Origin of the sequence: Liquorilactobacillus sicerae, from assembly GCF_029916425.1 — a bacterium.
GTDB lineage: Bacteria > Bacillota > Bacilli > Lactobacillales > Lactobacillaceae > Liquorilactobacillus > Liquorilactobacillus sicerae.
The window spans coordinates 115,344-173,014 of record NZ_JAHAVQ010000003.1 but is presented as its reverse complement, the minus strand read 5'-3'; the positions used below and the strand labels follow the sequence as shown (position 1 = coordinate 173,014).

General features: G+C 38.9%; 54 protein-coding genes, 1 other RNA gene and 2 other annotated features (2 of these 57 cut by a window edge). Of the genes, 37 read left to right on the top strand and 18 right to left on the bottom strand.

The window, feature by feature from the left end:
* A protein-coding gene (locus KH893_RS02975; RefSeq protein ID WP_281164689.1) for a phosphotransferase crosses the window boundary here: on the top strand, positions 1–207 show its 3' portion. It extends 633 nt beyond the left edge of the window; 207 of the gene's 840 nt are visible here — the last part of the coding sequence; its start codon lies off the left edge, out of view; the stop codon is at positions 205–207.
* A gap of 65 nt (positions 208–272) precedes the next feature.
* On the opposite strand, the gene KH893_RS02970 is transcribed toward KH893_RS02975, so the two are convergent.
* Genes KH893_RS02970 through KH893_RS02960 form a run of 3 tightly spaced genes read right to left on the bottom strand, consistent with a single transcriptional unit; the run spans position 273 to position 4,896 of the window.
* Positions 273–1,226 carry a Ppx/GppA family phosphatase gene (locus tag KH893_RS02970; protein ID WP_281164688.1) on the bottom strand — a complete coding sequence of 318 codons (954 nt, stop codon included), beginning with the start codon at positions 1,224–1,226 and terminating at the stop codon, positions 273–275.
* A gap of 2 nt (positions 1,227–1,228) precedes the next feature.
* On the bottom strand, positions 1,229–3,391 hold the full coding sequence (locus tag KH893_RS02965; RefSeq protein ID WP_281164687.1) for an RNA degradosome polyphosphate kinase: 2,163 nt from the start codon (positions 3,389–3,391) through the stop codon (positions 1,229–1,231).
* Positions 3,388–4,896 carry an exopolyphosphatase gene (locus KH893_RS02960; RefSeq protein ID WP_281164686.1) on the bottom strand — a complete coding sequence of 503 codons (1,509 nt, stop codon included), beginning with the start codon at positions 4,894–4,896 and terminating at the stop codon, positions 3,388–3,390. Before KH893_RS02960 ends, KH893_RS02965 begins: the two co-directional genes overlap by 4 nt.
* A gap of 242 nt (positions 4,897–5,138) precedes the next feature.
* Here KH893_RS02960 and KH893_RS02955 point away from each other — a divergent pair, with 242 nt between their 5' ends.
* Positions 5,139–6,281 (top strand): D-alanine--D-alanine ligase family protein, encoded by a 1,143-nt coding sequence (locus tag KH893_RS02955; RefSeq protein WP_281164685.1) that lies wholly within the window; start codon positions 5,139–5,141, stop codon positions 6,279–6,281.
* Positions 6,282–6,408: 127 nt separating this feature from the next.
* Here the strand turns inward: KH893_RS02955 and KH893_RS02950 are convergent, their stop codons facing one another.
* The 4 genes from KH893_RS02950 to KH893_RS02935 all read right to left on the bottom strand — a co-directional run bounded on the left by KH893_RS02950 (position 6,409) and on the right by KH893_RS02935 (position 8,849).
* Positions 6,409–6,897 carry a universal stress protein gene (locus KH893_RS02950; protein ID WP_281164684.1) on the bottom strand — a complete coding sequence of 163 codons (489 nt, stop codon included), beginning with the start codon at positions 6,895–6,897 and terminating at the stop codon, positions 6,409–6,411.
* A gap of 68 nt (positions 6,898–6,965) precedes the next feature.
* Positions 6,966–7,262: a hypothetical protein gene (locus KH893_RS02945; RefSeq protein WP_281164683.1), complete on the bottom strand. Its 297-nt coding sequence runs from the start codon at positions 7,260–7,262 to the stop codon at positions 6,966–6,968.
* Positions 7,263–7,331: 69 nt separating this feature from the next.
* A non-coding RNA gene (gene ssrS / locus KH893_RS02940) (6S RNA) lies at positions 7,332–7,519 on the bottom strand.
* A 10-nt stretch (positions 7,520–7,529) separates the two neighbouring features.
* Entirely contained in the window at positions 7,530–8,849 is a 1,320-nt protein-coding gene (locus KH893_RS02935) for a replication-associated recombination protein A (RefSeq protein ID WP_281164682.1), read from the bottom strand.
* Positions 8,850–9,112: 263 nt separating this feature from the next.
* Here KH893_RS02935 and KH893_RS02930 point away from each other — a divergent pair, with 263 nt between their 5' ends.
* Positions 9,113–11,179, top strand: a complete 2,067-nt coding sequence (locus KH893_RS02930) for a hypothetical protein (protein ID WP_281164681.1) — start codon at positions 9,113–9,115, stop codon at positions 11,177–11,179.
* 66 nt (positions 11,180–11,245) lie between these two features.
* Here KH893_RS02930 and KH893_RS02925 read toward each other — a convergent pair whose 3' ends face one another.
* The 3 genes from KH893_RS02925 to KH893_RS02915 all read right to left on the bottom strand — a co-directional run bounded on the left by KH893_RS02925 (position 11,246) and on the right by KH893_RS02915 (position 13,462).
* Positions 11,246–12,106, bottom strand: a complete 861-nt coding sequence (locus KH893_RS02925; RefSeq protein ID WP_281164680.1) for a methylenetetrahydrofolate reductase — start codon at positions 12,104–12,106, stop codon at positions 11,246–11,248.
* Between the two features lie 81 nt (positions 12,107–12,187).
* Positions 12,188–12,796: a 30S ribosomal protein S4 gene (gene rpsD, locus KH893_RS02920; RefSeq protein ID WP_281164679.1), complete on the bottom strand. Its 609-nt coding sequence runs from the start codon at positions 12,794–12,796 to the stop codon at positions 12,188–12,190.
* Between the two features lie 207 nt (positions 12,797–13,003).
* Positions 13,004–13,462 carry a GAF domain-containing protein gene (locus KH893_RS02915; RefSeq protein WP_281164678.1) on the bottom strand — a complete coding sequence of 153 codons (459 nt, stop codon included), beginning with the start codon at positions 13,460–13,462 and terminating at the stop codon, positions 13,004–13,006.
* A gap of 139 nt (positions 13,463–13,601) precedes the next feature.
* Here KH893_RS02915 and ezrA point away from each other — a divergent pair, with 139 nt between their 5' ends.
* The 18 genes from ezrA (at position 13,602) to KH893_RS02825 (ending at position 33,151) form a co-directional block, all read left to right on the top strand.
* Positions 13,602–15,320, top strand: a complete 1,719-nt coding sequence (ezrA, locus tag KH893_RS02910) for a septation ring formation regulator EzrA (protein WP_281164677.1) — start codon at positions 13,602–13,604, stop codon at positions 15,318–15,320.
* Positions 15,321–15,504: 184 nt separating this feature from the next.
* Positions 15,505–16,653, top strand: a complete 1,149-nt coding sequence (locus tag KH893_RS02905; RefSeq protein WP_281164676.1) for a cysteine desulfurase family protein — start codon at positions 15,505–15,507, stop codon at positions 16,651–16,653.
* A gap of 10 nt (positions 16,654–16,663) precedes the next feature.
* Positions 16,664–17,881 carry a tRNA uracil 4-sulfurtransferase ThiI gene (thiI, locus tag KH893_RS02900; RefSeq protein ID WP_281164675.1) on the top strand — a complete coding sequence of 406 codons (1,218 nt, stop codon included), beginning with the start codon at positions 16,664–16,666 and terminating at the stop codon, positions 17,879–17,881.
* A gap of 40 nt (positions 17,882–17,921) precedes the next feature.
* Positions 17,922–18,128, top strand: a binding site (T-box leader).
* 58 nt (positions 18,129–18,186) lie between these two features.
* Positions 18,187–20,847 carry a valine--tRNA ligase gene (locus tag KH893_RS02895; protein WP_281164674.1) on the top strand — a complete coding sequence of 887 codons (2,661 nt, stop codon included), beginning with the start codon at positions 18,187–18,189 and terminating at the stop codon, positions 20,845–20,847.
* A 184-nt stretch (positions 20,848–21,031) separates the two neighbouring features.
* Positions 21,032–22,345, top strand: coding sequence for a bifunctional folylpolyglutamate synthase/dihydrofolate synthase (locus KH893_RS02890; RefSeq protein WP_281164673.1), 1,314 nt, complete (start codon positions 21,032–21,034; stop codon positions 22,343–22,345).
* Between the two features lie 16 nt (positions 22,346–22,361).
* Positions 22,362–23,015: an HAD family hydrolase gene (locus tag KH893_RS02885; protein ID WP_281164672.1), complete on the top strand. Its 654-nt coding sequence runs from the start codon at positions 22,362–22,364 to the stop codon at positions 23,013–23,015.
* Between the two features lie 54 nt (positions 23,016–23,069).
* Entirely contained in the window at positions 23,070–23,738 is a 669-nt protein-coding gene (radC, locus tag KH893_RS02880; RefSeq protein WP_281164671.1) for a RadC family protein, read from the top strand.
* A 114-nt stretch (positions 23,739–23,852) separates the two neighbouring features.
* Entirely contained in the window at positions 23,853–24,074 is a 222-nt protein-coding gene (locus tag KH893_RS02875; protein WP_281164670.1) for a cold-shock protein, read from the top strand.
* A gap of 156 nt (positions 24,075–24,230) precedes the next feature.
* Positions 24,231–25,235, top strand: a complete 1,005-nt coding sequence (locus tag KH893_RS02870) for a rod shape-determining protein (protein ID WP_281164669.1) — start codon at positions 24,231–24,233, stop codon at positions 25,233–25,235.
* 91 nt (positions 25,236–25,326) lie between these two features.
* Positions 25,327–26,175: a rod shape-determining protein MreC gene (gene mreC, locus KH893_RS02865; protein ID WP_281164668.1), complete on the top strand. Its 849-nt coding sequence runs from the start codon at positions 25,327–25,329 to the stop codon at positions 26,173–26,175.
* Between the two features lie 12 nt (positions 26,176–26,187).
* The gene (gene mreD / locus KH893_RS02860) at positions 26,188–26,715 is read left to right on the top strand and encodes a rod shape-determining protein MreD (protein ID WP_281164667.1); all 528 of its coding nucleotides are present in this window, start codon (positions 26,188–26,190) and stop codon (positions 26,713–26,715) included.
* 2 nt (positions 26,716–26,717) lie between these two features.
* Positions 26,718–27,389 (top strand): septum site-determining protein MinC, encoded by a 672-nt coding sequence (locus tag KH893_RS02855; protein ID WP_281164666.1) that lies wholly within the window; start codon positions 26,718–26,720, stop codon positions 27,387–27,389.
* Positions 27,390–27,391: 2 nt separating this feature from the next.
* The gene (gene minD, locus KH893_RS02850; protein WP_281164665.1) at positions 27,392–28,198 is read left to right on the top strand and encodes a septum site-determining protein MinD; all 807 of its coding nucleotides are present in this window, start codon (positions 27,392–27,394) and stop codon (positions 28,196–28,198) included.
* 26 nt (positions 28,199–28,224) lie between these two features.
* Positions 28,225–28,447: a binding site (T-box leader), on the top strand.
* A gap of 48 nt (positions 28,448–28,495) precedes the next feature.
* On the top strand, positions 28,496–29,137 hold the full coding sequence (locus KH893_RS02845; protein ID WP_281164664.1) for an amino acid ABC transporter permease: 642 nt from the start codon (positions 28,496–28,498) through the stop codon (positions 29,135–29,137).
* Between the two features lie 14 nt (positions 29,138–29,151).
* The gene (locus KH893_RS02840; RefSeq protein WP_281164663.1) at positions 29,152–29,790 is read left to right on the top strand and encodes an amino acid ABC transporter ATP-binding protein; all 639 of its coding nucleotides are present in this window, start codon (positions 29,152–29,154) and stop codon (positions 29,788–29,790) included.
* 31 nt (positions 29,791–29,821) lie between these two features.
* Positions 29,822–30,667 carry an amino acid ABC transporter substrate-binding protein gene (locus KH893_RS02835; protein ID WP_281164662.1) on the top strand — a complete coding sequence of 282 codons (846 nt, stop codon included), beginning with the start codon at positions 29,822–29,824 and terminating at the stop codon, positions 30,665–30,667.
* Between the two features lie 60 nt (positions 30,668–30,727).
* Complete coding sequence (gene cls / locus KH893_RS02830; protein ID WP_281164661.1) at positions 30,728–32,176, top strand: cardiolipin synthase; 1,449 nt, start codon at positions 30,728–30,730, stop codon at positions 32,174–32,176.
* Positions 32,177–32,203: 27 nt separating this feature from the next.
* Entirely contained in the window at positions 32,204–33,151 is a 948-nt protein-coding gene (locus tag KH893_RS02825) for an alpha/beta hydrolase (protein ID WP_281164660.1), read from the top strand.
* A gap of 90 nt (positions 33,152–33,241) precedes the next feature.
* On the opposite strand, the gene KH893_RS02820 is transcribed toward KH893_RS02825, so the two are convergent.
* Positions 33,242–34,186, bottom strand: a complete 945-nt coding sequence (locus KH893_RS02820; protein WP_281164659.1) for a hypothetical protein — start codon at positions 34,184–34,186, stop codon at positions 33,242–33,244.
* A 105-nt stretch (positions 34,187–34,291) separates the two neighbouring features.
* Here KH893_RS02820 and KH893_RS02815 point away from each other — a divergent pair, with 105 nt between their 5' ends.
* From KH893_RS02815 to lysA, 3 genes are all read left to right on the top strand, one after another.
* Positions 34,292–34,654: an iron-sulfur cluster biosynthesis family protein gene (locus KH893_RS02815; protein ID WP_281164658.1), complete on the top strand. Its 363-nt coding sequence runs from the start codon at positions 34,292–34,294 to the stop codon at positions 34,652–34,654.
* A gap of 262 nt (positions 34,655–34,916) precedes the next feature.
* Positions 34,917–35,105, top strand: coding sequence for a 2-hydroxymuconate tautomerase (locus tag KH893_RS02810; RefSeq protein WP_281164657.1), 189 nt, complete (start codon positions 34,917–34,919; stop codon positions 35,103–35,105).
* A gap of 88 nt (positions 35,106–35,193) precedes the next feature.
* On the top strand, positions 35,194–36,498 hold the full coding sequence (gene lysA, locus KH893_RS02805; RefSeq protein WP_281164656.1) for a diaminopimelate decarboxylase: 1,305 nt from the start codon (positions 35,194–35,196) through the stop codon (positions 36,496–36,498).
* Positions 36,499–36,632: 134 nt separating this feature from the next.
* On the opposite strand, the gene KH893_RS02800 is transcribed toward lysA, so the two are convergent.
* Positions 36,633–37,442, bottom strand: coding sequence for a Cof-type HAD-IIB family hydrolase (locus KH893_RS02800; protein WP_281164655.1), 810 nt, complete (start codon positions 37,440–37,442; stop codon positions 36,633–36,635).
* A 127-nt stretch (positions 37,443–37,569) separates the two neighbouring features.
* On the opposite strand from KH893_RS02800, the gene KH893_RS02795 reads away from it, so the two are divergent.
* The 5 genes from KH893_RS02795 to KH893_RS02775 all read left to right on the top strand — a co-directional run bounded on the left by KH893_RS02795 (position 37,570) and on the right by KH893_RS02775 (position 42,121).
* Complete coding sequence (locus KH893_RS02795) at positions 37,570–38,325, top strand: alpha/beta fold hydrolase (protein WP_281164654.1); 756 nt, start codon at positions 37,570–37,572, stop codon at positions 38,323–38,325.
* An 18-nt stretch (positions 38,326–38,343) separates the two neighbouring features.
* The gene (locus KH893_RS02790; protein ID WP_010580886.1) at positions 38,344–38,667 is read left to right on the top strand and encodes a metal-sulfur cluster assembly factor; all 324 of its coding nucleotides are present in this window, start codon (positions 38,344–38,346) and stop codon (positions 38,665–38,667) included.
* Positions 38,668–38,692: 25 nt separating this feature from the next.
* Complete coding sequence (locus tag KH893_RS02785) at positions 38,693–39,664, top strand: hypothetical protein (RefSeq protein WP_281164653.1); 972 nt, start codon at positions 38,693–38,695, stop codon at positions 39,662–39,664.
* Entirely contained in the window at positions 39,661–41,049 is a 1,389-nt protein-coding gene (locus tag KH893_RS02780; RefSeq protein WP_281164652.1) for an RsmB/NOP family class I SAM-dependent RNA methyltransferase, read from the top strand. Before KH893_RS02785 ends, KH893_RS02780 begins: the two co-directional genes overlap by 4 nt.
* A gap of 130 nt (positions 41,050–41,179) precedes the next feature.
* Entirely contained in the window at positions 41,180–42,121 is a 942-nt protein-coding gene (locus KH893_RS02775; RefSeq protein ID WP_281164651.1) for an NADP-dependent oxidoreductase, read from the top strand.
* A gap of 63 nt (positions 42,122–42,184) precedes the next feature.
* Here the strand turns inward: KH893_RS02775 and fni are convergent, their stop codons facing one another.
* Genes fni through mvk form a run of 4 tightly spaced genes read right to left on the bottom strand, consistent with a single transcriptional unit; the run spans position 42,185 to position 46,281 of the window.
* A complete protein-coding gene (gene fni / locus KH893_RS02770) occupies positions 42,185–43,222 on the bottom strand; it encodes a type 2 isopentenyl-diphosphate Delta-isomerase (protein ID WP_281164650.1) in 1,038 nt (345 codons plus the stop codon).
* A gap of 23 nt (positions 43,223–43,245) precedes the next feature.
* Complete coding sequence (locus KH893_RS02765) at positions 43,246–44,319, bottom strand: phosphomevalonate kinase (protein ID WP_281164732.1); 1,074 nt, start codon at positions 44,317–44,319, stop codon at positions 43,246–43,248.
* A 25-nt stretch (positions 44,320–44,344) separates the two neighbouring features.
* Entirely contained in the window at positions 44,345–45,322 is a 978-nt protein-coding gene (gene mvaD / locus KH893_RS02760; protein ID WP_281164649.1) for a diphosphomevalonate decarboxylase, read from the bottom strand.
* Entirely contained in the window at positions 45,319–46,281 is a 963-nt protein-coding gene (mvk, locus tag KH893_RS02755) for a mevalonate kinase (RefSeq protein ID WP_281164648.1), read from the bottom strand. Before mvk ends, mvaD begins: the two co-directional genes overlap by 4 nt.
* A 187-nt stretch (positions 46,282–46,468) precedes the next feature.
* Between mvk and KH893_RS02750 the strand changes: the two genes are divergently transcribed.
* The 6 genes from KH893_RS02750 to nth all read left to right on the top strand — a co-directional run bounded on the left by KH893_RS02750 (position 46,469) and on the right by nth (position 53,834).
* On the top strand, positions 46,469–49,261 hold the full coding sequence (locus tag KH893_RS02750) for a helicase C-terminal domain-containing protein (RefSeq protein ID WP_281164647.1): 2,793 nt from the start codon (positions 46,469–46,471) through the stop codon (positions 49,259–49,261).
* An 85-nt stretch (positions 49,262–49,346) separates the two neighbouring features.
* A complete protein-coding gene (locus tag KH893_RS02745; RefSeq protein ID WP_281164646.1) occupies positions 49,347–49,844 on the top strand; it encodes a cell wall elongation regulator TseB-like domain-containing protein in 498 nt (165 codons plus the stop codon).
* A gap of 19 nt (positions 49,845–49,863) precedes the next feature.
* Entirely contained in the window at positions 49,864–51,048 is a 1,185-nt protein-coding gene (locus KH893_RS02740) for a pyridoxal phosphate-dependent aminotransferase (RefSeq protein ID WP_281164645.1), read from the top strand.
* Between the two features lie 18 nt (positions 51,049–51,066).
* A complete protein-coding gene (asnS, locus tag KH893_RS02735) occupies positions 51,067–52,368 on the top strand; it encodes an asparagine--tRNA ligase (protein WP_281164644.1) in 1,302 nt (433 codons plus the stop codon).
* A 75-nt stretch (positions 52,369–52,443) separates the two neighbouring features.
* Positions 52,444–53,178 carry a DnaD domain-containing protein gene (locus KH893_RS02730; protein WP_281164643.1) on the top strand — a complete coding sequence of 245 codons (735 nt, stop codon included), beginning with the start codon at positions 52,444–52,446 and terminating at the stop codon, positions 53,176–53,178.
* The gene (gene nth, locus KH893_RS02725) at positions 53,178–53,834 is read left to right on the top strand and encodes an endonuclease III (RefSeq protein ID WP_281164642.1); all 657 of its coding nucleotides are present in this window, start codon (positions 53,178–53,180) and stop codon (positions 53,832–53,834) included. The genes KH893_RS02730 and nth overlap by 1 nt, the downstream gene beginning before the upstream one ends.
* A gap of 93 nt (positions 53,835–53,927) precedes the next feature.
* Here the strand turns inward: nth and KH893_RS02720 are convergent, their stop codons facing one another.
* Positions 53,928–56,228 carry a transglycosylase domain-containing protein gene (locus KH893_RS02720; protein WP_281164641.1) on the bottom strand — a complete coding sequence of 767 codons (2,301 nt, stop codon included), beginning with the start codon at positions 56,226–56,228 and terminating at the stop codon, positions 53,928–53,930.
* Between the two features lie 4 nt (positions 56,229–56,232).
* Positions 56,233–56,862 (bottom strand): Holliday junction resolvase RecU, encoded by a 630-nt coding sequence (recU, locus tag KH893_RS02715; RefSeq protein ID WP_281164640.1) that lies wholly within the window; start codon positions 56,860–56,862, stop codon positions 56,233–56,235.
* A gap of 111 nt (positions 56,863–56,973) precedes the next feature.
* On the opposite strand from recU, the gene KH893_RS02710 reads away from it, so the two are divergent.
* Both KH893_RS02710 and gpsB read left to right on the top strand, forming a co-directional pair.
* Positions 56,974–57,537, top strand: coding sequence for an SLOG family protein (locus KH893_RS02710; RefSeq protein ID WP_281164639.1), 564 nt, complete (start codon positions 56,974–56,976; stop codon positions 57,535–57,537).
* Between the two features lie 67 nt (positions 57,538–57,604).
* A protein-coding gene (gene gpsB, locus KH893_RS02705) for a cell division regulator GpsB (protein ID WP_281164638.1) crosses the window boundary here: on the top strand, positions 57,605–57,671 show its 5' portion. It continues 272 nt past the right edge of the window; the window shows 67 of its 339 coding nt (coding positions 1–67); it begins with the start codon at positions 57,605–57,607; its stop codon lies beyond the right edge, outside the window.

Sequence of the window (57,671 nt, the reverse complement as noted above, 5' to 3'; positions counted from 1 at the left end):
CCGCGTTTTCGGCAACGGTTTTTAGATGGCTATGAAGCTAAGCATCAATTTGAAATTCCTAGTCATGAATTGCAACGTTGTTTACTGTTGCTGTCGGCTTTGGAAATTTGTGAATACAACACCACTCATCCGGGTAAAAAATACGGAACAATGGCCCAGCAAATGCTGGCAACCATTAAAAATGGTGATGCAGTCCTTTCACTTTAAAGAAAAATTTAAAAAGGTCGTAGAATCAGCAACAATTTGAAACTGATTTTACGGCCTTTTGACAGCTATTTTTGACAATTTTTTGGCGGATAGTTATTTGTGGCTAAATAATTAAAGAGTGTGCCATCACGCAAACCACAATTAGAAAATAAAATAGTGGGGATATGTAAAACACGCAACAACAATGAAATTGGAATCAAGCCGCCAACAATGACATCAGCCCGGATTTTAGCTAAGCCGGGGATATCTTCGCGCTGCCGGCGATCAAGGTTGACTAAGTTGGCAAAAATATCGACTGCTTGGTTGCCTGACAGTTGAAAGCCATGTAAACTTGGCAATTCATCATTTTCGCTTTCCTTACGGCGGGCAATTTTGGCTAAGGTTCGATTGCTGCCGCCCAGAGCAACTAAATTTGATTTGTGAGCGTCAAGGATCCAGTCGATATCAGTTAATTTTTGTTCAACATCAGTCATTGCACGGAAGAGATTACCTGGAGAAATTTGCTCACTTAAAGCAAACTCTTGCGAAACGGTGACCGAACCAAAAGGTAAGCTGATCAGATTTTGGATCTTTTGATTTTTTACATAGATCAATTCGGTACTGGCGCCACCTGTATCCATAATCAGACATTTATTACCGATTTTTAAAGTTTTTGAAACCCCCAAGAAATCTAAATAAGCTTCTTGATCACCAGAAATCACTTCGAACTTCACACCAATTTTTTTCTTGACCGATTTTAAAAAATCAGCTTGGTTCTTGGCTTGTCGAACTGCTGCTGTAGCAATTGCTTCGAGATGCAAATCAGGTATCTGTTCATAAACCTGTTTGAAGTTTTCGAGTGCCTTTAAGGTGCGAGCAATTGGCTCAGGTTGTAAAATTTTTTCTTCACCCATGTTTTCTGACAGCCGCACCATTTCTTTTAATTGATGGGTAACCGTGAAACTGCCATCCGGGTTGATTTGCGAAATTTTTAGCCGAATTGAATTTGAACCCAAGTCAATGACTGCAAAATTGACCATCTTTATTCTTCCTCCTTAGGATCGATTTGAAACTGCAAGGGATCATCACGATGCATCATTGGCTGGAAAACGGAATTAGCTTTGGCTTGCCGCCGATTTTCTAACAGGACTTGATTCTTTTTCGTTGCCTCTTGGACGAAGTATTCCTGCGAACTGAAAGGCTCCAGTCCTCGTCGATCGATCCGTTCAAATTGATCACCATGTAAAACCCGTGCTTTAAGATTATCATGCCACATTAAATTGAAAATTGAAATTATTTTAACCTTGATTTCTGATTGTAGGGCTGGAAAGAGCAGTTCAACGCGGCGATCGAGGTTACGGGTCATCATATCAGCGCTTGATAAATAGACATCTTCATTACCTTGATTGTAGAAGTAATAAATTCGGCTGTGCTCTAAAAAGCGGCCAACGATTGAGTGAACTTCAATGTTTTCACTGATTCCGGGTAAATCATTTTTTAAGCAGCAAATTCCCCGAACGATCAATTTGATTTTGACACCAGCAGCTGAGGCTTGATAAAGTTTCTCAATAATTTTTTGGTCCGAAAGTGAGTTCATTTTCATCCGGATTTCAGCCGGTTGACCATTTTGAGCATAATTAATTTCATCATCAATTTTTTTGGAGATAAATTCACGAATTTTATGTGGTGAAATATGCAACTTGTGAAAATATGGTGGTTTAGCGTAGCCTGACAGCATATTAAAAATATTTGAAGCATCAATTCCCATATCCAAATTGGCTGTAAAAATTCCCATATCAGTATAAAAATTAGCGGTGACATCATTATAATTGCCGGTTCCTAAATGTAAGTAACGCCGAATCCCATCTTCTTCTCGCCGAATAATTAGTGCCATTTTACAATGAGTTTTCAGGCCTACTAGTCCATAAATTACGTGACAACCCATTTTTTCCAATTGTTTAGCCCAGCGAACGTTATTCTCCTCATCAAAGCGAGCCTTGACTTCAACTAAAACCGTAACTTGTTTGCCCTTTTGAGCTGCTAAACCCAAATATTTAATAATCGGTGAATTACCGGATACACGATAAAGAGTCATCTTAATGGCGAGAACACTTGGATCGCTAGCAGCTTGTTCAATGAAATGAACGACTGAACTAAATGAGTCGTAGGGATGCTGCATTAAAAAATCATGCTGACGAACAGCCGCAAAAATATTCTGACCCGATGCTAATTGTGGATCAATGAATGCTCGAAACGGTTGGTAGCGCAAATCGTCATGACCGGTAACCTTACCAGGCAATTTTTTCAAAAAAGTCAAATCGATGGGACCATTGATGCGGTAAACCGCACTTTGATCAACATCAAGATTTTTGATTAGGCGATTACTGAGATCACGACTCATTGAAGATTCAATTTCCAACCGCATAACTTTGCCGTGTTCTCTTTTTTTCAACTGCTTTTGAACCTCACGCAACAAATCAGAAGTATCTTCTTCAGCCACGTCCAAGTCCATATCGCGAATTACTCGATAAGTAGCTGACTCAATTACTTGATAGCCCGGAAAGAGGTTACTGATAAACTCTTTGATAATTTCTTCAACTAAAATAAAGCTATTGTCTTCACGCGGCAACTTGATCAAGCGGCCAAAGATTTCTGGAATCCGAATCGTCGCAAAAGGCCGATTCTTTAGATTTTTATTTTCTTGCAATCTGATGGCCAGATTTAGCGAGTTATTGCTGATAAAAGGAAAGGGGCGTGAAGAATCATCTGCTAGCGGAGTAAGCACTGGATAGAGATCGTCATTAAAATAGCGTTGCAAAGAGCGATGCTGTTCGTCAGTAATGTTTTTGATTTTAACAATTTTGATCTCATTTTTTTCTAATTGCGGCAGCAATGAGCGGTTATAAGTATTGTAGCGCTTGGCGACCATCTGCTGTTCCAATGAATTAATGGCATCGATTTGCTGTTTGGGTGTCATCCCTGAAGCATCAGTAGTTTTAATGCCAACGGAATACATTTTGTTCAGTGAAGCTACGCGGACCATAAAAAACTCATCGACATTGCTTTGGGTGATTCCTAAAAAATTTACTCGTTCTAATAAGGGGTTTTCTGGATCACGAGCTTCTTCAAGTACTCGGCCGTTAAAATCTAACCAGCTGAGTTCGCGATTTTTAAAATATGAATGTTTATCAAATCTTTTGATCAATTTAAACGCCTCCGTTGTTTCAAGACAGGTTTGATTCCGTAAACTTCAGTGAAAAGAGTCGATTTATTTTTAAAAGACCATTTTTCTAATGAAATATTTTGTGTAGCATAAGCATAGATAATTAGTTGTTCCGTTTGCAGTGAAACTGAGATTTTTTGGATCTTTTCTTCCCGCGAATCATCTAACGCATCCGCTAAACGCAAAATAGCAGCAAGTTTAGCAACTTTCATTTGAACATTGGGGGCTAAACGCTGGAAATGTGGTTCATTGATGGCTGGTGACTCGCTGCTATGATAACGGGATATCTCAGCAATCAACTGATTCTCTTCGTCAGAAAGGCCAATGATCTTGTTGGCTTCTAAGATATAAGCTGAATGTCGGTAATGGCCTTGCTGACTAATATAATTACCAACATCATCAACAGTTGCAGCGATTTGCAGCAGCAACCGTTCACGTTTACCTAAGTGATGGAGCTGTTTGAGCTGGTCAAACATATGCAAAGCTAGATCAGTTACGATTTTTCGATGTGAATGACTCGTTAAATAGCGGTTAGCCATATTTTCAGCTGAAGTAATGATGATTTCATTTAAATCTTGTTTCAGATAACGGTTTTTTTTGGCTTGTTCAATTGCTAAGCCATCAGAAACAGTAATATTGCTTAAAATTATTTTTTCCACCCGTAGCAACTTAATCATCTTTTCAATCAAGATAAAATAAGGTTTTAGTCGATTAACAATATGTTCATCAATATCAAAATAATCAATTAAAAACTGTTCCGAAGAGTGGATCACCATATCATATAATTGTTGAAACTTAGCAACTGATAGAATAGCAGTATCTTTTTCTGAAGGGATGAATTTATGGCTTAAAGCACTGGCATCTTGTAGGATTAAATTAGCTGTTTGGTCACTTCGAACAAGAGTATGTCGTAAGTTTTCTAATTTACTGCCAATATAATCATCAATAACTTCAATTGGATCATTGGAACTTAAATCAATAATACTGGCCAAATCTTCCAAATGAGCTGAACCAAGATCAATATTCCAAGTTGAAATGAATTTTTTTAATTTGAACTGGGAAAGAGAAACTTTTTCAGATCCTAGACTTAAAAGAAAAGTTTGACTATCAGTTAATTGTTTAAAGTTATTAAGGTGAGTAATAATTCCGATTGCTTTATAATAAGTTAGTTGACTGGTATTTAGCCAGTGAACATGGATATTATTACGGACAAAAATTTGTTCACCTAAATAACGAGTACTTACATCATCTAATGACTGCTGGTTTCCCCAAAGTCGATAATTTTTAACGCCATAATCTTTTAGCAAGCGCTGAAATCCCTTTAACTTTTCGGAAATCAAACCGGCATTTTGCGGATAATGATCATCAGTCGGTTGAAAGAAATATCCATTGGCATTTTCAACCAATTTCAAAGTCTTTAAGTCGATAATCGATAATTTGATTTGTCTAGGTGTTAAATAAATTACACCAAATAACTTGTTTGCCATTGACCTCACCTCATGAGTTTAGCTGGTTAAAGAGCTCTTTAAGTTAATTCTAACATGTAGAAGGAAGATAGAATGAAAAAATTCTGTAAAATTATAAAATTTACCTTAATTACTGACAAAATGGTTTGTTTCATGGTATGATGCAAAAGGTAAATTTTATTTTACTGTACATTAAGCAATTTGTTATAGTATAATAAATCCAGCCGTATAATAAGAAAATCTTGATAGGAATGGAATATACAATGGGAAAAAAGAAATTACACATTGCGCTTTTTTTTGGCGGTAATTCATCTGAACATGATGTCTCAAAAAGATCAGCTCATAATGTTTATGATGGTTTAGACAAAAACAAATACGACGTTTCAGTTTTCATGTTTGCCAAAAATGGTTATTTATTAGGTAATCAGGATTCAATGCGGATCTTTAATGGGGAGCCGGAAGATCAGGTATTAGCGGGAATCATGCCAAACGTTGATTTTTCCAATCCATTGGCCAATATTCAAAATATTTCCGAGGTCAAAGATATTGATGTCTTTTTGCCAGTGATCCATGGCAATATGGGTGAAGATGGAACTGTTCAGGGCTTATTTAGATTATTAAATAAACCTTGGGTCGGCAGTGGGATCACTTCTTCAGGAGTTTCTTTTGATAAAGATCTGACTAAACAGTTGCTAACCCTTCATGGCATTCGAAATACTAAATATGTCGTGGCGACTCCGGAGACCAAATCAGAATTTACTTATCAAAGTTGTAGTGAAAAATTAGGTAAGATATTGTTTATTAAACCTGCACGTCAGGGGTCATCAGTTGGAATTCATAAAGTTGCCGATCAGCTTGAGTTTGACCAAGCGCTTGCTGATGCATTCCAATATGATTATAAGGTGATGATTGAAGAAGCCATTGAGCATCCGCGGGAAATTGAATGTTCAGTTTTGGGCAATCGAGTGGCCGAAGCATCCAAACTTGGCGGCATTGAAGTACCAGCTACTGACAAGTTTTATGATTATAATAATAAATTTGTGGATGCTTCAGGTGTTGTTTTTGACCTGCCAGTTGACTTGCCTGCCAAGTTGGCAACTGAAATTACTCAAATGTCACTGGATGCTTTTCGTGTTCTCGATAATCGTGGGTTGGCCCGGATGGATTTTTTAGTTGATCAAAATGATGTTCCTTATTTTGGTGAAGCTAATACATTGCCTGGTTTTACGAATATTTCACTCTATCCGCAATTATGGAAGGTTAGCGGCATTGGTTATAGTGAATTGCTTGATAGATTGATTCAATTGGCAATTGAGGAATTTAATGACAGTGCAAAACTACATTATGATTTCGTTGAATTAGGTCAGGAAAAATTGCCGAATTCAATTAAAAAAGTTAACGATTAGTCGTTTCAATCAAAAAAACATTTAATAAAGATGGTCAGTTAATCAATTTGCCCTGGGGCTGTGGTTAACTGACCATTTGTTGTCAATGTAAAACTTTTAAGCAAAATCAAACTGTGATAAACGACGATTATTTCTTCGATTTCTTCTCATTTAAAACGGGTTTATTATCTAAGTCGGTCCTAACTACCAGAACATCACAAGCAGCTGTCCGCGTTACGTATTCAGTAACTGAACCAATTAACAAACGTTCAACGGCATTTAAACCAGTTGCCCCGATCATAATTAAATCAATATCTTTATCTGCCGGGGTTTCCTTAGCAATAATTACTTTAGGAGCGCCGTATTCGATTGAATAATCAACGTTTTTTAAACCAGCCTTTTGTGCTTCTGCAACATAATTTTCCAGCGTCTTTTTAGCGGTTTCAGTAACTTGTTCAACCATTGCCGTGTCAAAACTGGAAATATTTTGGAAAGCCCGCGTGTCAACAACATGCAGCAAATGAAGCTTAGCACTGTCACCATTACGGCGAGTCACTGCCACAGCTTTTTTAAAAGCTAGTTCAGCCTCTTTTGAACCATCAATTGGTACTAAGATGTTGTTATATTGTTGTAGCATAGTTATCACCCTTTCTATTATTCAACTCTATTGTACGTTATTTCGTCAAAATTTACAAAACTAAAAATTTAGTTATTTTTTGGAAAGAAGATTAAGATAATGAATGGCAACAGTGTGACAAAAATAGCGTCGATGATTAGCATTGCTACTAGAAAAACAATTTTTTGAGCAAGCAAAACCCCCAATGTTATGACAGCTAAAATAATCAACAAACTGCCGATCCAGCTTAAAAGTTTGATTGAAGATTGATTGTTGACCTGTTGCTGTGTTAAAAGGTTAAATCTTCGATGGCGTAACAAATAGCCTCCAAGAATGAATAAAATAATGATTAAAATAATTGTTAAAGTATAAATTAGAGAATTCATGTTAGGCCTTTCATACTAAATTTTATTAAATAAAAGGGCTGACAACAAAACAATTGGTTTCGTTACAGCCCCGCATCCGTTTAATGCCGTTAATCATCTCTGTAGTTGAACCCGCTGTCAAAGCAGGGGGTGTCCAGTAGACTTACCGCTAACTTCCTATCAGGTAGGCCTGTTATTAATAAATCATTCCAGAAACCAAAATGTTAGGTGTTCGGTCAACCTTACATGTTGAGATAATGCGCACATTCCAGATTTGCATTAATTTTATCACGAATTATCTTTTTTTTCAATTTGGTTTTTGGGTGCGGCAAGTCGTTGCTGCTGACTAGCTTTTAAGCGTTGGTAACGTTCCTTTAGAGCTACTTCATAGCGACTGTTGCCTTTGGGCTTAAAATATGAATGGTTTTTTAACCTGCTTGGCAAATATTGTTGTGCGACCCAGTCATGTTCGAAATCATGTGGGTATTTATAATCAAGTCCATGGCCTAGCTGTTTAGCTCCTTGATAATGGGCATCTTTTAAATAGGCTGGGATTTCACCATAATTTCCCTTTTTTAAATCAGCGAGTGCCTGATCAATTGCTGAAATAGCTGCATTCGATTTTGGTGACAAACATAGTTCAATGACGGCAGCTGCCAGTGGAATTCGGGCTTCAGGCAAGCCAATTTTTTCCGCCGCGGTAACTGCCGCAACTGTGTGAGCCGCTGCATTGGGATTAGCAAGCCCAATATCCTCGTAAGCAATTGTCAGCAATCGACGAACAGCACTGATTAAATCGCCGGCAGCTAACAAACGGGCTAAGTAATGTAAGGCAGCGTCAGTATCTGAACCGCGGATGGATTTTTGAAAGGCTGAAATCACGTCATAATGTGCATCACCATCTTTATCCTGGACTAAAGCTTTGTGCTGTAAACACTCTTCGACAACTGGCAAAGTTAAATGGATCCTGTCTTGCTGATTGGTTGATGTTGATTTAGCAGCCAGTTCTAAGGCATTCAAGACGCTTCTTAAATCACCATGGGTTGCTTGAGCCAAAAAATTTTTAGCCGGTAGATCAAGAGTGATCTTTAATTGGCCTAAGCCACGTTCTTTGTCAGCCAAAGCTCGGTCAATGGCTAATTTGATTTCGCCTTCATTCAATGGTTTGACTTCAAAAATTTGTGTTCGACTGCGGATAGCTGGACTGATTGCAATGTAAGGGTTTTCTGTCGTAGCACCAATCAAAATAATTCGTCCGCTCTCTAAATGGGGCAGTAGAAAATCTTGTTTAGGTTTCGTTAAGCGATGGATTTCATCGAGCAGTAAGATTACCGTTCCACTCAACTTGGCTTCGGCTGCGACCGCCTCCAGCTCTTTTTTTGAATCAGTTGCCGCGTTGACCGTTCGCAAAGCATATTGGGTTGAGCCAGCAATGGCACTGGCAATACTGGTTTTACCAGTGCCAGGCGGTCCATAAAGAATCATTGACGATAACATTTTAGCCGTGACCATCCGACGAATAATTTTACCCGGACCGACCAAATGCTGCTGGCCGATCACTTCATCAATTGAACGCGGCCGCATTCGATAAGCAAGTGGCTTATTCATGGTTATGCTCCTTCATCTGTTAAATTGGTTTTGTGAGTAAATTGATCTGACTAAATGATTAGCTTAGAAATCACCAATTCCTAATAATTTTGTTTAAAATAAGAGCCTCGTCATTAAATATTAGTCTACAAGCATTTAATGATTTACAACTAAGTTAGATCAACTTAATTATAGCATTGACTGCAACTTGTCAGTTAAGTTTGATTTTTGTCAAATTAAATTTGGTATAATAGTTTTGAGTTTGATAAATGGAGGCTGTTGGGATGCAATTTGATGATTTAGGGACATGGCTACAGGAGAACCAATTACTGGCTGCTACAGCTAATTTGCGTTGGCAAGTTTTGTTACAGCGTCAGCTTGAAAAACAGCCAGCGCAGCCAGTTGAAAATTTAGGAGAGTTTTTAACCAAGGCACAAGGAGAGGATTTGCAGCCAGTTGAAAAAATTGTCGGGGGAATTTTACTCAAAACACCAGGCTGGCTTTCAAAAAAAGGCGTTTTGCAACGTTTAAAGCTAACCACGCTTTTGTTGCAAAAAAATTTAGGTAGTCAAGTTTTTTTGAATCCTTTTTCAACTGTCAGCCAGTTCGATCATGGGATTACGTTGCGTTGGCAGTTGCCTGAATTTTTATTACAGCAAAGTTATCAAGAAAAGTTTAAATCCTTGCAGTTGGACTATTTGGCTTATCGTGCGCAAGTTTATTTAAAAATTATTCAACAGTTGAATAATAATTCTTGGCTATTGCCTTATTTAACTGGATCAACGCCCGCAACTGATGGGAAAATGGTTAAGAGCAGTTTTTGGCTGCGCCATTTTACTCAGCGCTGGCCAGCAGATTTTCAATTTATGGTGCAGAATTTTACAGACCAGCATTGGCAAAGCTTGCCATTTCGACCTTTGATTGTCGAAATCAAGACCAAAGGTGGTTCTCGCAAAGTAATTGGCGGAATTGAACTACAGTCATTAGAACTTGATCCTTTTAGTCCCGTTGGAATTACCGGTGCAACTTTAGATTTATTCCAGCTGCTAACAACTTATTTCTGGCTAGCACCAGGTTTGGTCAATGATCAATTAACAATTCAGCTAAAACAGGCATTTCAAAAAGCTGGTCAGCAAGCAGCTGCCAATCCGTTTGCAGCGATCCTTGAAACAAAAACGTCCCTTAAGTTATTCAATCAGCTGACAGAGTTGATTGAAATTGCAAAATTTTCCTCGGCTGAGCAGTTGTTAGCCGAGTGTCAAACTTGGCGTCAACTGTTCAAGGATGGAACTCAAACCAAAAGCGGGCAGCTGTTGCGTTTGAGTGGTAGGACTGAAATCAAGACTTGGCAACTAGCTCAAAAATCACTTGATAAGTTAACAACCAGCTGGCAGCAGCATGAATTGGCTGATAGTAACTCACTGGAAGTCTTGGCAGCTGCTTTAGCTGAAGGCAAAAGCTATCAACTTTTGTCAGGGACTGAACATCTGATCAAAATCGAAGGTCAGTTGATCGGCGACGGTTTTTTAGTTGATACAGCTGGCAATTTAACTCAACGCTGCTGGCGTGATCGGCTGCTTGCCAGTCAGTTGGCAGCTGCAGCTGGTTTTCAGATCCCAATGCAATGGCAGATCAAAAGGCAAACAGATTTTGAACGTCTTTACCCACAATTGGCTGCCTCGGCCTTGGCAATCAAAGGCAGATATCAGCGTTCAGCCTGGGCTTTTCGTTTACCGCTTCGAAAGGAGCAACTTTGGCCTTTTGTCAAACAAATCTTGCAGCAAGATCGGGCTTGCTTGTTGCAGCAAATGCAAGCCGGTGGTTGTTATCGGATTTTGCTAGTTGCTCAAAAACCAATCACGATTGTTGAACGTTTGCCACAACAAATTGTTGGTGATGGTCGCGCAACGCTTGGACAATTGATTGAACACAAACAACTGCTTTTCAAACAACAGCAACGAGCATTTCCGTTTGCTAAATTGCAGCAGCAAACGATTGATGATCAGGGATATCAGTTAACTGACATTCTACCAAGAGGAGTTCAGTTATTACTGCGTTATGACAGCAGCAGTCAAACTGGTGAAGAGTATTTAGAAGTCAGTCAAGAAATCGATCGATCATATTTAACTGCCATCAAACGATTAGCGGCGGCTTTAGGCATGAAAAGTGGGGTACTAGATGTGATCATCCCCAATATTTATCGTCCATTTAAGTTGCAAGCTGCTGATCAACTGTATTTTTTGTCAGCCCATCAAACTGTCGATTTAAATTTGCTGCGGCAAGTCAAGCTTGGACCAAGGCGTCCACTCGGCAAGCTAATTTTAGAGCAATTATTTGCGAATAAAAAATAATTAAAAGAGTGAGAAAATTTGATTTTCTCACTCTTTTAAGCTTTTATAACTTAAGCTAAAAATAAATTATTTTAATTTGGTAAATTGTCCTTGAGTTGCCTGACAGATTTGCTGCGTTATTTCTAAATGATTGAGTGTGTAAAGATGGATTCCAGCAACTTGGTGGTTGAGTAAATCGGTGATTTGTTCAACTGTGAATTGGATACCTGCCTGTTTGAAAGCAGTAGCATTCATCTGAAAAGCTGCAAACATTTTTTGTAGCTTAGGCGGCAAAACTAAGTTGTTCTTTTGCAAAAAGCGTATAACTTGATTGCGATTGCTAAGCGGCATAATGCCAGCTAAAATTGGAATTTTGATACCAGCTTTATTACAAATAGTTTGGAAGTGATAAAACAGTTCATTAGTAAAAAAAGTTTGGCTAATTAAAAAGTCACAACCAGCGGCGACCTTTTGCTTTAAATAATCAATATCTGTTGATAAGTTTTGAGCTTCTGGATGTTTTTCAGGATAGCAAGCAGCAGAAATTTTGAAACTGCAATCATGATCCTTGATAAATTTAATTAAATCACTGGCATGGTTGAAGTCGCCTTGATCAGTCAATCCTGGTGTTGAGTCACCGCGGATCACTAAAATATTTTTGACTTTGACGGCTTTTAATTCTGGCAGAAGTTGTAAAATTTGCTTTCGAGAAATATATCGAGCGGCAAGGTGAATCATCGCTGGCAGTTGAAAATCTGTTTGAATACTATCAGCAATTGCTAAGGTAGAAGTCTTAAAGTTAAGCCAATGATTGCTGTTAGCAACACTAATAAAAGCTGGGTTGAGATCAGTAAGCTGTTGCAGTAATTGTTGAAAAGCTAGCCGATCTTCAATTCGGTTTTTAGGCGGGAAGACTTCAAATGATAAACTTGGCTGACCTTGTTGCATGGCTTTCATTCCTTTTAGGTTAACGGTTAGATGATTAACAAAAAAAAGCAGGCTGATAAAACAGCCTGTCCTTTTGATGAATTAAAGTTTGTTGTAGTATTCAACGATCAAGGCTTCATCGATCTCAGCTTCAAGTTCATCACGTTGAGGCAGACGAGTCAATGTACCTTCAAGTTTATTGTCATCAAATGTCAGATATTGTGGACGACCAACTGCGGCTTCCAAAGCATCTTTAACAACTTGTAATTCTTTAGAACGTTCACGCAAGGAAATTACATCGCCAACAGCAACTTCAAAAGAAGGAATATCAACTCGTTTGCCATTAACGGTTACATGACCATGATTGACTAACTGACGAGCTTGACGACGAGTTGTTGCCAAACCGAGACGATAAACTAAATTATCCAATCGACGTTCCAACAAGACCATGAAGTTATCGCCATGACGACCTTCACGAATCTTGCCGGCCCGAACGAACAAATTAGCGAATTGACGTTCTGATAAACCATACATTAAACGCAGCTTCTGTTTTTCACGCAATTGCAGACCATATTCAGATAACTTACGGCGATTGTTTTGACCATGATCACCAGGAGCATATGGCCGGCGTGATAATTCCTTGCCGGTACCGCTTAAAGAGATACCTAAACGACGTGAAATTTTCCAACTTGGACCAGTATAACGAGACATAAAAAATCCTCCAATAAATTTTTTTGGAGTAAAATAAGCGAATATCTGCTTAGTATTCGTGCATTTCATTTTGCAATTTTCACTCTTGCAGCCGAAGAGGTACTAATTGAACCATTAAGGCAACAAAATGTTGACGAGCTTACCGCAAACTGCTGCATTATTTTACACAAAATTAATCATACCAAATTCCAATTAAGACGTCAAATACTAGTCCCAATTTTTTTGTGCAATTTTCGCGATTCGTTCGAAAAATTGTTGATCTTTTGCTTTAAAACGTCCAAACCTGCGTGAATCAAGATCAAGGACTCCAACGGCTGCTCCTTGACTTGAAGTTAGTGGAACAACGATTTCAGCATTCGTAGTTGAATCGCAGGCTATGTGTCCAGGAAAAAGGTGGACATTTTCAACAATGATCGTTTGTTTTGTTTGAAATGCTTGACCGCAGACTCCCTTACCAATGCCAATTCGCGTACAAGCCGGTTTACCTTGAAACGGCCCTAAAATCAACATTTGCTCAGTTGAATCGAACAAATAAAAACCACTCCAGCTTACATTTGGCAGCTGATCATATAAAAAGGCACTAATATTGGCTAAATTTGCTGTCAAATTTGTTTCATCCTGTGTTAAAGACACTAATTGTTTTAGTAATAAATTACTTTCTTCCATGGACTGAGCCTCAATTCTTCTTTAGGTTATTCGTGTATCTTAGAGTTTTCTTATGTTATAATTGAAACTAGATTTTAACTTTATTGGCGTGATAAATCAAGCAATTGATAAATAAGGGTTTTATAGGAGTGTGGATCGGATGATAATACCGATTTTAAGTGTAATTGTGGTTGTGGCAGTGATTGGATACGCTACTTTTTTCTATTTGCAACATAAATACCTTCAAGAAATTTCAAAGCAGCAAGCACAGATCAGTTCATTCATTGAGTCATCTCTCAACGATGAACTTGCAAATATGAAAGAGATCCATTTATCCGGCCAAACTCGTCAGCAATTTGAAGAGACCCGTCAAAGTTATCTTTACTCGATCAATCATCGTTTACCAGAAATTTCAGAAAGATTACTGGAATTACAGGATGCTTGCAAACAGTATCATTTTATGCAAGTTTATCGTGAATTAAAATTGATTGCAGCTAAAATGCAGGCGGCAGCAAAATTAGAAAATAAGACACGGTCTGAAATTACAAGACTAAAGAGAAGCAATCAGCTTCATCGTCAAAAGCTGCATGAGCTCGAACAACGATATCAAGCTTTGCGAAAAAAACTATTAGCTAAAAATTTTTCTTATGGTCCGAGTATTGATAAACTAGAAGAAAGTCTAGGAAATTTGGAAAATACCTTTGATCAATATGCTAATTTTGCTCAAAAAGGAGATTACATTCAGGCTGATCAAATTTTGAACCATTTAGAGAAAAACACCGCTATTTTGGATGAACAATTAAAACAAATACCTAAGTTGTACCGGAGTCAAAAAAATGTTTATCCTGACCAATTAGCGGAAATCTTGAGCGGTTTTCAACAGTTGATGGCCAAAAAATATGGTTTTAAGGAAGATTTAGCGGCTGAGGTTAAAAAAATTCAAGCTCAAATTGGAGAAAATTTGGTTGACTTAAAAAATTTGCAGGTTTCGGTTGCAGCTAAACGCGATCAAGAAATTGTTGAAAAAATTGATCAATTATATGATCAATTAGAACAAGAACTCAAAGCCCGTCACCAAGTCGAAAACACGCGCCGACAGTTGGGACAGTTTGTTCGGCATGCTCGCCAGCAGCAGCATGAATTAATGATTGAACTCGATCGTTTGAGTCAAAACTATTCATTTAATCATCATGAAATGGAAGACGGACGGGAATTGGGTGTCAACCTTAAAAAAATTGAAAATGAATTTTCGGCAACTTCGAACCAAATTCGTGAAGGGGTGCCAATTTATTCAGAAGTTTTGTTGCAACAGCAGACGCAGGTCGATAGTTTGCAACAGATTGAGGAAAGACAGACAAAAATTAATCAAAGTATCCAAGGATTATGGCATGAAGAACAAGAAGCACGCCAAGCAGTTCAAGCGTTCGATCTTGAGATTCATCAGCTGCATCGGAAACTAGTCAAACAAAATTTACCGGGTTTACCTAAATCGTATCTTGATTTCTTCTTGGCCGTTAGTGATGAGATCGACCGCTTACTTAACGATTTAGATCAGGTCAAGATTGATTTGGATCAAATCAGTAAAAATTTGTTAGATATTCAAGCAGATCTTGACAAGTTAACCGAAAAAACTAATGATATTTCTGATAGTGCGGCTTTAGCTGAAGTATTGCTTCAGTATGCTAATCGCTATAAGAATCGTTATCCAGAAGTTGCTCAGGCTGCTAACCAAGCTGATCAGCTTTTTAAGCAAAAATTTGATTATGCAGCCAGTTTAGAAAAAATTGCAACTGCGGTCGATCAAGTTGAACCGGGCGCTTATAAAAAATTAGAAAACCAGTATTATGTGCAAAATCCGACTAAAGAAAGTTTAAATTAAAGACTTTAATTTAAAAATCAAGAAGCAGCGATCGGCTGTTTTTTTTTTGAGACTAAATTTATTAATGAAGACTTAATTCAAAATCATTTTTTTTTGACAATTTTTCATAGCTTTTTCCTAAAGCAGTTAATTGTGCTATATTAGATTGCAGTTGATTAGAATTAAAGGACGGTGGAATTTATAAATGATTTATTTTGATAACAGCGCAACAACTAAGATTTCAACAGCTGCTTTAGCAACTTATGATCAGGTTTCGCAACAGATTTGGGGTAATCCCTCGTCTTTACATGCACTTGGCGAAAAAGCTTTTGGATTGCTTGAACAGTCGCGCCAGCAAATTGCGAATTTGCTAGGAGTTGCAGCTGATGAGATCTTCTTTACTAGTGGTGGCACTGAAGGTGATAATTGGGTCGTTAAAGGGACAGCAATTGAAAAACATATTTATGGCAAACATATTATTACTTCGAGTATTGAACACCCAGCAATATTAAATTCAATGGCGCAATTAGAAAAGCTCGGCTTTGCAGTTACTTATTTGCCCGTTGATAAAACTGGTCATGTTGATCCGGCAGATGTCGCAGCAGCAATTCGACCAGATACGATCTTGGTTTCAATTATGGCAGTGAATAATGAAATTGGTTCAATTCAGCCCCATTTGGAAATTGCTAAGATCTTGCAAGCGTATCCGAAGATTCATTATCACATTGATGCTGTCCAAGGAATCGGCAAAGGAATTCAGCAACTGATTATGAATGATCGAGTTGATTTTGTGACTTTTTCTGGTCACAAGTTCCATGCTCCTCGTGGAATTGGTATCATGTATAAACGTCGTGGCCGCAAAATTGCATCACTAATGAGCGGCGGCGGTCAAGAAAAAAATCTTCGCAGTGGTACTGAAAATTTACCAGCAGTTGCAGCCATGGCCAAAGCCTTGCGCTTGCTGCTAAAAGATGAGGCTACTAAAGTTAAACAACAAGCAGCTATTAAGCAATATTTATATGAGCGCTTAATTAAATATCCGAAAGTTACGATGTTTACTCGAGTAGGTTCAGATTTTGCTCCGCATATTTTGTGTTTTACTATTGATGGGGTACGTGGAGAAACGATTGTTCATGCTTTTGAAGAACACGAGATCTATATTTCAACGACCAGTGCTTGCTCGTCGAAAAAACATGTAATCTCAGGAACTTTGAATGCAATGAAAATTCCAGAAAAAATTGCAACTTCCGCTGTTCGGGTTAGTCTCGATGAAAATAATACTTTGGAACAAGCCAAGCAATTCATGGAAATTTTCGATCAGCTTTACCAACGTTTTGCCAAAATCAATTCTTAGGGGGTACATTGTGGAATATACGGAAATCATGGTTCGTTATGGCGAACTATCGACCAAAGGAAAAAACCGTCGGAGTTTTATTGACCGTTTAGCTTATAATACGCGGTTAAGCTTGCATGATTTTCCAGCGGTTGTCGTCAAAGCTCATCGCGATCGGATGCACATTCAGTTGCATGAAACTGATGCCAAGCAAGTGATCGAGCGATTGCAAAAAGTTTTTGGAATTCAAAATTTTTCGCCTTCGATCAGGGTCGAACGTGATTTAAACGCCGTCAAAAAAACAGCGGTCGCGATGGTCAAAGAACAGTTTAAACCAGGAATGACTTTTAAAATCAATACTCGACGTTCAGATCATGATTTCTCACTTGATACAAATCAAATGAATGACCTCTTAGGCGGCGTGATTTTAGATAGTTTTCCAGGGATCAAAGTTAAAATGAAAGAGCCTGATTTGATTTTACGAGTTGAAATCAGGAAAAATGGGATCTTCCTTTCAAGTCAAAAGATTGATGGAGCTGGTGGTTTACCGGTTGGAACGGCCGGTAAGGGTTTATTAATGATTTCTGGTGGAATTGATTCGCCGGTTGCTGGTTATTTGGCTATGAAACGCGGTGTCGATTTAGAAATGATCCATTTTTTCAGTCCGCCATATACTAGTCAGCAAGCTTTGAACAAGGCAAAAGAATTGACGGCCAAGTTAGCTGTTTTTAGTGGTAGTATCAAGTTTATTGAGGTACCATTCACTGAAATCCAGGAAACAGTCAAACATGACGTTCCTGAAGGTTATCTAATGACCGTACAGCGGCGTTTTATGTTGCGTTTGGCAGCATTAGTTGCACAAAAACGTCAGGATCTGGCAATCTTTAATGGTGAATCGATTGGTCAAGTTGCTTCACAGACACTTGAAAGCATGGTTGCAATCAATGATGTAACCAATTTACCAATTTTGCGACCAGTTGTTTCCTTAGACAAAAATGAAATTATTGCTATTGCTCAAAAAATTGGCACTTTTGATCTATCAATCATGCCATTTGAAGACTGCTGTACAATTTTTGCTCCACCAGCACCTAAAACTAAGCCACGATTGGATCGGACGCGTCAGTATGAAAACCGGTTAGATGTTAATGGTTTGCTTGAGCGGGCTCTGGCAGGTGTTAAAATTAGTGAAATTAAAGTTGGCGAGACTTTTTTGACTAAAGAGGATCCAAGTTTCAGTCAATTGCTGTAAAATAGCTTGACGAGTTGGGCATTTCAAGCTATTATTACGATTAAAGGCAATGATCGAGAGTTTTGAATACTTTAGCTAGTCAGAGAAAAAACCGGATATAGTGTGAGGTTTTCTAGTTAGCATTTAAATGTAGCTCGTTAGCCGTCGGATTGAAGTCAGTAGGCCCGGCCGGAACTTGGTTTCGTTAACTTTTTAAGTGGAGTCAAAGACTCAATTTAGGTGGTACCACGGCTAAGTCGTCCTAGTTTTTAGGACGGCTTTTTTTGTACTCGAAATTGCTCAAAGAATTGAAGGGGGAAAATCAGATGACACGTCAAAGCAAAATGTCGACTAAATATGATCCTAAACAGGTTGAAACGGGTCGTTATCAAAGCTGGTTGGATGAAAAACTTTTTCGGCCAAGCGGTAATCAGCAAGCTAAACCTTATTCAGTGGTTATTCCACCGCCTAATGTTACTGGAAAGCTGCATTTGGGGCATGCCTGGGATACAACTTTGCAAGATATGATTATTCGGCAAAAAAGAATGCAGGGGTACGATACATTATGGCTGCCAGGAATGGATCATGCGGGGATCGCAACTCAGGCCAAAGTTGAAGCTCGCCTGGCCAAACAAGGAATTTCGCGTTATGATTTGGGTCGTGATAAATTTGTTGAGACCGTCTGGAAATGGAAAAATGAATATGCGGAGATTATTCATCAACAATGGGCCAAATTAGGCCTTTCTCTGGACTACGATCGTGAACGCTTTACCTTAGATGAAGGCTTGTCTCAAGCAGTTCGCCGGGTTTTTGTTAAGCTTTACAGGAAGGGTTTGATTTACCGGGGCGAATATATCATTAATTGGGATCCAAAAGCCCGGACTGCCTTATCAGATATTGAAGTTATTCATAAAGATGTCAAAGGTGCTTTTTATCATGTTAAATATCCATTTTTGGATCCAAAAGATACTTATCAGGGTGAACATTATATTGAAATTGCTACCACGCGTCCAGAAACAATGATGGGTGATGTGGCAGTTGCAGTCAATCCCAGTGATCAGCGCTACCAGTCGTTGGTTGGCAAGATGCTGGTTTTACCGTTGCAAGGTCGTCATATCCCAATTATCGCCGACGATTATGTTGATCCTGACTTTGGGACTGGGATGGTTAAGATTACACCAGCCCATGACCCTAATGATTTTGGGGTTGGCAATCGTCACAATTTAGAGCGGATCAATACGATGAACGAAGATGCTACAATGAATGAAAATGCTGGCAAGTATCAAGGACTTGATCGTTTTTCAGCGCGTAAGGCCATTGTCAGTGACTTAAAGGACGAGGGTTACTTATTACAAGTTGAACCGATTGTGCATAGTGTTGGACATTCAGAACGAACCGGTGTTCAAGTTGAAGCACGCCTGTCGACTCAGTGGTTTGTTAAAATGAAACCATTAGCAGCAGCAGCTTTAAAAAACCAGCAAACGGATGATCGAGTTGATTTTGTACCGTCACGTTTTGAAGGAACTTTCACTCAATGGATGGAAAATGTTCATGATTGGGTAATTTCGCGGCAACTCTGGTGGGGACACCAAATTCCAGCTTGGTATCATAAAAAAACTGGTGAAGTTTACGTTGGCGAAGAGGCACCCAAAGATCCTGAAAACTGGAAGCAAGATCCGGATGTTTTGGATACATGGTTCTCTAGTGCTTTATGGCCATTTTCCACGATGGGTTGGCCAGATGAAAACGCTGTTGATTTTAAGCGCTATTTTCCAACTGATACTTTAGTAACTGGTTATGATATTATCTTTTTCTGGGTTTCCCGGATGATTTTCCAAAGCTTGGAATTTACTGGTCGCCGTCCATTCCAGCATGTCTTGATCCATGGCTTGATTCGAGACGAACAGGGACGCAAAATGAGTAAATCACTTGGCAATGGAATTGATCCAATGGATGTCATTGATAAATACGGTGCTGATGCTTTGCGCTGGTTCTTATCTAATGGATCGGCACCTGGTCAAGATGTGCGTTTTAGTTATAAAAAAATGGATGCAGCTTGGAACTTTATTAATAAGATTTGGAATGCCAGCCGCTTTGTAATTATGAATTTAGCTGCGGATACAACGGCAGCTTTACCAGCTAAAGCTACTTGGAAGCTAGCTGACAAATGGATTATTAGTCGATTGAATCAGACGATTAGCGAAGTAACACGTTTGTTTGACGGCTTTGAATTTGGCGAAGCTGGCCGGACGCTTTATAATTTCATTTGGAATGATTTTTGTGATTGGTACATTGAAATGTCGAAACAGGATTTAAATGGCAGCAATCAAGCACTTAAGAATAAGACACAGCATATTTTGTGTTATGTACTTGATCAGACTTTACGCTTGTTGCATCCAATCATGCCGTTTGTCACTGAAAAAATTTGGTTGGCAATGCCGCATGTAGGTAAATCATTGGTAACGGCAGCTTATCCGGTAGCTCATCCAGAATATGCTGATCCAATTGCTGAAAAACAAATGCAAAATTTGATTGAGTTGATCAAAGCTGTCCGCAATAGTCGTGCAGAAGTCAATGCCCCATTATCCAGTGCAATTGAAATCTTGATTAAAACAACGTCCGCAGCAACCAAACGGATTTTTGAAGATAATCAAGATTATATCGATCGCTTCTGTCATCCCCGCAAATTAACCATTGCTCCAGATGTCAAAGCACCTAAATTGTCACTGACTTCGGTAATCACTGGCGCAGAAGTTTATTTACCATTGGCGGATTTGATTGATCTTAATGAAGAAATTAAGCGGATGCAAAAAGAAGCTGCTAAATTTGCCAGCGAAGTTGAGCGGGCCCAAAAGAAATTAGCCAACCAAAGTTTTGTCGCTAAGGCGCCGGAAAAAGTAGTTGCTGAACAAAAAGCTAAATTGATTGAGTATCAAGCTAAAGAGGCAGCAGCTAAACAACGAATCAAGGATTTGCAAGCTGGTTAGGAAGAAAATGGCTTAATAAAAAATCAGGTAGTTAATCAAATAAAAATATAAACAGGCAAGGGAAAAGTTAAACGTTCCTTTGCTTTTTTTTGAAAATAATTGTCGGAAAAAGTTGTCCAGACTTATTTTTTTTAATTACGGTTTAGGATAGAATGTAAGGAGAATCGATGAAAGGTGAGTTGAATTGCAAATCAAAAAAGTTACAACTTATCAAGAAGCTTTAAATTTCATTCATGGCCGGACGAAATTTAAAAAAAGTCCGCAACTGGACCGAATGCGTTTATTTACGGAAAAATTAGGCCATCCAGAAAAAAAATTTTGCTCGATCCATGTAACCGGGACCAATGGTAAAGGTTCAACGGTTGCATTTTTGCGAGAATTGTTTTTGAACCAGGGGCTACACGTTGGGACGTTTACTTCACCGTTTATAATTAAATTTAATGATCGAATCACTTTTGATGGGCAAATGATCAGTGACCAAGAGTTAGTTAAGTTGGTCAGAAAAGTTCAACCGGTCGTTGCTCAACTTGATGCTCAACTGGCAGCTAAAGAAGGCGGTCCAACTGAATTTGAAATTATAACGGCAATTATGTTTTTGTATTTTGCGGCCAAAAAGCCAGACATTGCCATCATTGAAGTCGGGATCGGTGGCAAGTTTGACTCAACTAATGTAATTGATCCGCTAGTTTCGGTGATTACGACAGTTGCCCATGATCACGCTAAATTATTAGGCAAAACGTTGACTGAAATTGCCAATCATAAAGCAGGAATCATTAAACCTAATCGTCCAGTCGTAGTTGGTGATCTACCAGCAGCTGCTTTAAAAGTTATTGAGCAAAAAGCCCAGCAGACTAAATCGACACTTTACCAATTAGGCAAGGATTTCAAACTCGCAACCTTCCCGTCGCAACAGTGGGGAGAAATAATCAACTATCAAGGCTTTGGTTATAAACTAACTAACTTGCAACTGTCCTTGCTTGGTAGTTTTCAACCAGCAAATGCTGCTTTAAGCCTCAGTGCTTTTTTGTTGATGGCCAAGCAATTGCAATTAAACTGGCGGATCAAGGAGATTAAAGCAGCCTTAGCGCAGACTAAATGGCCGGGCAGGTTTGAGTTGGTTAACCAACAGCCGTTGATCGTTTTGGATGGTGCTCACAATTTGGCGGCCTTTATCCAACTTAAACAAACCTTGCAGACCTATTTTAAGGAAAGAAAAATTTATGTGATTGTTTCAATTCTGGCTGACAAGCAGCCCAAGCCAATGCTGGCAGAGTTATTAAAGATTGCAAACGTTGAAATCATTGGAACTAACTTTGCTGCACCGCGCAAGATTGCCGATTTGCAATCAATTACTGCTGTCAATGAACGAACAAGTTTTCGGGATGATTGGCGGGTGGCTTTAGTTAAAACAATCAGGCAAATGTCAAGTGACGATCTATTATTAATTTGTGGATCGTTGTATTTTATCTCTGAGGTCCGTCATTATTTTGCAGACTAGAAAGGAAACAAGCAAAATGAAATTGAAATTAGTAATTTTTGATATGGATGGCTTAGTTTTTGATTCGGAAAAAGTTTATTTTAAAAGTAATCAGTTAGCTGCTAAAGAATTAGGGATGGATTTCTCGTTTGCTTATTACCGGCAATATATTGGTTCAGGAACTAAAAGGATGATCGATAAAATGTCTCAAGATTATGGCAGCCGTCAATTAATTGAGAAATTTATTGAATTAAGTCATCAGAATGTTTTTAAAATGGTTAAACAAAATGGACTGCCGCTTAAAAAGGGATTTCATGAGTTATCACAATATTTGCAAAACCAAGGGATTATGCAGGTCCTAGCTTCTAGCAATGACCGCAAAGCAATTGAGTTTTTTCTGCACAGTTCTAATTTGGATGATAATTTTTCACAGCTAATTTCAGGAGAAGATGTGAAAAACTCTAAGCCAGCGCCGGACATTTTTCAAAAAGCTTGGGAAACGGCTGGTTCACCGGCTCGGAAGCAAGTTTTGGTGCTTGAAGATTCTGTCAATGGAATTAAAGCAGCCCATCATGCGCAGTTACCGGCAATTATGGTGCCAGATCTGCTTCGGCCAACTAATGAAACCCAAAAGATAGCTCGTGCTATTTTACCGGATTTATCAGCAGTTTGTGCTTATATTAAAGGTTAAAGTGATTTCTCCCGTTAAAATTTTGCGTATTTAAACTTTAAAGGGGGATTTTTAATGAATGAAACAACATCGGTATCAAAAATTTTGCATAAGGCTAAAACCTTTTCACCAGCAGTTTTAACGGATCGAGAGCTTCTATGCTTAACGTTAAATAAAATTTTGAACTTGTCCGTTTCTTTACAGCAGCTTAATGAAATATGCGATAAGTCATTTGATTTGCGCCAGTTGAAATATTTTTCTGAGCATGAGTGGAGCTTGCTTTTTAAAGATCAAACCATTACTTGGAAAGGTAAAGTTTTGTGTGAACTGGCTAATCGTATTGAAAAACGGCCTAAATTTACCTTAGGCCGGGTCACTAGCAGTCAGCACTTAGGCCAACAATTGATTGAAGAATTGGGGATGCTTCAACAGGAAGTCCTATTGGCTTTGGCCTTAGATACGAAAAATCAAGTTCTAGGAAGAAAAATTATTTTTCGCGGGACTTTAGACGTTGCTACCGTCCATCCCCGCGAAATCTTTAACTTTGCTTTACGTTATTCCGCTGCTCGTTTAATAATTGTCCATAATCATCCAAGTGGTGATCCAATGCCATCAACTAATGATTTGAATTTAACGAATCGATTAAAAAAATGTGGTGAACTTATGGGAATCCATCTTTTAGATCATCTAATTGTTGGTTCGCTTACGTACTTGAGTTTTCAAGAAGAACACTTATTAGATTAAGCAATTGGGTTAACTTGATCTTAGATTAGTTTTTTTCCTTTCGTCGGATAACTTGTGAGAGTAATGGCAGTATGTTAGACTTTTAATAGTACCTGTGAATGGGGATGAAAAATTATGCTGACAGGCAAGGTTAATTCTTTTGATCAAGCAAAGGGCTATGGCTTTATTACTCCTGATGATGATCCAACGGCTTCAATTTTTGTTCACTTTTCGGCGATTCAAACTGCTGGATTTAAAACTTTACAGCCAGGTCAAGAAGTGAAATTTTTGATAGCGGCTGGGAAAAATGGTCAGCAAGCGGTTAGCGTTTCAGTTGATGATTTAAATAATGTTTAAGAATAATTTTTTTTGTTTACATTGAAAATAAATCAGGTATTTTAAGAGTAGAGTTAATTTGTCTGAACGCTGTTGAAAAAGGTATGATATAATTAACTTATTGTGATTAATGCCCATATTAAATAAAAAAGGCAATTTGTGAAGGGATGAAAAATAGTGTTCGGATTTGGAACTAAGAACATTGGAATTGACTTAGGAACAGCCAATACAATCGTCTATGCTGAAGGAAAAGGAATTGTATTAAGAGAACCTTCAGTTGTAGCGAAAAATACTAAAACGGGTGAAATTGTTTCAGTTGGATCAGAAGCGCGTGCAATGATTGGCAGAACACCTGCTAGTATTGTTGCAATTCGGCCGATGAAAGATGGCGTAATTGCAGATTATGATACAACTGTCGCAATGATGAAATATTATATTGATAAGGCACTGGGTCATCGTGCTGGCAAACCATATGTAATGGTCTGTGTCCCAAGCGGAGTTACAGAAGTTGAAAAAAGGGCTGTAGTTGATGCAACACGAGTAGCTGGAGCACGTGATGCTTATGTAATTGAAGAACCATTTGCGGCTGCGATTGGTGCTGGCTTGCCTGTAATGGATCCAACTGGCAGTATGGTGGTCGATATTGGTGGTGGCACAACTGATGTGGCTACGATTTCGTTAGGTGGGATCGTTTCGAGCCGGTCAATCAGAATGGCTGGTGACAAGTTGGACGAGTCAATTGCTTCATATGTTCGTCAACACTTTAATTTATTGATTGGTGAAAGAACAGCTGAACAATTAAAGATTGACGCAGCTTCAGCTTCAATTAGCAAAGCAACGGAAATTGATAAACAAACGATTCGTGGTCGTGATTTAGTGACAGGTTTACCTAAAACAATTGAAATTGATGCGGTCGATGTTGCCAAGGCAATTCAAGAGGTTATTCAAGAGATTATCAGTGCAATTAAAGAAACCTTAGAGGAGACTTCTCCAGAAATTGCTGCTGACGTTATTGATCATGGCATTGTTTTAACTGGTGGAGGTGCTCAATTAAGACATTTACCGGAAGTTATTTCTGATGCTACCAAAGTTCCAGTCTTTATTGCATCTGAGCCATTAGATTGTGTAGCAGTTGGGACAGGAGAGTCTTTGAAGAGCATCAATGTTATGAAGAAAAAATAATGTCGGTATTTGCTGGCAGGATTAATTGGGAGGTTGGGGTTCGTCACCAGCCTCTTAATTTTTGATGCGTTTTCATCAGATGGAGGAGATTATGCAAAGGTTTTTTTTCAACAAACGATTAATAATCATTTTAGTTACAATTATCATTGGTTTTACGTTGATTGCTTTTTCAATTGTTGTCAGAAATAATCGATCAACTCCGACAGTTATCCAACAAGTGGGAAATAGTGCAGTTAATTTAGTTGACCGAGTAGTTGGTACGCCAGTCAATGGATTAAAAGATGCTGGTGATTCAGTGTCTGATTTGTTGAATACTTATCGTGAAAATCAAACTTTAAAAAAGAAAGTCGATAGTTTGGCTACTCATGAAGTCCAAAATCAAGTTTTAAAACGTGAAAACAAGAAGTTAAAGCGTGAATTAAATTTAAAAAATAGTTTAACTGATTTTAAACTGATAACAGCTTCAGTAACTGCTAGGAGCCCATCATCTTGGCAAAACCAAATTATCATTAGTAAAGGTTCATCAGCAGGAATCAAAAAGAATCAGGCAGTAGTGTCACAATATGGTTTGATTGGCAGGGTCACTGAAGTTAATACTTCAACTAGTAAGGTTGAATTAATTAGTAACAATAACAGCAGTGCTGATCAGTTTGCCACCCAAGTCTTGGCAAAATCAGGTTCGGTCAATGGCTTGATTACTAGCTATAGTAAAAAAACTAATTTGTTAACAATGGGACAGATTAAATCACAAAGAAAAATCAGCAAAGGTGACAAGGTGGTAACTTCTGGATTAGGTGGCAATTCCCCCGAAGGCTTGTTAGTTGGCAAAGTTGTTAAAGTCAAAAAAGACGAATATGGTTTATCTTCAACAGTCTTGATCAAACCGGCAGCGGATCTATCTGATTTACAAATCGTATCTGTTGCAAAAAGAATTGATTAGAGGGTGACAAGTATGAGAATCTCAAAAATGCGGTACTTTTTTCCGCTTGGATTATTACTGGCACTTCTACTTGACGGGATTTTCAGCAATTTATTTGCCGCTGAGTTTTTTCGTCCGAACTCAATGATTGAAAGCCGTTTATTCGTTGTTTGGCTGGTAATGGCGCTTTGCTTTGGTGAAATTGATCATCCATATTTATGGGCGGTAATTGCTGGGTTGATTTTTGATGTTTATTATACTGGAATCATTGGACCGATGTTCATGCTCTTGCCGCTGATTGTTTATTTGACAAATCTGATGTATCGTTTTTTCACCCCGTCCTTTATTGTGGTATTATTAATATGTTTAATCGATATCACAGTTATTACAACGTTGTTTTATGGAATTTTTTCAGCTATTTCCTATACCAGCGTTTCATTATCTGGATTTATTGGTGAAACGCTAGGACCAACTTTAGCTTATAACTTAGCAGCGTTAGTGATCCTATATTGGCCGTTAAAAAGATTCTTTGAAGACTTTTCTGGGAATAGGAGTGTCTGATAATGCAGAATGTGTTGTTAAAAGGGCATAATGATGGGTATGAAATCACTTTAAAAACAACTAGCAGCTTTGAAAACATTCTAAAAGAATTGCAGGGAATTTTTGCTGAGCTAAAAAACGGGCAGTTGGCAGCAGCTGACCAGCCAGTTTCATTTGATATTTTAACCGGTGATCGTCTATTAAGTACTGCTGAGAAAAAGGCGATTGAAGCGATTATCGAAAAGTATCCACTTTTTTCAATTCATAGGTTTGCAGCTAATGTTGTTTCTAAGCTTGAGGCTTATGAAATGGTCAACAAAAAAAGCTTGCATCTCGATGGTAGTATTATTCGCAATGGTCAAACAAAAGTGATTATAGGTGATGTTTTATTTATTGGTGATCTTCATCAAGGCGGAATCTTGCAGGCAAGTGGTAGTGTTTTTTTAATGGGAAAAAGTGCTGGAATCATTCATGCCGGTTTCCCTAATAATCCAGAAGCAATTATTGCAGGAGACTTCCATCAGTCGCAGCAAATTAGGATTTCAGATGCTATTGCAATTATTTCACAAGAAAAATTAGTTGCTGATCAAGAAACAGTGGCCTATGTTAATGACCTGCATGTTTTGGATTATACGAAGCGGTCACAAATTAAGCAAATCAGACCCAAGCTGTTTTCAAAATTGGGGGGACAATAACAATGGGAAAAGCAATCGTGATTACTTCTGGCAAGGGTGGAGTCGGTAAAACCACCACTAGTGCTAACTTAGGAACAGCCTTGGCGCTTTTAGGCAAGAAAGTTTGTTTAGTTGACTTGGACATTGGCCTAAGAAACCTAGATGTTATTCTCGGACTCGATAATCGAATTATTTACGATATTGTTGATGTGGTTGAAGGCCGGGCCAAGCTGCACCAAGCTTTGATTAAGGATAAACGATTCGAGGATAAATTATATCTACTTCCAGCTGCGCAAAATGCTGATAAAAGTGTTTTAAAACCTGAAGAAGTTAAGTCGTTAGTTGATGAATTAAAACCGGATTTTGATTATGTTTTACTTGATTGCCCAGCCGGTATTGAGCAAGGTTTTATTAACGCCGTTGCGGGAGCTGATATGGCGATTGTTGTTTCAACACCTGAAATCTCAGCAGTTCGCGACGCTGATCGTGTAATTGGATTATTGGAAAAGTATGATTTGAGTGAGTCACCGCAATTAATCATTAATCGGATTCGTCCTAACTTAATGGATGATGGCCGGGCAATGACAGTTGATGAGATCACGGAACATTTATCGATCAAACTGTTAGGCATTGTGGTTGATGATGATCAAGTTATCAGCAGCTCCAATCAAGGAGAACCAATCGTTTTGCGTGAAGATAATAAGGCTTCTCAGGGGTATCGAGATATTGCTCGGCGCTTGGAAGGCGAGACGATTCCGTTAATGGAGTTGACAGAAGAAAAAAAGTCAAACTTTTTTAAAAAAATTGGTTTATGGTTTAGAAAAAAGTAATATAATGAATTTAATGTAATTAATTGTTAAAAGCAATGAGCAAAAGAGTAATTTTAAAATTTCTGACAGAGACCAGCTGATAGGTGCAAAGCTGGAAAATTTTAAAATGAACCACATTTGCTAGCTGATAAATTGAATTCTAGTAAATTTATCCGGTATAACCGTTATCTTGGAGTTTAAAAACTCGCTAAGTCTGACAGTGTGAATTGTCAGAGTAGATGAGGTGGTACCGCGATTTTCGCCCTCTTAGATCAGATGATCTAAGAGGGCTTTTTTTAGATTAAGGGGAGTGAAAAAATGGAGTATATTCTAGAAATTTTACCATCGTTGTTAAATGGAGCCAAGATGACTTTATCAATCTTTTTTTGGACACTAATTGGAGCTTTACCGCTTGGATTGATCGTTGGCTTGGGACTGACATCTAGGTTTCGCCCGTTTAAAGCTATTTTGCGCTTTTATGTCTGGCTAATGCGAGGGACACCTTTATTGTTGCAGTTGATTTTTGTCTTTTATGGTCTGCCAATGGTTGGTTTTACTTTGGAACGTTATCCGGCAGCATTATTTGCTTTTATTTTAAATTACACAGCTTATTTTGCTGAAATTTTTCGTGGTGGGTTACAATCAATCGATCCAGGACAATATGAAAGTGCTAAAGTCTTACGCTTGACCTACTGGCAAACGATCAGAAAAATTGTGACGCCGCAAGTAGTAAAAATCGTTTTACCGTCAATTGGAAATGAAGTAATTAATTTGGTCAAAGATTCCAGTCTGGTATATGTAATTGGTTTGGGGGATTTGTTGCGAGCTGGCAATGTAGCAACGAGTCGTGATGTGACTCTGGTTCCATTGGTTTTGGTCGGAATCATTTACTTACTGATGACCGCTGTTTTGACGTTTGTGTTACGCAAATGCGAACAGCACTATAGTTATTGGAAATAGGGAGGAATCAAAAGATGCTGGAATTAAAAAATATTACTAAATCATTTAATCAGCGAGTTGTTTGGAAAAATTTGAATCTCAAAATTCAAGACGGCCAGATCTTATGTGTTGTTGGTCAATCTGGTGGTGGCAAAACCACCCTTTTGCGTTGTATTAGCGGTTTAGAAAAATTAGACAATGGTCAAATGCTGCTTGATGGTCGATCTTTTGATCCAGTTGATAGTCAGAATAATGACGCTGTTATTGGCGTTGTATTTCAAGATTTTCAACTTTTTCCCCATTTAACAGTTTTGGAGAATATTACGTTGGCACCAAAGTTAGCGCTGAAAGAGTCGAATTCAACAGCAACTGAAGCTGCCCAAAAGTTGTTAACTAAACTTTCTTTGGCGGATAAAGCAGATCTGTATCCCTATCAATTATCAGGTGGTCAAAAACAACGAGTTGCAATTGCCCGCGCGTTGGCGATGAAGCCGAAGATTCTTTGCTATGATGAACCGACTTCGGCTCTTGATCCAGGTCTGCGTGATAAAGTCAAAGCGATTATTCTCCAGTTGAAAGCAGCCGGTATGACGCAAATCGTAGTTACCCATGATTGGAATTTTGCACAACAAATTGCTGATCAGACATTTAAGATCGAACCGCAAAAGCAATGAACTGTTTGATTGGATCAAGGAGCGACTAATAGTGAAAGAAAAAAAAATTATCAGGGTTTTATTTAGTTGTATATTGTTGGGCTGTGGGATCTTGCTAACCAGTTGCACGAATGTCAAACAACGGGCTAATACAACTGATACCTGGCCAAAAATTGAAAAAAACAAGAAAGTGATCGTTGGTTTGGATGACAGCTTTGTTCCAATGGGTTTTCGTCAAAAAAGTGGTCGTTTAGTGGGCTATGATATTGATTTGGCTAAAGCAGTTTTTAAATTATACGGGATCAAGGTCGATTTTCAAACGATTGATTGGTCAATGAAAGAAACTGAATTACGTAATGGTACGATTGATCTGATTTGGAACGGCTATACTAAAAATGCTGCCCGTGAGCGAACAGTTGCCTTTAGCCGGACATATCTGAAGAATCAGCAAATTTTAGTTACCAAGAAAAAGGCGGGAATCACTTCGGCAGCCAAAATGAAAGGCCAGACGCTTGGCTTACAAAGTGGGTCTTCCGGTTATGACTCATTTGAAAATTCGCCGCAATTGTTGAAAAAATATGTCGCCCAGACTGTTCAATATGATTCATTCAACAATGCTTTTATGGATTTGAATGATGGACGAATTCAAGGCTTGCTGATCGATAGTGTTTATGCTGACTACTATATCAAACATCAAGCGGACTCGGCTAGTTATCGCAAATTGGTGATTGGTTTTCCACATGAAGATTTTGCGGTCGGGATGCGAAAAGGTGATGTCACTTTAAGAAAAAAGATCAATCATGGCTTACAGATTTTAGCTAAAAACGGTACGCTGGAAAAGATTAATCAAAAATGGTTTGGTAAAAGTCAACTAGCTAATATTAATTTAAGAAAATGACAACTTTCAGTCAAAAGAGTAAACTAGCAATTAAGGGTTCTTTTATAAGGGGGATTTTAATTGCATCTGATTGCCTTATTAGTGAAAATCATCTTTATTTTAAACATTTTCGTAGCTATTATTACAGTTTTTAAAGGAAAAAGGGATATTGCTGCTACTTGGGCTTGGCTATTAGTCTTACTGCTTTTGCCAGTTATTGGTTTTATTATGTACTTGTTTGTTGGCAAAAAGTTATCACGAGATGATATTTATGACATTCGTTCGCAGCAACAAATGGGACTTGATCAACTGGTTGAGTTACAAAAAGAACAATGGCATGAAAAAGATCTTTTGCCAGAAGATGAACTAAGTCATTCAGCCCGCGAAATGGTTCACTTTTTTTTAGAGACAGACCATGCAATTTTGACCAAACATAACCATGTTGAACTGTTAACTGATGGAAAGCAGAAATTTGAACAGCTCTTCCAGGATATTGAAGCGGCCAAGGACCATGTTCACATCGAATATTATACTTTTTATAATGATCAAATTGGCAATCAATTGCGGAAGTTGTTAGAAAAAAAGGCAGCCCAAGGGGTTAAGGTTCGTGTTATTTATGATAGCTTTGGGTCACGAGGAACAACCCATGAATTCTTTAAACGTTTAGAAGAACTCGGTGGTTTTGCGGAGCCCTTCTTTGGTTCATATCGTTCTTTTCCCAACTTCCGGCTAAATTATCGTGATCACCGTAAGTTAGTGATCATTGATGGCAAGATCGGGTATATTGGTGGTTTTAATATTGGCGATCAATATTTAAGCCGTGATCCTAAATTTGGTTATTGGCGTGATACTCATATTCGAATTGAAGGTAATGCCGTGATTGCCATGCAGTCCCGATTTTTTATGGACTGGAATGCAACTGTCAAAGAAAAGAAAATGACCTATCAAGAAAGCTATTTTCCTTTAAGTGCCCCTAAAGGTCGAGCAAGCATTCAGATCGTTTCCAGTGGTCCTGAAAGCGAGGTTGAAAAAATCAAGTTAGGGTATATTAAAATGATCGGCGATGCGCATAAAGAAGTCTTGATTCAAACTCCTTACTTGATCCCGGATGATTCGCTGTATGAGACGCTTTGCTTAGCCGCTTTTTCAGGAGTAAAAGTCAAGGTTATGATTCCATCGATGCCAGATCATCCATTTGTTTATCGAGCAACACAGTATTATGCGCATGCTTTGTTAGAAAATGGGGTTGAAATTTATCAGTATGAGAATGGCTTTTTACATTCTAAAACAATGGTTGCTGATGGCAAAATTGCCTCAGTTGGTTCGGCAAATATGGATTATCGCAGCTTTAAACTGAATTTTGAATCAAATGCTTTCTTATATGACCGAGAATTCAGTCAACAAATGCGAGCAACTTTTGCAGAAGATATCAAACATTCAAGAAAACTGACTTTAGCCGACTTTAAAGCTGAGTCGCGCTGGTTGAAGTTTAAACAATATTTTTCTCGTTTATTGTCACCAATTTTATAATAATTAAGCAGATAGGTAGTTGATTTTTTGAAGTCAAGAAAATTTCGCCGTTTAATTTGGTGTTTAGTTTTTTTAGTGGTTTTATTAGTTGGAATAACTGGTATAGCCAGTTATTATTTGTACGACTATGCGTTTGAGCCCCAGCCACGTTTGAATTCTATGAAAAGCCTTAAAGCAAAAAAAAGGCAGCGGTTGGCGAGCGATCAGCGTTGGTTAGGTCAGCAGTTGCAGGAAAACTGGTATCAACAAGCTGCTAACCAGAATTTGCAGTTGCATGCTATTTATTTGCCAGCCTCGCATAAAAGTCAAAAGACGATTATTGTTGCTCATGGATATCGCGAAAATCATCTTTATATGGCCAGTTATATCCGAATGTTTCATCAATTAGGTTATAATGTGCTGGCACCTGATGATCGCGGTTCTGTAGGAAGTGAAGGGCAGTATATTAGTTTTGGTTGGGAAGATCGTTTGGACTATGTTAAATGGATCAAACTATTACTCAAAAGGAAAGGCCGTCAGCAACAGATTGGCTTATTTGGTGTCAGCATGGGTGGTGCAACGGTTATGATGACCAGTGGGCAGAAGCTGCCGTCACAAGTTAAAGCGATAGTTGAAGATTGCGGTTATTCGAGTATCCAAGCTGAGCTAAGTTATGAACTAAAGCAGCAGTTTAATTTGCCCTCGCAACCGTTGATTACAACTGCTGCATTAGTGGCAAAACATCAAACTGGTTTTGATTTCCGTCATGCTAGTGCGTTAGACCAGCTAAAGCATAATCATTTGCCGACTTTTTTCATTCATGGAGCTAAAGATACTTTTGTTCCAACCAAAATGGTTTATCAAAACTATCATGCTAGTGCCGGTCCTAAAAAAATCTGGGTAGTTCCACATGCCAGTCATGCAATGTCCTATTATGAATATCCTAATTTATATCGCCACAAGGTCGGAACCTTTTTTGCTAAGTATCTAAAGTGAGTTATTAAAAGGCTGAGGAAAAATTTTTTCTCAGTCTTTTAATTTTGATCGTTTGGCTGAATTGAAAGTTTCTGCTGTTAAAACAGCCACTTAAATTAATTTAATTTCAGCTTGCAGTTCGTTTTGCCAAGTTTCAATAATTGCCGGCGTCAACGGTGGAATAATTGTTTGCAAGCCGTTATTTTGCCAATCACTAAGCGCCAAAGCTGGATCAAGTGCAGGATCAAGCCAAATTTGTTTGGCAGCACCTGACTGATATTCATCGACTTGATAGACTCCACCTGTTTGCAGTGAATCTTGCTGCTTAGTTTGAATTATTGGCTGCCAGTGGTACTTTCGTGGTGCGGACCACTCAAGCAATTTGCCAAAAGCTGGTTGGAGAAATAATTGACGCTGATGAGCTTGGCATAAAGCAGCATAGCGGCCAAGTCGTTCTGGGTTCCAGGGACTTAAGGCTAAAGAAATGTCATGAGGATGATGATTTAAATATTTCTCCCAATGATGGAGGAGACCAGCTTCATTTTCAAAGTGGTTAACTGTTGGTAAATTTGTCATCGTTTGATCGAGTAGCAAATAATTTATTTGAGCCTGTTGCAGTGCCTTTTTCCAACGTTTGATTCGTTTTTTATGCGGACCAGCAAAAGCTATGTGCCGACAGTAGCCAATTCGCTGTTTATTTTGCTCCAACAGTAAAGCTAGTGATCCAAAGCGGGAATCATCATTGGCGTAAGCCGTAAGCGCTGTTGCACCCAAAAACTGTGGATATCCATTTGGCAGCAGTTTAAAATCTTTCCAGCTATAATCAAACAATTCAAAACGCTTCATTTTTTGCAACAAATGAAGCAAATCATAGCTTAACCAGATCTGGAGCTGACTTGGCAATGCTTGTTGCAGGATCTGCAAGTTATGAGGACTTAATTCAGTTATGATCAAATATCTGGTCTTAGGTAAAAGCTGCTGTCGAATGTCGCATTGCAGCCAGCCGGCGGTTGTTGCGAGACAAAATTCGCCAGCCGTTAAAAAAGTTTTATTCAAATATATCACCTTCCAAAATCATCGTCGCAAGCAAAAAAGTTGTCAATAGTTACTTTTAATGTCACACTTAACTCGATTTAAGCCAATTAGAGAGGGGTCGATTTTATGTATTTGACTGTTACACCAGCTGCGCAAGCCAAAATTAAGGCACACCTTGATCCAGGCAAACAACAACAGCTTCTGCTAGATTTTGATGATGGGGTAGGCCAGTTTTCACGGGTCGGAACTTGTGCCCTAACGTCTGGATTTCGAGTATTGATTGCTGCTGCCGATTTGGATCTGCATGATTATAATCAACCATTGCCAGCTAATTTTATGACCTTTTTGATAAAAGATTACAGTCTAATTTACCTTGATGAAACAATGAAACTTGATGTTAATCCTAAAAATCAGCAATTGAAACTGACTGGTGATGACGCTGGTGTTATTACGTCAGCTGTGGTATTAGAAACAGCTACAATTGCTTAAGCAGTTAAAAACCAGTAAATAGCTGGGTGAAAGGATGTCTACAGCCGTTTTTAGTATAGCAGTTTTAGCCTTGGATTAGAAATCCAATTATCCCAAAGAAATTTGGGATTTTTTTGAAAATTTAATTGCTTTCTAATCTTATATCTGGTTTAATATACTTGTTCATTGAATCGTTTGAATCTAAAGTTAAAACTGACTTTAGATTAAGAATGAGAAATAAATGGAATTTTAAATTAGTAATTAAGGTTGAAGGAGAAAGATAATGCCAATTGTTCATATTGATTTGATAGCTGGACGCTCACAGGAGCAGCTTAAACACTTAGTGGAAGATGTTACTAAAGCAGTTTCTAAAAATACAGGGGCACCGGCTGAACATGTCCACGTTATTCTTAACGAGATGCAAAAGAACCGCTATAGCGTTGGCGGAGTACTTAAGAGTGATGAAAAATAGACAAGTTATGCTAAGTGACCAGGAAGAACTACCTGGTCTTTTTTTATTAAGCAACGGTTTTTTTTAATTAATGAAAGGATGTTTGAAGTTGACAAAATTAGCAGACACGATAGCGATTAACCAATCAGGTCACTTAGAAATTAGTGGGGTTGATTCTTTAAAATTAGTCAAACAATTTGGAACTCCATTAATTGCTTATGATGTAAAACAAATCAAAGCTAAAATCAAACACTTCAAACAGGCTTTTGAAACTGCAAAGGTTCCTTTTCGTGTGACTTATGCCAGTAAAGCTTTTTCAGCCTTGGCAATGTATCGGTTAGTTGCTAGACAAGGATTAGGGTGTGACGTTGTGTCGGGCGGCGAATTGTATGCAGCTTTAAAGGGTGGCATGCCGGCTAAAATGATTGAATTTCACGGTAATAATAAGCTGCCATCCGAGCTGGAGATGGCAGTTGATGCCCAAATTGGTTGTATTGTGGTCGATAATTTTCAGGAAATCGAATTTTTAGATGAGATTTTAACTCGTAAGCAAACAACAATCCCGGTTGTTTTGCGAGTCGCTCCAGGGATTGAAGCTGAAACACACCGGTATATTTCGACCGGCCAACAGAACTCTAAGTTTGGTTTTGATATTTTAAGCGGTCAGGCTGATCAGGCTTTGCAGCAATTGCTGGCTAATCCACGGATGAAGGTTCGAGGGGTGCATTGTCATATTGGGTCGCAAATTTTTGCAGTCAATGGTTTTTTAATGGCTGCTGATAAGATGGTTGAGCTCTTGAAAAAATGGCATGATCAATTTGATTTTGAAGCAGAGATTTTGAATTTAGGTGGTGGCTTTGGAACTCGCTACACCAATGAAGACCAGCCACTACCGCCAGAAGAATTTACAACTAAAATTATTCAAGAAGTGAAAAAAAGAATTCAGGCAGTTAAGCTGCCATTGCCTGAAATTTGGATCGAACCAGGACGAGCTTTAGCTGGGGAAGCGGCAACTACGCTTTACACAATTGGTTCACGCAAGGACGTGGAAGGAGTTTGCCATTTTCTAGCTGTTGATGGTGGAATGGGTGATAATATTCGTCCTGCACTTTATCAAGCTAAATATGAAGCTTTTTTGGCTGCCAAACCACGAGCTTTGGATGAACAGATTGTAACCGTGGTCGGGAAATATTGTGAATCTGGGGATATTCTAGTTCGTGATGCCGCTTTACCGAATACGCATCCAGGTGATGTTTTGGCGATTCCTTCGACTGGTGCTTATGGTTATACGATGGCTAGCAATTATAATCGTAATCCGCGCCCAGCAGTTGTTTTTTGTGAAAATGGTCAAGCTAAATTAGTGATTCGAAGAGAAACTTATGCGGATATGCTCAACTGTGATGTTATAAAGTAAAAAGATCAACAATTAGCTTTTCTCGGGGTGGTAAATGCCACTCTTTTTTTATGCTTTGCCTTTTTAAGAAAAATCCAAAAAAGAGATTGGTCCAAATTATGACCAATCTCAGCCAAATCAATTGTTTCTATTAATCAACCTAATTGCAACTTTTCTTGTAAATAATCTGCTAAGCCATCATGAGCATTGTCAAGCGGAGTAATCTCATCAGCAGCCTTTTTTAAAGCGCTGGTGCCATTTTGCATTACGACTCCGAGACCAGCATATTCGATCATTTCCCGATCATTATGTTCGTCGCCAAAGGCTATAATATTTTGCCGGCTGATCCCTAGGTTTTTAGCCAAATAAGCTAGACCAAAAGCCTTATCAATTCCATGTGGTTCTAATTCAATGATTGGCGACTCACCACCCCAAACACCAACATTGACATAACTGCCAAAGTTAGCTTTTAACCAGTGAGCAATTTTAGTTTCTTGAGCTTTTTCGACTAATAAAGTCACTGCGGCGGGATCGGATTTTAACCGTGATTTTTTTAAAATTTGTCGTTCGCTAACTTGAGCTGGGAAAAAGTCTGATTTTAAGTTTTGCGGTTGGTCGATCAGCAAAGATTCTTTTGCCTCAGCAGCAATTACCTTGATCCCAATTTTTTGCTTTTGATCAAGCAATTCACTGATAATTTCTCGTGGAAAAGTTTTTTGGTATTCTTTTTTCCAATGAAAGTGCGGAATATGACCAAGCGCGCCATTGAAATTGATCATCGGAGTCGTTAATTTTAATTCGTCATAATAGTTTGCTGATAGTCGATATGGTCGGCCAGTCACAATCGTAACTAGATGGCCGGCAGCTTGAGCTTTTTTGAGAATAATTTTGGTTTTGCTGGTGATTTGAGCTTGGGGATTAAGTGTTGTTCCATCTAAATCAAGAGCAATCAGTTTGGGTTGCATGACATTTACCTCGCTAAATTTAAACGTTAACTTATGAATTTTAAGATAACACAAAAACTACTTATTTACTAGAGATTACTTGGCTTTTCGTTGTATAATGTAAACATCATAAATTGGAGGTTACAAGATGATTACTGTTGTGCAAAAAACCGTTAAGGGTCTTCCTCTTTTGGAACTGACCAAGGCTGAACTTGCCAATGAGTCTTTGCCGTTGGTTTTCTTTTATCATGGGTGGACCGGCTGCAAAGAAAAAGTTTTGACTCAGGGATATGAATTGGCTAAGCAAAACTTTCGGGTCATTTTGCCTGACGCACTTTATCATGGCCAAAGACAAGTTGGTGGTCCAGCTGACGATCATTTTCTTGAATTTTGGCAAATTGTTGCAAATTCAGTCAAAGAATTTCCAATTTTAGTTAAGGCTTACCAAGACCAAGTCGGAATTGCTCGTCAGCAAATTGGCGTGAGTGGTCTATCAATGGGTGGCATTACCACGTGTGCTTTGTTAAAAATCTATCCGCAAATTACTGCGGCTGTCTGTTTGATGGGTTCTCCGTGTCCCGTGGCATTTGCACGACAATTAATTGCTAATTTGCCAGGGATGGATCAATTAGATCCAAAGTATGTCGATGCTCAGCTTGATCAATTAGCAATTATTGATTTATCACGTGATCCACAAAAAATTGCTGGTCGTCCAGTTCATTTTTGGCATGGTACAGCTGATGAAATGGTTCCTTATCAGCCAACTAGAGATTTTTATGAACGGATCAAAGATCATTCTTATGCAGCAAAAGTCACTTTTACGACAACTGAAAAAGCTAAACATAAGGTATCTTATGAAACGACAGTTGAAATGGCTCAAAAATTTCAAAAATATTTTAAGTAATTGAAGGAGAGAAGGATCATGGCTGAAAAAAGAACGGCAGAAGAAATCAAAGATGAGATTCTCGATAAATTAGAAGATGTGGTTGATCCAGAATTAGGGATTGATATCGTTAATTTAGGTTTGGTTTATGAAGTTGATTTGGATCAAGCTGGTTTATGCAAAATCAAGATGACTTTGACAACAATTGGCTGTCCATTAACGGACATTTTAGCGGAAATGGTGGAAAGAGCTTTGCAGCCGATCCCAGAAATCAAACAGGTGGATGTTAAATTTGTTTGGGAGCCGGCGTGGACGATTGATCGAATGACTAGATACGCCAAAATGGCTCTGGGAATTCACTAAATTATAGAAATCGGGTAGATCTGCTTTGAAAAATCGCATCTGGTTAATGGCATATACTGCTTTACTAGCTTTCTTGAGCGTATTTATCTTTTTCAAGATTCAGGAAAGAGATTTAATTATTCAATTAAATAACCATAACTTATCACAAGATGCTTATCAAATTAAATTTAAAGATAAATTAACAATTGCTGCGTTGGAGAACAAACTTGACAATAGCTCAAAATTGACGAATTTACAGGTTCACTTTCAAGTTCATAATAAAAAAATTACTTATTTTTGGGGGAAAGGCGATTATGCGGTCCCTCCAATTTTGAAAGGTAGTTTTTTTTCGACTGAGAATTTAAAATCTGATTTGCCTATTGTGGTTGTTGGTAAAGATTGGCAAAAAAAATTATATACACCTAAAGATCAAAGCTATTTGCATTATGAAGGACACTATTATCCAGTTTTAGGAGTCATGGGTGATAAAGTTAGTTCAAACCTTGATCAGCAAATTTTTATGATACCTAGTTTACAACAAAGAGCAAGATTACTAGTTAATCATTTTCGAGTGATCGTTGATGGAAAAAATAATTTAAAAGCCAAAACTCTTAAGTCAGTCTTGGGGAGTGTACAAGTTAAGCGCCTGCATGCTAAACAAATTTTCATTTCCCAAAGAACTTGGATTGCTTCACATGGAATTGAATTGTTTGGGTTAGTTTTAGTAATGATCAGTTTTATCTTAGCAGCAGTATTTTGGCGGTTTTTTGCAGCTCATCGTTATCGCGAAGCTCGCTTCTTACAAAAGGGGCTTTCGGTTTTCATCTTTGAAGAGTGGGAAAATTTTGCCTTACTGGCTGGATTGGGTTTGATTTTTGGTTCTTGGATCGGGTTGGTTTTGTTTAAGAGTAATAGTTACTTGGGTTTGTTGATTTATGAGCTGGTCGGGTTTTTGCTGAGTAATATCTATTTGATTTTTAGCTTGAAAAAATTATTGACCAAGGAGGATCATTCTTGAATTTACCAGTTAAGTTTATTGAAAAGTATCAGCAGCTGCTTGGTGAAGAAGCAACTGCTTTTTTAACGAGTCTGCAAACTCTAAAAGTTCAAAAGGGCTTTCGGCTAAATCCACTCAAACCGAATTTTAAGCAAGTGAAGATTGATTTAAGTCAGCCGTTAGCTTATGTTGCAACTGGTTATTTAGGGGCAGTCTCTGGTCGTTCACTTGAACATCAAACGGGTTATCTTTACAGTCAAGAGCCGAGCGCAATGTATGTTGCTGAAGTGGCTGCTGTTCAACCAGGCGAGCGGATCTTGGATCTTTGTGCTGCTCCGGGTGGCAAGTCGACGCAGCTAGCTGGTAAGCTGCAAGGGCAAGGATTATTAGTTGCCAATGAGATCGATGCGAAGCGGGCAAGGGTTTTAGCGGAGAATCTCGAGCGGACCGGTGCGACTAATGTGCAGATCCTTAACGAACAGCCAGCTAAATTAGCAAAAAAATTTAAAGAATTTTTTGATAAAGTTTTAGTTGATGCACCTTGTTCAGGTGAAGGAATGTTTCGCAAGGATCCAAGTGCGATTACTTACTGGTCACCCGGTTATCCGCGTGAGTGTGCTAACCGGCAGCGTGAGATTTTAAAGAGTGCTTGGCAAATGCTGAAGCCAGGTGGTCAGCTGATCTATTCGACTTGTACTTTTGCTCCCGAAGAAGATGAACAGATTGTCGCTTGGTTATTAGCTGAGTATCCGACTTTGAAATTGTTACCTTTGAAGAAATATTCTGGTATGGATAGCGGTCGACCTGAATTTGCCGATGGTCGCGCTGAATTGACCAAAACAATTCGGCTGTTTCCTCATCATTTTCAAGGAGAGGGACATTTTATTGCCAAGTTTCAGGATATGCGACCACAGTCAACACAGAAACCAAAAAAGTCTAAAAAAAGGTTTAATCAATTTTTCCGCGTCTTAAATCCAAGCGAACGGGGCTATTGGCAGGAATTTTGCCAATTGCAATTTGGTCGGCAGTTATTCGAGTTTGCAGATTTGCGGGTCTTAAATGATAAACTTTATTATGTAAAACCCCATTGGCCGGACCTGACTGGCTTACGAGTTGTTCGACCAGGCTTAGAGCTGGGGGTCTTTAAAAAGAAACGTTTTGAGCCAGCTTATGGTTTCGCTTTGAGTTTGGATCCAACGCTTTGTCAGCGGGTGATCGAATTGTCCAGCGATCAGTGGAATCAATATGTTCAAGGACACCCCCTGCAACTATCGTCAATTGCTAAAAAAAATGGCTGGTACTTGCTGACTTGCCAGCAAAAGGCTTTTAGTTTTGGCAAAGTTACCAATCAGGTTTTGAAAAATTATTTTCCCAAGGGTTTGCGCTTGCGCTATGGTCAACGATAATTTTTAAGATGAAGTTTTAATTCCATCTTTTTGCATAAGAGTTGCCAAATAAGTCATCTTATTAGTGATTGTTGGTCAAATATGTTATCTTAAATAATATGCTTACTTTTAATAAATGGAGGATGTTTTCATGAAAGCAATTGGGTTTTATCATTATGGATCAGCGCAGGAATTACAAATGATTGATTTGCCAATGCCACAGCCAGGCGACAAACAGGTGGTAGTAAAGCTCAAAGCCACTTCAATCAATCCAATTGATTGGAAGACTCGTCAAGGCTACTTACAAAAAATGTTTGCTTGGAAATTTCCAATTGTTGTTGGTTGGGATGCAGCTGGTGTCATTACCGATGTCGGCAAACAAGTCACAACTTGGAAAGTTGGTGATCAAGTTTTGGCTCGACCAGCAACGACACCTCGAGGGACAGCTGCCGAATACACGCTAGTCGATCAAGCCTTACTAGCTCGCAAGCCAAAAAATGTTTCCTTTATTGAGGCTGCTGCCGTGCCGTTAGCTGGGTTAACAGCTTGGCAAGCTTTGTTTGAACATGGTAAATTGACAGCGGGTCAAAAAGTTTTGATTCAAGCTGGAGCTGGCGGTGTTGGCAGTTATGCAATTCAATTTGCGAAAGCTTACGGTGCAAAAGTTTGGACAACAGCCAGTCAGCAACATGCTGATTTGTTGAAAAGTTTGGGAGCTGATCAAGTTATTGATTATCACCAACCAGCAGAACTTGCTCGGCTAAAAGATTTTGATCTGGTTTTTGATACTTTAGGCGGTCAAAATCAGCTGGCGGCCTTTGACTGGTTAAAAAACGGTGGTAAGTTGATTTCAATTGCTGGCGAGGCGAAACAAAGCGCTAAACGAGCAGCTCAAAGTCAGGTTGAATTTAAATCAATTTGGTTGCGTCCAGATGGTCAGCAATTGCAAAAAATTGCCCAGCTAATGGCAAAGGGGGTTGTCAAATCACAGATTGGTAAAGTTTTGCCGTTTTCACTGAGCAATTTGATAACTGCTCATGAGTTAAGTGAAACTAAGCATGCTACGGGTAAAATCATAATTAGCTTTGATTAATAATTTTTGTTACTAAACGAGCGACTAGAAGAAAGTTTTTCTAGTCGCTCGTTGATTTTTTAATTATATTTTGGATTGAATTTGTTGCTGAAAGTTTTCTAAGTCAACTGAAAGGACATAGGGAACTTGTTTTAAATCTGTAATTGTGCGGCAACCTAGTAAAGTCATTAATGAACGCAACTGAGACTTTAACTGCTCAATCAGTTCAATTGAACCACTAACGCCTTTTTTGATCATTGTGTGCAAAAAAAGGCCGGAAATTCCAACATTGTCAGCACCTAAGACGAGACACTTGACAATATCCAGTGCCGTTCTGATTCCTCCAGAAGCGGTAAAAGAAAAATCAGTAGCATAAGCCTGACTTGCAAGCAAAGTTTCCGCTGTCGTCAAGCCAAAATTGTTTAGTAAGTCAAAGCCCTTATCTGGGCGCCGCTGGTTTTCAATTTGCGCAAAATTTGTCCCGCCTCGACCGGACAAATCGACATATTTGACACCAAGTTTTTTCAATTGTTTAAAAGTTGTCGGTCGAATACCAAAGCCAACTTCCTTAACGAGAACCGGTACACTTAACTGCTTGATGATTTCCTGCAAATTTTTTTCCCAGTAAAATGAACGATCTCCTTCAGGCATAACTAATTCTTGGGCAGCATTCAAATGGATTTCCAAGATGTCAGCTTGCAACATCGTCACAGCTTTTTGAGCGGCGGCTAGTTCATGGCTGGCTCCTAAGTTGCCGATTACGATTCCCTGAGGGATTTTTTGGCGAACGATTGAAAAAGTTGGCGTTAGCTCAGGGTATTTGATGGCAATGCTTTGTGATCCGGTTGCCATTGGGATACCAGTGGCAGCTGCAACTTCAGCTAATTGGGCATTTAATTTACCAGTTTCCAAGCTACCACCCGACATGGCATTGATAAAGAAAGGAACCTTGATTTTTTTCCCAGCCAAAGTGGTCGTCAGCGCAACTTCACTTCTGGAAACTTCCGGCATGTTAGTTGGTAGGAGGCGAATACCTGCCAATCCATTTTGAGCTTGTGACTGATAAAACTTTTCAGCTAAAAAAACATGTTCGTCTTTGCGATGAGAATGTTGTTTATCCACCGGACGCCAATCCTTTCTAAAAATCAATCAAGTACGTGATGAACGTGCAGATCAAGTTGATCGATCCCAGCTTTTTGCCAAGCAGCTAATAAATTTTGGATATTGATTTGTCGATCGATCAATACAATTCCACAATCGCCGCCACCAGCTCCAGAAGTCTTAGCTGCGCCGTGATTAACTTCAGCAGTTTCACACAATTGATGCAGCAGTGACGTTTCAATCTGCACCCCACTCAAATCACTTAAAGCCTGCAATACTTTGCGATTATAACGAATTTCTTTTTGAATGATTGTGAGACTTCCGCGGTGGAAACCGGTGATCATTCGTTTAATACAAGCTTTGCTTTCGGTTAGAAAGTGCTGGTAATCTTGGCGTTGATTTGACATTTTTAAACCAACAGCATCGACCAAATGAGAAGTCGATGCTGGTGAGCCAGTCCAACCAATCAATAATTTCAATGAAGCTGGTGGCGTCAGCAATTCAATTCGCAAGTCCGGCCAGGTTAAATCGATTAGCTCTGCAAGTGAATGCTGACGACGGGCCATTTTCAACCATTGGCGATCGAAAGAACGATAAGCAATCCAGCCACCATAGACACTGGCGGCAATGTCACCCAAAGAACCATTTCCCTGGATATCCAAATGAGCAATTGCTGCTAGTTTGAATAATTGATCTTTATCCATGGATAAACGATAAAATTGACATAAAGCCTTGATTGTTGCAACGGTTACCGCCGCTGAGCTGCCAAGACCGTATTTTTTTCCATCTGGGCTGTCCAAATCACTATCAATTCTAAGATGGTAGCATCTCATCTGTTTGCCAAGTGATTGAGCATAATTTTCTGTTAAGCGAATTGCCGACAGAATATAATGAAACGGATTGTCACGGTTATCAAAGACCATGTTATTTCCTTCCCGTTTCCAATAAAGCGAATTTTCTTGGTACTGTTTAGAATGAATTGAACCATAGTCAGAACTTTCTTGGACAGTTACCGTCACAAATTGGTTCAATGCTACCAAGATAGCGGGGTAGCCAGCTTCAACAACGGCGTATTCACCAGCAATATAGAGTTTCCCCGGAGCTTTGACCGTAATCAAAAAATCATGTCCCTTCGACAAATATTTATTTCTCATTAATTAATTGAACACCAGGTCCTGGGAATACTTCAATCAGCTGATCAGGAGCAAAGACGGATTGAAGTGTTTTTTTGATGATTTGGCTGTCTTGGTGAGCACAAATCACCTTAACGTTTGGACCGGCATCTAATGTATAATAACAGCAAATACCCCTTGCACGCAACTTTTCAACTAAACGCATGGCAACTAGACTTTGAGGTTCAAAATAAGAGAATGGTGGTTTGGCGCTTAAGTTTAATGCGTGCATCTTTAAAGCGTTCGATTCTGCTAGTTCTCCAAGGGTAGCTAAATCATGGCCTTGGATGGCTTTTTTAGCTGCTAGAAGATCTGCTTGCGTGCTTTTAACCCATGCCGGATAATATGGCGAAGTTTCCACAACCCGTTCCATTCCTTGGCGACTAGAAATTTTTTTTTGCTGGCGATTGATTATCACGGCAATCATTTCGATATCCCAGTCAACGTATTCTTGCAGTGGGACAGCATAGGAATCTTCATCGGTCGTTCCAGGCAGCCATTCAGCAAAGCCTCCATAAATCGAGCGTGTAGCTGAACCAGATCCACGCCGTGCCAAACGTGATAAGGCTTGACGTGATAAATTCAAACCAGCAGCTTGGCTAGCAGCTAACGCCAAAGCTGCAAAAGCTGAAGCTGAAGAAGCCAAGCCAGCTGCATTAGGTACGTGATTATAAGATTTAACTTGTGCAAAAAATCTTTGCGTACTATGTTGCCGAACTAAGTCTAAAAATTGACTGATTTTAGCTGCGTCATGTTTTTGATCATCAAGCCAGAACTGATCAGCTTTTAAACTCGAATCAAAAATAACAGTTGTGTCAGTATAAAAATGATCAAGTGTCAGTGAAAGACTGCCATTCATTGGCAAAATTAGTTGTTGATCTTTTTTTCCCCAATACTTGATCAAAGCAATGTTTGTATGTGCACGTGCACTAGCTTGCTGGACGGTCATTCAAGTTCCTCCTCAACAGATAATGGCTGAATCCAAGTAGCGGTTACACCAGCTTTTTTAAGCTCGATTGCAGCTTGTTCAGCGCTGGTTCGATTTGGCATTAAACAAATAAAACAGCCGCCACGGCCACCGCCAGTCAATTTACTGCCCAATGAGCCAAGCTTTAAGCTTTGGGCAATCAACGAATCTAAACGTGGACTGCTGACACCAAGTGATTTTAGGTCAGCTTGTGCTTGGTTAAATGTTTTTCCAAGTGCAGCTGAATCATTTTGAGTTAATTGTTTTCTAGCTAAAATGGCAAGCTTTCCCAAGTTGTTTAATGCTTGGGTCGTGGGGATCGGCTGGAGTTCCAAACGTTCTTTGACTTCTGCGACTGCTTCACTCGTCTTGCCTTTGACGCCACTATCACAGATCAATAAGCAAGCATCAAGGTGGATCGGAATTGGGAGCAATTCTTTGTTTTTGATCATCCAGATAGGAGTTGAACTTGCGGAAGTAGCTGCATCGAGGCCGCTGGGATTGCCATGAGTATCAACTTCTTCAATATTAGCTAAACGCAGCAACTGCTGATGGCTTAATGGTAGTTTGAAAAAATCAAACAACGCCCGAATAGTTGCGACAGCTGTCGCAGCTGACGATCCCATGCCCCGTTCTTCTGGTAATTGGCTGCGGATCGTAATTTTAAAGCCGCTTACTGGTTGGATGATTTTAGCCAGGATATAAGTAATTAAATGCTGCAATCCGGTCATATTTGTCGGTAAATTTGTTATCAGGCCCGAAAAATAGCGACAGTCAATGGTCTGCTTGTCAGTTCTATTTGCTGTGATCGTTACTTGAGTTTTTACAGCTGAAAGCGGCAAAGCAATTGCTGGCTGACCATATACAACGGAATGCTCGCCAATTAAAATTATTTTTGCATGGCTCTTTCCAAAACCATTTTTCTGATTCGTGGAGATCAAATTTAACAAACTCCTTTTTTAATTGTTAACAGCACCTATTATAATACAATAACCTTTTAAATTATTAAAATTTAAATTAACTAATAATTTGAATCTTAGTCATAATTAGTTGTCAGGAGTATTTTTAAAGCTGAGCTAAACTATGCTAAAATCAAAGTTGGAATATTGAATGAAAGGCATATACATTATGAAATCAGGACAAATTTATGCAGTTGTTGATGTTGAAACGACTGAAGTCCAAGCAGATGGGCAGCGAAGGTTGATTCAGTTTAGCTGTGTCTTTTTAAAGAATCGCCGCGTGATCAATAAGTTCAATACTTTGGTCAATCCACAGACTTCAGTTTCACTTGAAATTCAGCAGCTGACGGGGATTACCCCGGCACAATTAAACAAAGCGCCTTTATTTAGTGACTTAGCAGCAACTATCTACTCATTATTACAAAATACAGTTTTTGTTGCTCACAGTATCAATTTTGATTATAACTTTTTAAATCAGGAGCTCGAGCGAATTGGCTATCCGTCTTTGGAACTTGAAGGAATTGACACGGTTCAGTTAGCGCAGGTTTTATTGCCGACTTTGCCCAGCTTTAAACTAAGCTATCTGAGCAGTTATCTTAATTTGGATCATCGTCATCCGCATCAAGCTGATAGTGATGCTTTAGCAACGGCCCAGTTATTGCTATTGTTACAAAAACGGATCGATCAGCTGCCAGTTGAAACTTTGGCAACATTGGCAGAATTTCAGACTTCTTTTTTGCGTCAGACTGGTAAACTATTTGTGGCTGCTTACCAGCAAAAAAGGCATCAATCGCAGCAACTGCCAGCTTATTTAGTCAAAGTTAATGACCTGTTGATCAGACGCGATACTTATCAAAGCGTTTCATTACGATCAGCGGATTATCCACAAAGTTCTACTGAAAAACAGCAACTATTTACTGGATTGATCGAATGGCGGCAGCCACAAGCTGAAATGATGGATATAATTCATCGAGCGTTAAATCAAAGCCAAGCAGCTTTACTGATCGAGGCGCCAACCGGTTTAGGCAAGACATTGGGCTATTTAGTACCAGTCATGTATCAACTAGCAGCTAGCAAGAGTAACGGTTGTGTCGTCAGTACAGCGACTACCGCCTTACAAACTCAGATTGCCGATCGAGTTTTACCGCTTTTGCAGCAGTTGTTGCCGTTTGACTTTTCAGCAATTGTTTTAAAGGGCAGCTGGCATTATTTGAGTTTAGCCAAATTTGCTGCTTCATTAAAGCAATTGCAAAGCGGACAATCGCGTTTGTTGCAATTGCGGATCTTAGTCTGGCTATTGACAAGTAAAACTGGTGATCTTGATGAATTGCATTTGACTAAATATCAAGATCCATTATTTGATCAAATTCGGCATACCGGTTTAGAAAGCTTGAATCCTGCTAATCCATTTTATGAATATGATTTTCTCAGACGACAGCGGCAGCATCTAGCTGAAGCTGATCTGTTGATTACCAATCATGCTTATTTATTGCAGCATGCGCAGCAAATTGGTCAAGAACGGATTTTGGTAATTGATGAAGCTCAACATTTAGCACCGAACGCTTTAATGGCTAGTCGGCAGAAAATTGATTTTGATCAAGTCAAGATTTGCAGTGATACATTATTAGTAATGGCCCAGTCCCAGCCAGCATTTTCGTTTAAAGATCTGATCAGCCAAAATATTTTGTCCCCGGCTTTAGCTCATGAAATGATTCGAGTCTTACGAGTAATAGATCATCGAACCTGGGCAATTAGAGAAAAAATCATTGAACGTTTTGTTATTATTGAAAAAGGGACCAAAATTTTTGAAAAACTGCTACCCTTGCAGCAAGCTTATGGTTTTATTAAAGAAAATGTTGGTGAATTCAAAACAGTTGCAACGGCTGTTGAACAGTTGACTAGCCTTTATTTTCAGTTTGAAGATTTAACGACGCGATTTCAAGCAGCTCGGCGGTTGGATAAAACGGCCCAAAATTTTTTAATTGAATTTCTTGATTGGCTTAAACAGTTGTTGGATCAATTGGCTGCTTGGAATAATTTTGATTTGCAGCAAATTGAGAATTTTGATCAAGCAGAGTTTATTTGGCTGAAATTGCCGCTATCCCACGAGTCGGCTCATTTGCACGTGATTTTTGGTGCTTTTCAAATGCAAGGCTTTTTACAAACCAAAGTTTATCAGTGGTTTAGCCAGTTGTTATTTGTTGGGGCGACGCTTTCACTACCTGGCAAACAGCAGCAGTTTATCTGTCAACAGCTTGATCTGCCAAGTAAAACGCCATTTGTTAAATTGCCAGGCATGTTTGATTATCAGCATCAGGCCATTGGTTTGATGGTTAGTGATGCTCCAGATATTTCTCGTCAACAGTCGACTTATGCGGCTTATGTTAGTCAAGTGATAATTAAGATTTTGCAAGTGACCCCTGGAAAACAAACGATGATCCTTTTTAATTCACAAAATATGTTGGAACAAGTTTATCAACGACTGCAAGATGTTTCGCTGACCGCGACCCGCAAAGTTTTAGCTCAAGGGATCACTGGCAGTAATGAAAAGATTATCAAAAACTTTATGCTTGGCTCGGGGATGATTTTGCTGGGAACGGGGACTTTTTGGGAAGGAATCGATTTGCCGCAAAATCGGCTAGAGCAGCTGATCATTGCCCAATTGCCATTTTCTTCACCAGATACAGTTATTAATCAGCTAAGGTTCAAACAGTTGCGTCAGGCTAAAAAGTCCACTTTCTGGGAATTATCTTTGCCAGAAGCAATGCAGCGCCTGCAGCAAGGAGCAGGCCGTTTGATTCGAACGGCTGACGATCGCGGGTCACTGATCGTGCTTGATAGTCGGATCATCACGCGCAAGTACGGTCGATGGCTGCAAGCGGCTTTACCGACTAAAATGCCACTCAAGACGGTAACAGGTAAAGAAATGTTAAACGAATTAACAAAGTTTTGGCAAAATTGAAGCTGCTCGGGTTCAAAACGCAGCTGATTATTGCTATAATTGAGCGGGTAATCAAAGAATGTCCTAAAAGAAAGAAGAGGCTTTAATGAAAAGAGTTGACCAACATAGAAATTCGCTGGTAAGAACCATTTTATTGGCAATTTTAGCTTTGATCATTTTTGGCTCGGCAATTATTTATTGGCAAGCAGCTGCTCCGTATCATGATGCGCAGCAAAATGCTGTTAAATTAGCCAAACGTTATGGGAAACTGAAGAAAACAGCTAATTTTTATTTGTTTAACCGTAAACAGACTTATTTTACGGTAGCTGGCACTAATCAGCAAAATCAAGCTGTTTACGTAATGATTGCGCAAAAGAGTGCCCATATCAATATTTATCAGCAAGCCAGTGGTATCAGTCAACAACAGGCTGAAAAAATTGTCAAGCAAGATCAGCGGCCCAAAAAAATTATGAAGACAGCACTTGGCAAATGGGGGAAAACACCAGTTTGGGAGGTGACCTATTTAAATCATCAAGGTCGTTTGAGCTATACGCTCTTGAAGTTTAAAAACGGTGATCTTGTCAAAACAATTCAAAACCTATAATTTAAAGGAGAAACTAACCATGAAGTTTGCTAAAAGAGTCTTGCAAGTTAGTCCGTCTGCTACCTTAGCCCTATCCAATCAAGCTAAGGCACTAGCAGCCAGCGGAGTTGATGTGATCAATCTAGGAGTTGGAGAACCGGATTTTAATACACCGACTCATATTAAAGCAGCCGCTATTCAAGCAATCAAATCGGGGAAATCTGATTTTTATACTGCGGCTGTTGGAATACTGCCTTTAAGACAGGCAATTTGCCAGCGGTTGAAACAAGACTTCAAAGTTGATTATCGACCGGATCAAGTTGCAGTGACGGTAGGTGGAAAGTTTTCTTTGTACGCTTTAGGGCAAATTTTACTTGACCCGGGTGATCAAGTCTTAATTCCATTACCATACTGGGTCAGTTATGGAGAGCAAGTTAAATTAGCTGGCGGAAAACCAGTTTTTGTTCAGCCAGCAGCTGATGGCTTTGTCTCAGTTGCTCAACTTGAGGCTCAGCGGACCGTTAAAACCAAAGCAGTGATTATTAATTCACCGCAGAATCCATCTGGTTTAGTGTATTCAAAATCCTTGCTCGAAGCGATTGGAAATTGGGCAGTTGAACATGATATTTTGCTGATCGCAGATGATATGTATGGCAAATTAATCTACAATGGCCATTCCTTTACTTCACTGATCGAACTTGGCGAAAAGATTCGTCAGCAGACGATTTTGGTCAGTGGATTGTCGAAGGCGTATGCGATGACTGGTTGGCGTGTCGGTTATACAGTTGCTTCTCCAGCTGTGATTGCTAAGTTGAGTGTAGTTTTAAGTCACGCTACAAGCAACATTGCAGCTGTCAGTCAATATGCTGCTTTAGCTGCCTTAACCGGCGATCAAACGGTAGTTGAAAGTATGTGCCAGGCATTTGAGAAACGCTTGAACACGGTTTATCCAGAATTAATTGCCTTGCCAGGTTTTGAATTGCCGCAAAAACCGCAGGGAGCTTTTTACTTATTTCCTAAGGTTGCTAAGGCTGTTAAAATGACAGGCTTTAACACCACTGAGGAGTTTACTGCAGCAGTTTTAGCTGAAGCTCATGTAGCATTAGTTGCCGGAGCAGCTTTTGGCATGCCAGATCATATTCGCTTGAGCTATGCAACTGATCTTGACAGCCTACAAGAGGCAATGCGACGCCTGAAAGAATTTATGAATAAACATCAAGCATAATTGGTAGGAGGATTTTTGGTGAAAACGATCAATATTATTGAGGCAAAAAAGTACGTTGATCAGCAAGTTAGAATTGGAGTTTGGTTGACCAATAAAAGATCAAGCGGTAAGATTGCATTTTTACAATTACGAGATGGAACAGCGTATTTTCAAGGAGTGATCGTCAAAAGTGAAGTTGGCGAAGAAATGTTCCACGAGGCTAAAGAATTACGTTTAGAGGAAAGCTTCTATGTTACCGGAACAATCCATGAGGATTCACGTTCGCATTTTGGTTATGAAATTGAAATTTCTAACCTAGAAAAAGTCGGTGAAAGCGAAGACTACCCAATAACGCCTAAAGAACACGGGGTTGATTTCTTAATGGATCATCGTCATCTTTGGTTGCGTTCAAAAAAACAGTTTGCAATTATGAAGATCCGCAATGAAATGATCCGAGCAACTTATGAATTCTTCAATCGTGAAGGCTTTATCAAAATTGATGCACCAATTTTGACTGGATCAGCACCGGAAGGCACGACTGAACTATTTCACACTAAGTATTTTGATCGAGATGCTTACTTATCACAGTCGGGACAATTGTACGAAGAAGCTGGAGCAATGGCTTTTAACAAAGTCTTTTCTTTTGGACCAACCTTCAGGGCCGAAAAGTCGAAAACTCGGCGGCATTTGATTGAATTTTGGATGATTGAACCGGAAATGGCCTTCATGCATCAGGAAGAAAGTCTGGAGGTTCAAGAAAAATATGTTGCATTTTTAGTCCAAGGTGTTCTCGATAATTGTCAGTATGAATTGAAATTATTGGATCGTGATCCTCAAGTGTTGGAACGTTATACTAAGTTGCCTTATCCAAGGATCTCCTATGATGAAGCAATTCAAATGTTGCAAGCTTCTGGGCAATTTTCAGGATTAAAATGGGGCGTTGACTTTGGTTCACCTGAGGAAACTTATCTGGCTGAGCATTTTAAGCTACCAGTTTTTGTGCTGAATTATCCCAAAGCAATTAAACCATTTTATATGAAACCACATCCGACTCGTGATGATGTAGTGATTTGTGCTGATTTGTTGGCACCAGAAGGCTATGGCGAGATCATTGGTGGCTCTGAAAGGGCGACAGATACAAATTATTTAATTGAACAAATTAAAAAAGCTGGTTTAAAGCAAGCCGATTATGAATGGTATCTTGATTTGCGGCGTTATGGTAGTGTACCACATTCAGGTTTTGGCTTAGGATTAGAGCGGGCTATTACGTGGATCACTGGCCAGGAACATATTCGGGAATCAATTCCATTCCCAAGATTGCTAAATCGAATTTATCCGTAATATTCAAAAAAAACGACAAGTGCTAATTTTCGGCCTTGGCGTTTTTTTGAAGTTTTAAAGAGAAAGGTGGTCCAAATGGAAAAGGTCATTCAACAGTTTTTAAGGGCAGGAAATACAACGATTACCAATTTGTTATTACACAATTATCGCCGAATTGGAATGAATGAACAGGAGTTTGTTTTATTTTTGCAGCTTGAAAGCGAGCTTCAAGCTGGTAATGATTTTCCGCCAATTGAAAAGATTGCGGCCAATATGCAGTGTCAAACAACTGAAATTTACCAATTGCTGCATCGGCTGTTTGAAAAGAAACTGTTGGAAATTAAAACAACTACTGATAGTCAAGGTAAAAAAAGGGACGCTTATCGCTTTGATTTGCTTTATGAGAAGCTTTTTGCTTTGGAGCGACAAAAATTGCAACAGCAGACGGCTTCTGAGGTCCAAGCCAATCAAACTCAAGTTTTTCAAGCAATTGAGCAGGAATTTGGGCGCACCCTGTCGCCAATTGAATTAGAGACGATTGAACAGTGGTTTAGTGAGGATCATTATTCTCCCAACTTAGTGATGTTGGCTTTGCGTGAGGCGGTTTTAAGTCAAGCTTACAGTTTGAAATACATTGACCGTGTCTTATTAAGCTGGGAGCGACAAAACATTCGGACAGCAGCTGATGTTCAGCGAATGAAAACCAAACAGCGTCAATTTGGAGTACAAAAAAAGCTAAAGGATTTTTCTCAATCAAAAAATAAACCCAAGATACCTTTGAAAAAATGGTCACCAACGGATCAGAACTTAACCCAAAGGAAAGATGATTAATGCTAAATGCTAAACAAACTCAAGCAGCAATTTCAGTTATGGGAGAAATTTTTCCTAATGCGCAAACCTCACTAGTTGCTGATAATTCTTTTCATTTTCTACTGGCAGTGATCCTGAGTGCTCAAACGACTGATAAAGCGGTCAATCAGTTAACACCAGCTTTGTTTGCTCGCTATCCCCAACCACTTGATTTGGCTCGAGCTGATGAAGCAGAAGTTAGATCGTTGATTAAAACGATTGGTTTGTACCGCAACAAAGCTAAATACTTAGTTGCTTGTGCGCAAGGGTTAGTAGCTAAATTTGATGGACAGGTACCGCAAACTCGTTCAGAGTTGATGCAGTTAGCGGGAGTTGGACAAAAGACAGCTGATGTCGTTTTAGCTGAATGTTTTCAAATCCCAGCCATTGCAGTTGATACGCATGTCAGCCGGGTAGCTAAACGCTTGGCAATTGTTCCCAAGAATGCTAGTGTTTTGCAAATCGAGCACACGTTGATGCAGAAGTTGCCCCAATCATCATGGATTTCAGCACACCATCGAATGATTTTTTGGGGACGTTATCAATGTTTAGCTCGGCGGCCTAACTGTTCAAATTGTCCGTTACTAGAAATCTGTTCAGCTGGTAAAGGACTCATTAAAAAAGGTTTGGCTAAATGAACTAAGGGCTGAAGTTAATTGAAAATTTAACGGGTTTTGCAACCAAAAAACCAGCAGCTAGAATTTTAAATTCTAGCTGCTGGTTTTTCTTGATTATTGAGCTGGAGAAGTAGTAGTGGCATTAGTATTAGTATTACTTGAACTGCTTGAAGAACTTGGTAAGCTTGATGAGCTTGAAGACGATGAATTTGAAGTAGTACTTGAGTTTTCTGAGCCGCTGCTTGAAGAGTGGCTGCTGAAGACTGAAGAACTTGAAATAATTGAGCTAATACTTGATGATGAATCAAGTATGCTGCTAGTCTTTTCAGAACTCGAGCTGCTGCTGGAACTGCTATCACTACTACTATCGCTATCATCACTTGTCTTATCGGATGAGCCAGCTAAATACAATTCGCGAACTCCATTAACATATTTGACGTAAACGTTGCTTGGTCGTTTCCAATCAGTATTAGTTTTCCCGGTCGACATATATGACATGGCGTACTTATAGATGTATTGCGCAATTTTGACCGATGAAGAATCAAGATAATTTCCGCTTTCGTACGGGTGATCGTAACCAACCCAAACCGACATCGAATAGTGTTTAGTATAGCCATTAAACCAAGAATCCATATCAGCATCACTGGGAAACTTATCAGCGATGCTACTTGGATAACTATTAGTACCAGTCTTTCCAGCTTCATAAAGGCCACTGATATTTGCAGACCGTCCAGTTCCGTTAGAGCTTGTCAGAACATCTTTTAGCATATCAGTGATCATATAAGCAGTGGAAGATTGCATTACGTGTTTTCCTGAGCTGGAATAGTTGTGGTCCACTCCATCATTGGTTTCGATGCTTCGAACATACGTAGGTTTGTAATAAGTTCCTCCATTAGCAAAAGCTGCATATGCTGCCGCATTTTGTAAGGTTGAGGAATATAAACCAATTCCGTTTTGAAATTCTAGAGTTTTCTTGTATTTAAAGCCCAATTTACTAATAAAATTCTGTGCGCGAGTAATTCCGACTGATTGTAAAGCACGAATAGCAGGGATATTACGGGATTGTGTTAAAGCACTGCGCATTGTAATAGATCCTTGATATTGATGATCAAAATCGTAAAGTTGAATGCTAGTTCCAGGATAAATGTATTTGGAATCTTTTAATTTATGATACGTAGCCCAACTTAAGTATTCAATAGCTGGTGCATAGTCTATTAATGGTTTAGCTGTTGAACCATTTGTTCGATCAGTTTGAACAGCGCGATTGAGACCAAAAGTGACATTTCCCACTTGCCGGCCACCAATCATAGCAACAATTTTACCATTATTAGGATTAACAATGGTCGAAGCGATTTGCAGATTATTATTTGGATAGTTTATATAATCATCTGTATTAGCGATTTGATACAGCTTTTTTTGAATATTCATATTGAGGTTCGTATAAATCTTCAAACTTGAATTATAAGGATTATAGCCTTTCTTTTTGACTTCTTGAATTACTTGCTTAATATAAGAATCAGCAATCTTTTCTTTGCTGTTAACCGTTTGATTAGATCTTTGTTGAACAACTCCATTAGTTATTGATTCGCTTTTTGCTTTGGCAGCTTGAGCAGAAGTTATTTTTTTATTTGCTACCATCGCATCTAGAACTTCATTTCGTCTTTGCAAAGCTAGTTTCTGATTTGAATATGGATTATAGTCAGTTGGCGCATTAGGTATTCCGGCAATTAATGCTGTTTGGGCAAGATCCAGATCCTTAAGCGGTTTATTAAAATAATAGTATGATGCAGTTTGCATTCCATAGGTCCCAAATCCCATGAAAACTTTATTAACATAAAATGTCAGAATTTGATTTTTGCTGTAACTATTATCAAGCTTAAGTGCCATCCAAGCTTCTTGCGCTTTGCGTTTTAGTGTCTGATCAGAGCGTTTAGTTGAAAAAAATGACAACTTGATTAACTGTTGATCAAGCGTACTGCCACCCTGCAGGCCACTGGATGAGCCAGTAATGTTAGAAATTGCAGCTCCAACAATTCTAATTGGATCAATTCCGTGATGCTTATAAAAGCGACGATCTTCAATTGAAATGATGGCATCCTTTAACTTCTGTGGGATCTTGTTCTCACTAATATATCGCCGATTTTCCGAACCAAGTGACATAATTTTATGATTATTAGCATCATAGATGGTGGTTGAGCCGCTACTCTGCAATTTTGCCTCGGTTAAAGTTGGGGCGCTTTTAGCATAAATGAAAAACAAAGTCGCACCTAGTACGATTGCAAATTCAAGAATAATGAAGAAACTAAAAAATAACCTACGAAAGAATTTCCGTACAGGATTATTTCTTCTTTTAGCTTTTTTTAAAATAGCTTTTCGGCGTGCAACTCTTGAATATTCAGGATCTCGTTTACTCATAAAGTTAGCTCCTCTTTTCTTGTGATTGCTTGATCAACAAGTCAACTTTTTCTAAGTAAGGAATTAGAGGTTGAAAACCGTATTTAATAGTAAACCCATTTTCAGCAATCACGTTTTTGGGAATTGATTTACGGCCAGTATTTTGCTGATCCCAATAATTGTATAAAACTTTTGCTGGTAACAAAAATAATTCTTGTGTTGAAACAAATTTAATAATCGTGAAACAAATTCCTCCTTGCTTGGTGCAAGCACGCATATGTTTTATTTGGTGATCATGAAAATTATTAAGTGGAAAAGAAGTTTGGTTTTGAGTTTCTTTTGCTTCAAAATCCAAATAATATCCATGGTATACTCCATTATAATCAGTGGTCGAAGCCTGCTTAAAGTAAGCTTCCTTAATTACCGCGGCACTTCGCTTAGGGTAATCGACTTGTACGATTTGAATTGAAATTGGCTTTTTGTGGATGACTGCCGAATCATTTTGCAAATAAAAAAGATTGCTAAGATTGATTTCATCTTCGAGAGGCATGCCACGATTTCCAAATACAACCTGATCATTTTTGGCTTTGTGATTTTTGAAATGATTAATAGAATCTTGATGGTAAACTTGACCATTTGGATAACGAATCGTCAATTGCCTCACTCTCCATTCGACTTATTATACCAACTTAAAACAACCTTGGCAAAATAGTCTAATTAATCGCCGTCACTAAATGAAAATGTTAAAATAAGCAAGGAGGAAATTATGAATATATGGGTCAGTGGCTATCGCAATTATGAACTGAATATTTTTCGCCTAAATGATCAACGAATTAAAGTCTTAAAGCATTTATTAGCTAAGCAGCTGCTTGCTAAGATCGATCAAGGCTTGACTTGGATTTTAACGGGCGGTCAACCAGGAATCGAACAGTGGGCTCTAGAAGCGGCGATTGATTTAAAACAGAATTATCCGGATTTAAAAACTGCTTTACTATTGCCATTTGCTGATTTCGCTCAAAAGTGGAAGCCGGAAAAACAAGCAGCTTTACTAAAACTTAAAGAAAAAGTTGACTTTTTTGCTGAAATCAGTCGACATCCCTATCAAAGCCCCCAGCAGCTAAAAAACTGGCAGGCCTTTATGCTTAAGCATACTAAACAGGCACTTTTGGTTTATGACCCAGAACATCCAGGCAAAAGTCGTTATGATTATCAAGCAATTCAAGCGTATCAACGATGGCAAGATTATCCTTTAGATTTGTTGGATTTTGATTGGTTGGAGACTGCTAGTCAGGATTATTTAGAAGAAATCAATGAAAAACATTTGCAATAATTACTAGGTTTGGTATAATAGTAGGAGTTTCAGGTTGAGTTTCCAGATGAATATGAGGTGCATTTCTGTGGAAAAAATTAATTTTACGCCGAAAGATATTGTTAATAAACATTTTCGTCCTAAAATGCGTGGTT

Excerpts from the sequence above, each read along its gene's own strand:
- KH893_RS02970 (WP_281164688.1), bottom strand. The coding sequence starts at position 1,226 with ATGGTCAATTTTGCAGTCATTGACTTGGGTTCAAATTCAATTCGGCTA.
- KH893_RS02960 (WP_281164686.1), bottom strand. The coding sequence starts at position 4,896 with ATGGCAAACAAGTTATTTGGTGTAATTTATTTAACACCTAGACAAATC.
- KH893_RS02955 (WP_281164685.1), top strand. The coding sequence starts at position 5,139 with ATGGGAAAAAAGAAATTACACATTGCGCTTTTTTTTGGCGGTAATTCA.
- KH893_RS02950 (WP_281164684.1), bottom strand. The coding sequence starts at position 6,897 with ATGCTACAACAATATAACAACATCTTAGTACCAATTGATGGTTCAAAA.
- KH893_RS02945 (WP_281164683.1), bottom strand. The coding sequence starts at position 7,262 with ATGAATTCTCTAATTTATACTTTAACAATTATTTTAATCATTATTTTA.
- KH893_RS02935 (WP_281164682.1), bottom strand. The coding sequence starts at position 8,849 with ATGAATAAGCCACTTGCTTATCGAATGCGGCCGCGTTCAATTGATGAA.
- KH893_RS02930 (WP_281164681.1), top strand. The coding sequence starts at position 9,113 with ATGCAATTTGATGATTTAGGGACATGGCTACAGGAGAACCAATTACTG.
- KH893_RS02925 (WP_281164680.1), bottom strand. The coding sequence starts at position 12,106 with ATGCAACAAGGTCAGCCAAGTTTATCATTTGAAGTCTTCCCGCCTAAA.
- rpsD (WP_281164679.1), bottom strand. The coding sequence starts at position 12,796 with ATGTCTCGTTATACTGGTCCAAGTTGGAAAATTTCACGTCGTTTAGGT.
- KH893_RS02915 (WP_281164678.1), bottom strand. The coding sequence starts at position 13,462 with ATGGAAGAAAGTAATTTATTACTAAAACAATTAGTGTCTTTAACACAG.
- ezrA (WP_281164677.1), top strand. The coding sequence starts at position 13,602 with ATGATAATACCGATTTTAAGTGTAATTGTGGTTGTGGCAGTGATTGGA.
- KH893_RS02905 (WP_281164676.1), top strand. The coding sequence starts at position 15,505 with ATGATTTATTTTGATAACAGCGCAACAACTAAGATTTCAACAGCTGCT.
- KH893_RS02895 (WP_281164674.1), top strand. The coding sequence starts at position 18,187 with ATGACACGTCAAAGCAAAATGTCGACTAAATATGATCCTAAACAGGTT.
- KH893_RS02885 (WP_281164672.1), top strand. The coding sequence starts at position 22,362 with ATGAAATTGAAATTAGTAATTTTTGATATGGATGGCTTAGTTTTTGAT.
- radC (WP_281164671.1), top strand. The coding sequence starts at position 23,070 with ATGAATGAAACAACATCGGTATCAAAAATTTTGCATAAGGCTAAAACC.
- KH893_RS02875 (WP_281164670.1), top strand. The coding sequence starts at position 23,853 with ATGCTGACAGGCAAGGTTAATTCTTTTGATCAAGCAAAGGGCTATGGC.
- mreC (WP_281164668.1), top strand. The coding sequence starts at position 25,327 with ATGCAAAGGTTTTTTTTCAACAAACGATTAATAATCATTTTAGTTACA.
- mreD (WP_281164667.1), top strand. The coding sequence starts at position 26,188 with ATGAGAATCTCAAAAATGCGGTACTTTTTTCCGCTTGGATTATTACTG.
- KH893_RS02855 (WP_281164666.1), top strand. The coding sequence starts at position 26,718 with ATGCAGAATGTGTTGTTAAAAGGGCATAATGATGGGTATGAAATCACT.
- minD (WP_281164665.1), top strand. The coding sequence starts at position 27,392 with ATGGGAAAAGCAATCGTGATTACTTCTGGCAAGGGTGGAGTCGGTAAA.
- KH893_RS02845 (WP_281164664.1), top strand. The coding sequence starts at position 28,496 with ATGGAGTATATTCTAGAAATTTTACCATCGTTGTTAAATGGAGCCAAG.
- KH893_RS02840 (WP_281164663.1), top strand. The coding sequence starts at position 29,152 with ATGCTGGAATTAAAAAATATTACTAAATCATTTAATCAGCGAGTTGTT.
- KH893_RS02815 (WP_281164658.1), top strand. The coding sequence starts at position 34,292 with ATGTATTTGACTGTTACACCAGCTGCGCAAGCCAAAATTAAGGCACAC.
- KH893_RS02810 (WP_281164657.1), top strand. The coding sequence starts at position 34,917 with ATGCCAATTGTTCATATTGATTTGATAGCTGGACGCTCACAGGAGCAG.
- KH893_RS02800 (WP_281164655.1), bottom strand. The coding sequence starts at position 37,442 with ATGCAACCCAAACTGATTGCTCTTGATTTAGATGGAACAACACTTAAT.
- KH893_RS02795 (WP_281164654.1), top strand. The coding sequence starts at position 37,570 with ATGATTACTGTTGTGCAAAAAACCGTTAAGGGTCTTCCTCTTTTGGAA.
- KH893_RS02790 (WP_010580886.1), top strand. The coding sequence starts at position 38,344 with ATGGCTGAAAAAAGAACGGCAGAAGAAATCAAAGATGAGATTCTCGAT.
- KH893_RS02775 (WP_281164651.1), top strand. The coding sequence starts at position 41,180 with ATGAAAGCAATTGGGTTTTATCATTATGGATCAGCGCAGGAATTACAA.
- mvaD (WP_281164649.1), bottom strand. The coding sequence starts at position 45,322 with ATGACCGTCCAGCAAGCTAGTGCACGTGCACATACAAACATTGCTTTG.
- KH893_RS02750 (WP_281164647.1), top strand. The coding sequence starts at position 46,469 with ATGAAATCAGGACAAATTTATGCAGTTGTTGATGTTGAAACGACTGAA.
- KH893_RS02745 (WP_281164646.1), top strand. The coding sequence starts at position 49,347 with ATGAAAAGAGTTGACCAACATAGAAATTCGCTGGTAAGAACCATTTTA.
- KH893_RS02740 (WP_281164645.1), top strand. The coding sequence starts at position 49,864 with ATGAAGTTTGCTAAAAGAGTCTTGCAAGTTAGTCCGTCTGCTACCTTA.
- KH893_RS02730 (WP_281164643.1), top strand. The coding sequence starts at position 52,444 with ATGGAAAAGGTCATTCAACAGTTTTTAAGGGCAGGAAATACAACGATT.
- nth (WP_281164642.1), top strand. The coding sequence starts at position 53,178 with ATGCTAAATGCTAAACAAACTCAAGCAGCAATTTCAGTTATGGGAGAA.
- KH893_RS02720 (WP_281164641.1), bottom strand. The coding sequence starts at position 56,228 with ATGAGTAAACGAGATCCTGAATATTCAAGAGTTGCACGCCGAAAAGCT.
- KH893_RS02710 (WP_281164639.1), top strand. The coding sequence starts at position 56,974 with ATGAATATATGGGTCAGTGGCTATCGCAATTATGAACTGAATATTTTT.